This is a genomic window from Streptomyces sp. NPDC001606, assembly GCF_053596835.1.
The window spans coordinates 1-55,583 of sequence record NZ_JBSFHC010000009.1 but is presented as its reverse complement, the minus strand read 5'-3'; the positions used below and the strand labels follow the sequence as shown (position 1 = coordinate 55,583).

Here is a 55,583-nt window from a genome sequence, read left to right as displayed (position 1 = left end):
GAGCCGGTCGAGCAGGTACGCGCGCGCGTAGATGCCCGGGGAGGCGTGGCCCTGGAAGAAGATCTGGTCGCCGCCGCGGCCGTCGTCCTTGCCGCGGAAGAAGTGGTTGAAGCCGACGTCGTAGAGCGAGGCGGAGGAGGCGAAGGTGGCGATGTGGCCGCCGACGCCGATGCCGGGGCGCTGGGCGCGGGAGACCATCACGGCCGCGTTCCAGCGGGTCGCGTTGAGGATCTTGCGCTCGATCTCCTCGTTGCCCGGGAAGAACGGCTCGTCCTTGGTGGCGATCGTGTTGACGTAGTCCGTGCTGCGCATCTCCGGCACGGCCACGCGCTTCTCGCGGGCCCGCTCGATCAGCCGGAGCATGAGGTAACGGGCCCGCGCCCGGCCGCGCTCGTCGACCGCGGCGTCGAGGGAGTCGAGCCACTCCTGGGTTTCCTCGGGATCGAAGTCAGGAACCTGACTCGGAAGGCCGCCAATGATGATCGGGTTGCGATCGGATCCGGAAGCCACGCTGTTCCTTACCTGTCAGAGGGCCGATATGTCACTCGTGCCTGCACCGTCCCCATCGTGTACCTCGGGGAGGCGTACGTCATCTCCACCGGTCAAAACGCAACGATACGCCCGGGGTGTGATCTGATCGGCAAAGTTGTTCGAGGGGGGCGCCGATGGATGATTCCGAACCTCGCAAACCGGGCACATCGGTGTGGTGTGGCTCACGTGGAGGCGGGATACGCTGCCAGAGGTTGCGTCGACACGGCCCGGATCGTCACCGTTTCGGCGGTCCCGGCGGCCGGGTACTTGCGCGATCCGTCCCGCCCGTGTGGACTACGGCCAATGCTTCGCGCACGCGCGTGGCTGAGTTATTCCCAAGACATGATCAGGAGGCAACCCGTGAGCGCGACCGCGGACCACGCGGAGGAGCGGACGAACCCTGCCGCCAGGCTGGGGTTCCAGCCCGAGCAGGTGGTCCAGGAGCTCGGCTACGACGACGACGTCGATCAGGAGTTCCGCAAGGCCATTGAGGAAGCCATTCAGGGCGACCTGATGGACGAGGACTACGACGACGTGGCCGACGCCGTTGTGCTGTGGTTCCGTGACGACGACGGCGACCTGACGGATGCGCTGGTGGATGCCACCACGTACATCGAAGAAGGCGGCGCCATCCTGCTCCTGACGCCGAAGACCGGCCGATCGGGGTATGTGGAGCCGAGCGACATCCAGGACGCCGCCTCGACGGCCGGCCTGACGGCGGCCAAGAGCGTCAGTGTGGGCAAGGACTGGAGCGGCTCGCGGCTCGCGACGCCGAAGGCGGCCAAGTCCAAGAAGTGACCTGAGGTCACCCCGGACGGGCCGGATCTCGCCCCGGCCCGTCCGGAGCCCCCGGTGATCGCTGCGTAGGGTGGACCCGAGCGTCCGCTGTGCTCACCCGAACAGCTCACCGAAGGGATGTACGACGATGGCGATCCAGGTCGGCGACAAGGCGCCCGATTTCGAGCTCAAGGACAACCACGGCCGCACCGTGAAGCTCTCGGAGCTGCGTGGCGAGAAGAACGTCGTCCTGCTCTTCTACCCGTTCGCCTTCACCGGTGTGTGCACCGGTGAGCTGTGCGAGCTGCGTGACAACCTCCCGAAGTTCTCCGACCGCGACACCCAGGTGCTCGCCGTCTCCAACGACTCCATCCACACCCTGCGGGTCTTCGCCGAGCAGGAGGGCCTGGAGTACCCGCTGCTGAGCGACTTCTGGCCGCACGGCAACGTCTCGCGCGCCTACGGCGTCTTCGACGAGGACAAGGGCTGTGCCGTCCGGGGCACCTTCATCATCGACAAGGAGGGCGTCGTGCGGTGGACCGTGGTCAACGGCCTGCCGGACGCCCGTGACCTGAACGACTACGTGAAGGCGCTCGACACCCTCTGATCCGGCGGACCCCCGGTCCGACACCTTCGAAAGTCGGGGTCCAGGGTCTGCGGGGGGCGGGAACCCGTCACTAGGATCGGCACGTTGATCCCATATCCGAAGCACGACGGGGCTCCCCGCCCCTGGACACCACATGGAGGACTCGTGGGAGTCAGCCTCAGCAAGGGCGGCAACGTATCGCTGACGAAGGAGGCCCCGGGCCTGACCGCGGTCAACGTCGGTCTGGGCTGGGACGTGCGCACCACGACCGGCGCCGACTTCGACCTCGACGCGAGCGCGCTGCTGCTGAACACCTCCGGCAAGGTCATCAGCGACCAGCACTTCGTCTTCTTCAACAACCTCAAGAGCCCCGACGGCTCGGTGGAGCACACCGGTGACAACCTCACCGGTGAGGGCGAGGGCGACGACGAGATGATCAAGGTCAACCTGGCCGGTGTCCCGGCCGACGTCGACAAGATCGTCTTCCCGGTGTCGATCTACGACGCCGAGAACCGCCAGCAGTCCTTCGGCCAGGTCCGCAACGCCTTCATCCGCGTCGTGAACCAGGCCAACCAGCAGGAGATCGCCCGCTACGACCTCAGCGAGGACGCCTCCACCGAGACCGCCATGGTCTTCGGCGAGCTGTACCGGCACGGCTCGGAGTGGAAGTTCCGCGCCATCGGCCAGGGCTACGCCTCCGGGCTGCGCGGCATCGCCCAGGACTTCGGCGTCAACGTCTGACGCCGAGCCGCTCCCGATCCGGCGCCGCACCGTTTACGGTCGGCGCCGGACGTGCAGGACAACCAGACAAGCAGCAGCAGGGGAGGACCAACAGCATGGGCGTCACGCTCGCCAAGGGGGGCAATGTCTCCCTCTCCAAGGCCGCACCGAACCTCACCAACGTCATGATCGGACTCGGCTGGGACGCGCGCTCCACCACCGGCGCACCCTTCGACCTGGACGCCAGCGCGCTGCTGTGCGGCGCGGACAACCGGGTGCTCGGCGACGAGTGGTTCGTGTTCTACAACCAGCTGAAGAGCCCCGAGGGCTCGGTGGAGCACACCGGTGACAACCTCACCGGCGAGGGCGAGGGCGACGACGAGTCCATCCTGGTTGACCTGGCCAAGGTGCCCCCGCACTGCGAGAAGATCGTCTTCCCGGTCTCCATCCACATGGCGGAGGAGCGGGGTCAGACGTTCGGCCAGGTTTCCAACGCCTTCATCCGCGTGGTGAACCAGGCGGACGGGCAGGAGCTGGCGCGGTACGACCTCAGTGAGGACGCCTCCACCGAGACCGCCATGATCTTCGGCGAGCTCTACCGTTACCAGGGCGAATGGAAGTTCCGAGCGGTCGGCCAGGGGTACGCGTCGGGCCTGCGGGGCATCGCTCTCGACTTCGGTGTGAACGTCTCGTAGCCGGCCGGTCCCGGTCCGGTTGCGTGCTGTGGCTTTTCCGTGAGGGTTGCCCTGGTCACTGTCACGGGTAGGGTGCCCCTCTAGACTCAGGTCAACGTTTAGCAAAGCCGAGTACGGCGCGGGGGAGCCCCGTACGCACACGATTGGGTAGCCAGTGCTTCTGAAAACCTTCGGCTGGTCGTTCGCGGTCACCGCGCTCGGCCTGGTCGCCGCGGTCTTCTACGGGGGGTGGGAGGCCTTCGGGGTCGTCGCGATCCTGGCCGTCCTGGAGATCTCGCTGTCCTTCGACAACGCGGTGGTCAACGCCGGCATCCTGAAGAAGATGAACGCCTTCTGGCAGAAGATCTTCCTCACGGTCGGCGTTCTCATCGCGGTCTTCGGCATGCGGCTGGTCTTCCCGGTCGTCATCGTCGCGATCACCGCCAAGCTCAACCCGTACGACGCGGTCCACCTCGCCCTGACCGACAAGGACCGCTACCAGCAGCTGGTCACCGACGCCCACCCGGCGATCGCCGCGTTCGGCGGAATGTTCCTGCTGATGATCTTCCTCGACTTCATCTTCGAGGACCGGGACATCCAGTGGTTGCGCTGGATCGAGCGGCCCCTGGCCAAGCTCGGCAAGGTCGACATGCTGGCGGTCTGCATCGCCCTGATCGTCCTGCTGATCACCTCCTTCACCTTCGCCACCCACGCCCACCAGCACGGCGGCGTGCACGTCGACAAGGGGCAGACGGTCCTGATCTCCGGCATCGCCGGCCTGATCACCTACATGATCGTCGGCGGTCTCTCCGGCTACTTCGAGGACAAGCTGGAGGAAGAGGAGGAGCGCGAGCACGAGGAGGAGGAAGAGGCCGCCCGCACCGGCAAGCAGAAGTCGGCGGTGCTGCTGGCCGGCCAGGCCGCGTTCTTCATGTTCCTCTACCTGGAGGTCCTGGACGCGTCCTTCTCCTTCGACGGGGTGATCGGCGCCTTCGCCATCACCAACGACATCGTGATGATGGCCCTGGGCCTCGGTATCGGCGCGATGTACGTGCGGTCGCTGACGGTCTACCTGGTCCGCCAGGGCACCCTCGACGACTACGTCTACCTGGAGCACGGCGCCCACTACGCGATCGGCGCTCTGGCCGTGATCCTCATGGTCACCATCCAGTACGAGATCAACGAGGTCGTCACCGGCCTGATCGGTGTGGTCCTGATCGCCTGGTCGTTCTGGTCGTCCGTCCGCCGCAACCGCGCCCTCGCGGCCGCGGGAGAGGGCTCCGGCGACTCCGACGACAAGGCGGCCCTCTCCTCCGGGGTGTGACACCCCGGCCGGTGAGGAACGCTCTGAGCGGGGCGGCCGACGTGGTCGGCCGCCCCGACGGCGTCTGTGCACAGCTGCATACCTGGGGGCGGGAATGGGTTTCTTCGACGGACTGCTGGGCGGGCGCGCCGCCGACTTCGACTCCGGCAGCGCGGCGACCAACGCGATCGAGCTGAGCAAACGGCACCCGGCGGTGTCCCTGAACAAGCAGGGCGCGGCCACCGGCAACCTGCGCGTCAACCTCACCTGGCGGATGCGCACCTCCGACTTCGACACCCAGGGCGGCACCAGCCTGCTGCGGCACCCCTTCCGGGCCCTGCGGCCGCCGGAGGTGCAGGGACACGGCCAGAGCATGGTCGACGTCGACCTCGACCTGGGCTGTCTGTACGAGCTGACGGACGGCACCAAGGGGGTCGTCCAGCCGCTGGGCAACTACCTCGGCGACGTCAACGCACCGCCGTACATCAAGCTCAGCGGGGACGACCGGTTCGGCTCGGCGTCCGGTGAGACGATGTACGTCAATCTCGACCACCGGGACGCCATCAAGCGGCTGCTGGTCTTCGTCTACATCTACGACCAGACGCCGGCGTTCGACCGTACCCACGCCATCGTCACCCTGTACCCCAGCAACGGCCCCCGCATCGAGATAAGCCTCGACGAACGCCACCCCCAGGCCCGTTCCTGCGCGGTGGTGATGATCGAGAACGTGAAGGACGAGCTGATCGTCCGGCGCGAGGTGAAGTTCGTGTACGGCTTCCAGGGCGAGCTGGACCGGCTGTACGGCTGGGGACTCCAGTGGGGGCGGGGCTACAAGAGCAAGGTCTAGCCCCCGAAGGCACAGGCCCCGCGGACGGGGCCGGTCACCGTCCGATGAACTGCGGCCCCTGCGGCGGCAGCCGGAAGGCTCCGGCGTACGCCGGGGGGCCGGCCGGCGGGCTCATCGGCTGCGGGTAGCCGTACGCGGGCGGCTGCTGCGGCACCGCCGAGGTCGGCTGTTCCGGAGGCAGCGGCTGGGAGGCGGCCGGGTCCGCCTCCGACTCGTCCACCGAGATGCCGAAGTCCGTGGCGAGCCCCTTCAGCCCGTTGGAGTAGCCCTCGCCCAGCGCGCGGAACTTCCAGCCCTCCCCGCGCCGGTACAGCTCGCCGCAGATCAGCGCCGTCTCCGCGCCGGTCTCCGGCTTGATCTCGAACACGGCCAGCGGCTCGGCGTCGGCCACCGAGGCGTCGTACAGCCGGATGCTCAGGCCGGGCACCCGGTCGAACCGGTCGCCGTCCGCGGAGGCGACCAGCACGATCCGGCCGACGCTCGGCTCGACACCGGAGAGATCCGTCTGGATCGTGTCGGTCAGCCCGTCGGTGACCCGTTTCTTGCCCAGCCGCCACACCTTCCCGGAGGGGTGCCGGGGCTGGTTGTAGAAGACGAAGTCCTCGTCGGAGCGCACACGGCCGTCGGGGCCCAGCAGCAGCGCGGAGGCGTCCACGTCCGGGACCCCCGTTCCGGGGGTCCAGCGCAGCACCGCGCGCACCGTGGTGGCCTCGAGCGGGACGTTCGACCCCTTCAGCATCGCGTGCGTCATGCGGTCATCCTGCCCTCTCGGTCCTGGTCACGACAATGCGGGGTGTTGCGGCGGACATGGGGGAGTTACCGGAAGTTCATGCCCGGCGGGAACCCCCGACACGACCCCGTACGTACTATTACCGGCCACCCTTTACCGAACTCAGAGACTCGGCTCGCAGCCCTGGGGAGTCCAATGCGTCATTTCGGGCACATCGCCCCACAGGTGCGAGAGCGCCTCTTCCACCAGGAGCCGTGCGCGTTCACCGCCGACTCCCCGGCCCGGCTGCTCGCCGCCGCCCTGGGCGCCACGCTGTACAGCCCGGCCACCCGGCCCCGGCTCGCCGAGGACATCCTCAAGCAGGCCGGGAACGGCGTGGTGTCGATGGTGCTCTGCCTGGAGGACTCGATCGACGACGCGGACGTGCCGGCGGGCGAGGACAACCTGGTCCGGCAGTTCGCCGAGCTGGACGCCCGGGCGGGCGCGGAACCGCCGCTGCTGTTCATCCGGGTCCGCACCCCCGAGCAGATACCCGGTCTGGTACGCCGCCTCGGGGGGTCCGTGCGGCTGCTGTCCGGGTTCGTGCTGCCGAAGTTCACCGAGGAGCGCGGGCTGCCCTTCCTGGAGGCCCTGGCCACCGCCGAGGCCGAGAGCGGCCGCCGGCTGTTCGCCATGCCGGTGCTGGAATCCCCCGAGCTGCTCTATCGCGAGAGCCGGGTGGAGACCCTGGAGGGGATCTTCCGCGCCGTCGACAAGTTCCGCGACCGGGTCCTCGCCCTCCGCCTCGGCGTGACCGACTTCTGCTCCTCCTACGGCCTGCGCCGCGCCCCCGACATGACCGCCTACGACGTCCAGATCGTCGCCTCGGTGATCGCCGACGTGGTGAACATGCTGGGCCGCGCCGACGGCACCGGCTTCACCGTCACCGGACCGGTCTGGGAGTACTTCCGGGTCTCCGAGCGCATGTTCAAGCCGCAGCTGCGGCAGAGCCCCTTCCTGGAGGTGCAGGCCGTCGAGCTGCGCGAGAGGCTGATCGAGCACGCCATGGACGGACTGCTGCGCGAGATCTCCCTCGACCAGGCCAACGGCCTGCTCGGCAAGACCTGCATCCACCCCTCCCATGTGCTCCCCGTGCACGCGCTGTCCGTGGTCAGCCACGAGGAGTTCAGCGACGCCCAGGACATCCTGCGGCCGGAACGCGGCGGCGGGGGTGTACTTCGCTCGGCCTACACCAACAAGATGAACGAGGTGAAGCCGCACCGCGCCTGGGCCGAGCGGACCCTGCTGCGCGCCGAGGTGTTCGGCGTGGCCAACGAGGACGTCGGTTTCGTGGAGCTGCTCGCCGCGGGCATACCCGGCTGAGCCTTCGACATGTCCAAGGAATGCATGAATCAGGCAGTGCACGACGGCATCTGGTCCGGCAGCTGGGTCGCGGAGCGGCTCGGCGTCGAACTCGAGGGGGACGACGGGCTGCGCGCCCTGCTGGGCCTCGCCCTGCGCCGTAATCCCAAGCGGGCCCATCTGCTGGTGTCCCACGTCCTCGGCAAGCATGTGCCGCAGTCGCCGACGGTGGTGTACGGCCATGGCGTCCGGCTCGGCCGCAAGGTCGCCGAGCTGCTCTCCCCGGCCGAGGCGGCCGCGGCGGTGGTCCTGGGCTACGCGGAGACCGCGACCGGCCTGGGCCACGCGGTCGCCGACGGGCTCGGCACGGCGCCGTATCTGCACTCCACCCGGCGGCCGGTGGCCGGGGTCGCCCGCGCGGGCGGCTTCGAGGAGGCGCACTCGCACGCCACGTCCCACCTGCTGCTGCCGGAGGACCCCGGTCTGCTGGCGGGACAGGGCCCGCTGGTGCTGGTCGACGACGAGTTCTCCACCGGCAACACCGTGCTGAACACCATCCGTGACCTGCATGAGCGGTATCCGCGGCAGCGGTACGTGGTGGTCGCGCTCGTCGACATGCGGTCGGCCGAGGACGCCGGGCGGCTGGAGCGGTTCGCCGCCGAGATCGGGGCGCGGGTGGATCTGGTCGCCGCCGCGTCCGGGGTCGTACGGCTGCCGTCGGACGTGCTGGAGAAGGGGCAGCGGCTGGTGGCCGACCACGAGGCGGCGGAGCGCGCCCACCCGGCGGCAGCAGGGGCGCCCCAGGTCAGCCGGGTCGATCTGCACTGGCCGCAGGGTCTCCCCGACGGTGGGCGGCACGGCTTCACGCCCGCCCACCGGGCCCGTCTCGAAGCCGCGCTGCCCGCCATGGCCGCGCGCGTCGCCGAGGCCCTGCCCGCCGGCGCCCGCCAGGTGCTCGTGCTCGGCTTCGAGGAGCTGATGTACGCCCCGCTGCGCCTCGCCCGGGAGCTGGAGCGGGGCACCGCTGCCGAGGTGCGGTTCTCCACCACCACCCGCTCGCCCGTCCTCGCGGTGGACGACCCCGGGTACGCGATCCGTACCCGGCTGGCCTTCCCCGCCCATGACGACCCGGCCGACGGGCCCGGCGAGCGCTACGCCTACAACGTCGCCGGGGCCGGCTTCGACGCCGTCGTGGCCGTCGTCGACTCCGTCGCCGACACCCCGGCCCTGCACGCGCCCGACGGCCTGCTGGCCCGACTCGCCGCCCATGTTCCGCACGTCCTGCTCGCGGTCGTCCCGTCGTACGAACCGCACGCTCCCGAAAGGCCGGCCATGCTGCCCGAGCCCCTCCGCGGCCCCGCTTTCTCCTCGTACGCGCCGGAGGAGGTCGGCTGGCTGCTCCAGGACCTCTCCGACGTCACCCTGGAGGCCCCGACCGAGGAGCGGGAGGAGGCCATCCAGAGCGGCGGCGCGCACTACGCCGAGTCGCTGCCGGTGGAGTACCAGCCCAGCGCGCAGTACCAGGAGCTGTTCCACACCGCCCTGGACGCCTCGGCGGCCCGGATCGCCCAGGCGGTCGGCGTGGTGACCGACACCGTCATCGCCGAACTCCCCCACTCTCGGCTTCGCTCGAGCGGGGGGACCCCCACCCCCCGCCCGGTGCTGGTCTCGCTGGCCCGCGCCGGGACCCCGGTCGGCGTGCTGATGCGCCGCTGGGCGCAGTTCCGGCACGGGCTCGAGCTGCCGCACTACGCGGTGTCGATCGTGCGCGGCCGCGGGATCGACGCCAACGCGCTGCGCTGGCTCGCCGACCGGCACGACCCACGGGACATCGTCTTCGTCGACGGCTGGACCGGCAAGGGCGCCATCACCCGTGAACTCGCCCAGGCCATAGCGGAGTTCGAGGCGGCCGAGGGCATCACCGGGTTCGACCCGGAGATCGCGGTGCTCGCCGACCCGGGCTCCTGCGTGCGCACCTACGGCACCCGCGAGGACTTCCTCATCCCGTCGGCCTGCCTCAACTCCACCGTCTCGGGCCTGATCTCGCGCACCGTCCTGCGGGCCGACCTGGTCGGCCCGGACGACTTCCACGGCGCGAAGTTCTACCGCGAGCTGGCCGCGGCCGATGTCTCCGGGGCCTTCCTCGACGCCGTCGCGGCCCGCTTCCCGGAGGTCGCCGACGGCGTGGACATGGCGGTGAAGGAGCTGCTCGCCGAGGACCGCACCCCGACCTGGGAGGGCTGGCGGGCGGTGGAGCGGATCAGCGAGGAGTACGGCATCCACGACGTGAACCTGGTCAAGCCGGGCGTCGGCGAGACCACCCGGGTGCTGCTGCGCCGGGTGCCCTGGAAGATCCTGGCCCGCGAGGGCGCCGGCGCCGACCTGGACCATGTGCGCCTGCTCGCCGAGCAGCGGGGCGTCCCCGTCGAGGAGGTCGGCGGACTGCCGTACACCTGTGTCGGGCTGATCCACCCGAAGTACACGCGGGGCGCCACGGGCGCCGACGGCAAGGCGGTGAACGTCTGATGCCGGTGCTGGTGGCGAGCGACCTCGACCGCACGCTGATCTACTCCTCGGCGGCCCTCGCGCTGACCATGCCGGACGCGCGGGCGCCCCGGCTGCTGTGCGTGGAGGTGCACGAGAGCAGGCCGCTGTCGTACATGACCGAGACGGCCGGGCAGCTGCTGACCGATCTCGGGGACGCGGCCGTCTTCGTGCCCACGACGACCCGGACCCGCAAGCAGTACCAGCGCATCAACCTGCCCGGCCCGCCGCCGAAGTACGCGATCTGCGCGAACGGCGGCCATCTGCTGGTCGACGGGGTCACCGACGCCGGCTGGCACGCGGCCGTGCAGGCCCGGCTCGCCGAGCAGTGCGCGCCGCTGAGCGAGGTCCACGAGCATCTGGTGCGCTCCGCCGACCCGGTCTGGGTGCGCAAGCACCGCGTCGCCGAGGACCTGTTCACCTACCTCGTCGTCGAGCGCGAGCTGCTGCCCGAGGAGTGGGTGAAGGAGCTGGCGGTGTGGGCCGAGGACCGGGGCTGGACCGTCTCGCTCCAGGGCCGCAAGATCTACGCCGTACCGCGGCCGCTCACCAAGAGCGCGGCGGTCCGGGAGGTGGCCCGCAGGACCGGCGCGGAGCTGACGCTGGCGGCCGGGGACTCCCTGCTGGACGCCGATCTGCTGCTGGTCGCGGACCGGGGCTGGCGCCCCGGCCACGGTGAGCTGGCGGACACGATGTGGACGGCCCCCCGGATCGCCGCCCTGCCGGAGCGGGGCGTGCTGGCGGGCGAGCGGATCCTGCGGGAGTTCCTGCGGGCCTCCAGACAGCCGGGCTGAGCCGGACGGCCGGGCCGAGCGGGGCAACCGGGCTGAGCGGGGCAACCGGGCTGAGCGGGGCAACCGGGCTGAGCGGGGCGGAGCCCCTAGCCGCAGCAGCCGCCGCCGCAGCAGCCGCCCCCGCCGCCGGCCCGCGGGGCGGGAGCGGGGGCCGCGGAGGCCTTTCCGCCCACGGCCACGGTGGACAGGAGCTTCACCGTGTCGTCGTGGCCCGCGGGGCAGCTCGCGGGGGCGGCCGACTCGGCCATGGGCCGGCTCAGTTCGAAGGTGTCGCCGCAGCTCCGGCAGCGGTACTCATAGCGAGGCATGGGGCCAGAGTAGCTGTACGGAGCCGCCGACAACGGTGTCTCAATCTTTGATGAGTGTTCCTTGCCACCCGACAGTTGTGCGGGGGTTTCGAAAACATCGCTGATAACTTGTGAACGCCGTTGCGAGGACGCTCAGCCCCGCGCGAGCAACAGCGAGTGCGGAGGGAGACGCAGGCGTGACCGATGCGTCGCAGGGGGAGGGTCGCCCCCGGGGGGACGGCGGCCGTGCGGACAAGCCGGTCGCCGCCGACGAGACCCTGCATCTGAGAGTGGACGCTCTCAGGGCGGACGAGACCATGCAGCTGCGCGTGCCACCGCCTCCGGGCGGGCCCGCCCAGCGGCCCGCCGGCGGCGGCCGGGCCGAGCGGCGGCGCAGTGCGCGCCCGGCCGCGCGGGAGCGCCTCACGGGCGCCGTGGCACGCCTGCTCGGGCCGCTGGCGCCCTACGCGCGCCGCCTCGCGCCGTACATACGCCGCCTCAGGCCCCGCTATCCGCGTCCCGGCCGGACCGGCTGGCGCCGCTGGATGCCGTCCTGGCGGCAGTGGGTGGGCGGCGTCCTGACCTCCTTCGGGCTGCTCAGCGCCTTCCTGGTGACCGCGTACGCCCTTACCGACATACCCAGCAACCTCAACTCGTACGCCACGCAACAGGACAATGTGTACTTCTGGTCCGACGGGACCCCGATGGCCCGGACGGGCTGGGTGCAGCGGCAGGCGATGCCGCTGAAGGACATACCCGAGGACGTCCGCTGGGCGGTGCTGGCCGCGGAGAACGAGAGCTTCTACTCGGACCCGGGCATATCCGTCAGAGGCCTCACCCGGGCGCTGTACCGCACGGTGGGCCAGGGGGACACCGAGGGTGGTTCCACCATCACCCAGCAGTACGTCAAGAACGTCTATCTGACCCAGAACCAGACGGTCAGCCGCAAGTTCACCGAAGCGATGATCGCCCTCAAGCTCGACAACAAGATGAGCAAGGACCAGATCCTGGAGGGCTATCTCAACACCAGCTGGTTCGGCCGCGGCAGCTACGGCATCCAGCGCGCCGCCCAGGCCTACTACGGCAAGGACGTCAGCAAGCTCAACGCCTCCGAGGCGGCCATGCTGGCCGGCCTGCTCAAGGGCGCGGGCCTGTACGACCCGACGCTCGGCAAGGCCAACCACCACCGGGCCGAGGAGCGCTGGAAGTGGATCCTGGACCGGATGGTCAAGATCCACCGGCTGTCGCCGCAGGAGCGCGCCCGGTACACCACCTTCCCCGAGCCGCTGAAGAGCAACCCGCTCTACAACACCGGCGCGCAGAGCGACTATCTGGTGGAGCTGGCGGCGCAGTACGCCAAGAAGGCCGGGCACCTCACCGACAAGCAGTTCGACCTCGGCGGCTACCAGATCTACACGACCTTCGACCGCAAGCGGGAGCAGGCCCTCACCGACGCCGTCACCAAGGCCCGCAAGCAGGCCAGGAGGGATCATCCGGGGGCGGCGAAGGACGGGCACTACGGCGCCGCCTCGGTCGCCACCGACGGCCGGATCCTCGCGGTCTACGGCGGCCCGGACCACCGTACGCAGGGCTACAACGAGTCCAACGCGGCCACCGTCCCGGCCGGCACCGCGTTCCTGCCGTTCGTCTACGCGGCGGGGCTCGAGCACGGCGTGCACAAGACGCGCGACGGAGCCGCCACCCCGGTCACCCCCGAGAGCGTCTACGACGGCGACGACGGCATCCCGGTCACCACGCCGGAGGGGCCCTACTGGGACCGCAGCGGCAAGAAGGTCGCCGCGCACAACGACGGCCGCAGGTCCTACGGCAAGATCGCTCTGGGCGAGGCCCTCGCCAAGTCCGTCAACACGCCCTTCATGCAGCTCGGCATGGACACCGGCCTGGACCAGGTGCGGCAGACCGCGGTGTCGTCCGGACTGCTGTCCTCCAGCATCGGCAGCCAGGTGCCCGCCCTGTCCCTGGGCACCTCCACGCCCAGCGCCATCCGGATGGCGAGCGGGTACGCCACCTTCGCCGCCGGCGGCAGCCACACCGAGCCCTACTCGGTGAGCCGCATCACCCGCAACGGCGCACCCGTCGCCCTCAACACCCCGCGCCCCCGCCCGGCGGTGAGCGCGCAGGTGGCCCACGACGTCACCGAGGCCCTCACCGAGTCCTTCCGTCTGACCCACCCGGCCACGGCGGCCGCCCAGGACGGGGTGGCCGGAAAGGCGGGCAGCGCCGACACCGGGATCGCCGTCGGGAAGACCGACGGCTCCGGCAAGGCCACCGCCTCCTGGTACGCCGGCACCGCCGGCTCGGTCTCGACGGCGGTCGTGGTCTACCGGATGGATCTGGCCAAGTCCCTGGAGCCCCTCCCGCTGGAAGGGCTGGCCGGAACATCCGACAGCGTTCCGTACAACCTCTGGTCGGCCGCGATGGGTCTTGGCTGACAGCAAGACCCGTACCCCACTCGCCCCTCTCGGAGAATGAGCCGCGCATGTCCCGCAAGAAGTCACCGAACGGCCGCCGCCGGGCCGCCGGCCGCCGGCGCCGTGTCCCCGCCGCCACCCGCCCGCAGGTGCTGACGCTGGCCGCCTTCCTCGTCGTGGCCTCGCTCGTCGCCGGCTATCTCGCCCTGTCCCGCCCGGACGACACCGCGCCGACCGCGGCCTCCGGCGGAGCCCATGGCGGCAAGGCCGCTCCGAAGGCCTCGCCGAGCCCCTCCTGGGACGGCAGGACCAAGGTCCTCGGGGACGGCTCCACCTCCTACACCGGCCCGCAGAAGGGCGAGCTGAAGCCGGTGCCGCTCAAGCCCGGCGAGAAGCCGCCGCAGTTCGTGGTCTTCTCCTGGGACGGCGCGCTGGAGGGCAGCGACCATCTCTTCTCGCACTACCGGGAGATGGCCAAGCAGTACGACGCCCACATGACCTTCTTCCTCACCGGCATCTACCTGCTGCCCAAGAGCAAGAAGTCCCTGTACCAGGGCCCGATGCACGCGCCCGGCGACGCCGCGATCGACTACGCCACCGACGACCACATCCGCAGCACCCTGGAACAGCTGCGCCTCGCCTACGACCAGGGCAACGAGATCGGCACCCACTTCAACGGCCACTTCTGCGGCGCCAAGGGCGGCGGCGACTGGAGTGTGGACCAGTGGAAGAGCGAGATCGACCAGTTCTACTCGTTCGTGGAGAAATGGAAGACCAACACCGGCTTCACGGACGTTCCCGCCCTGCCTTTCGACTTCAAGCAGGAGGTCACCGGCGGCCGCGCGCCCTGTCTGGAGGGCCAGCCCAATCTGCTGAAAGCGATCAAGAGCTACGGCTGGCGCTATGACGCCAGCTCCCCGGGCGATTTCCAGATATGGCCGACCAAGAAGAACGGCGTCTGGGACTTCCCGCTCCAGATGCTGCCGTACGAGAACGGCAAGTTCCAGGGCCTGTCGATGGACTTCAACTTCCTCTACAACCAGTCCAACGGCGAGACCCACGGCGATCCGGCCAAGTACCCCGAGTGGGAACAGCAGACCGTCTCCTCCTACATGGACGGCTTCAACCGCGCCTACTACGGCAGCCGCGCGCCGCTGTTCATCGGCAACCACTTCGAGGACTGGAACGGCGGCATCTACATGAAGGCCATCGACCAGATCATTCCGAAGATCTGCACCAAAAAGGGCGTCAAGTGCGTGTCGTTCAAGGAACTCGCCGACTGGCTGGACGTGCAGAAGCCGGAAACGCTCACCGCTCTGCGCAGTCTTGATCCCGCACAGTCACCGGACTGGTCATCGGTCGTCAAATAGCCTTGGGGCACAGGAGATTCCACTTGTGCAACCCCCTTCACAACCGACGCTCGATACATGCGAAGATGCCCCTCGCCCGGTAGGTGTACCGGCGTAGAGGGGAACATCATTGAGATCAAGAAAACTGAGCCGTAAGCGCAGCCGTACGGCCATAGTCACGGCCTCGGCCGCCGCCGTGGTCGCCGCGGTGGCCCTCGTCCCCAACTGGAGCGCGGGCGCCGCCGTCACCAATGACCCGACGGTGGACGCGGCCACGAAGGCGACCTTCCAGAAGCTGGCCGACGCGGTGTTCACCGACCGCACCCAGGCCCTGGTGGACGGCGCCGGCAGCGCCGGGACCAAGCACGCCGCCGGGTTCACCGGCTCGGTGCGGATGTCCGGCGGTCAGCAGGACCAGCAGGCGGCCGCCGTGGGCCAGCTGCGTGCCCGCAAGTCCCGGCTCGCCAAGCTCGGCGAGAAGTACAGCGCGGGCAGCACCCGGGTCACCCTGGACGCGACCGAGGTGCACGGACGGCGCGCCAAGGTCGCCGTCACCGAGACCACCACGCTGACCTACGAGAAGCCGGCGGCCAAGGGCCCGAAGACCACGGGATTCCAGGCCCACCACGAGCTGAGCTTCAAGGCCGACGCGAGCGGCGACTGGCAGCTGACCGGGATCCGCGACACCGACGACGGCTACCTGGCCGTGAACCAGGTCGCCACGCCCTCCGTCGCCAAGTCGCGGACCACCCCCGCGGACGACGGCCCGCCGGACGCGCCCCGCGCGGCCACCAGCTGGCCCGCGCCCGCCAACCGCAAGACCCTCACCGGCGGCGCCTACGACTACCAGGCGATGGTGGCGTACGCGACCAAGTACTGGCGCAACTACAACCCGGACTACCCGGACTTCAACGGCGAGGCCGATGGCGGTGACTGCACCAACTTCGTCAGCCAGTCCCTGAAGGCGGGCGGCTGGAAGCACGTGCCCGGCTACACGAACGACTTCCACAAGTGGTTCGGCAACGCCGACATCCAGTCGGACTCCTTCGTCGGCGTCAACGAGTTCTCCTGGTTCGCCCTGTCCTCCAAGCGGGTCACGCCGCTCGCCAACGTCTACCAGGCGGACCTCGGCGACGTGATCCAGATGGACTTCAACCGGGACGGGTCCAAGGACCACTCGATGATCGTCACCTACCGCGACCGCTGGGGCGTGCCGTACGTGACGTACCACTCCACCAACACCTACAACCGGTCGGTGGCGAGCCTCGTCGCGTCGTACCCGAACGCGTACTTCTACGCCTACCGCACCTGACCCGGGCCCGGACCCCGGTCCGGTCCGTCCAGCTCGCCCTGCCGCGTCAGCCGGCGTGCCCGCTCCTCCGCATCGGGGTGGCGGGCCCGCCAGTACGGGTTGTCGTGCGGCAGGGCCGAGCCGACCCGGCCGTACATGCCGAAGGTCATCAGCAGCAGGCCCACGATGAAGCTGAAGAACACGTTCTGGATCTTGAACGCCAGGAAGTTGTGGGGCGTGTCCAGCAGGGCGAGGTTGAGGAAGCCGTTCAGCAGGAACAGCACGCCGAACACCATGTTCAGCGTGGACGCCACGTTTCCGCCGACCACCATGCCGGCCAGCAGGATCGCCCCGACGACGATCGACAGCCAGCTCAGCGCGCCGTTGGTGTTCAGCCCGGCGACCGTGTCACCGCCGGTGCTGAAGAAGCCGATGTGGTCGAGCACCCCGAGGATGCCGAAGACCAGCAGAAACACGCCGATCAGGCCCGCACCGATCCGGTAGACGGTGTTCAGCCGGTGGTCGACGGGAAGGTGCTCGTCGAACCGGATCCGCTGCTGTCGCGGCTCCGGGTGAGCTGCATGTGTGGCCATGTCCGCCTCCCTCGGGCGCTAAGGCCTCTCTTTCGGATCTTGCCGGCGTCGCGGGCCCTGGCACGCACATCTGCTGCGTTGTCGTCCCTCGCCGACGCTCCGCGTCGACTCGGTCCTCCGCCTTGCATCTGCACGCACCAGACCCCGCTCGCGTCGGCCGAACGGCACCGCCACCGCAGCCGACCTGATCCGAAAGAAAGCCCTAGCGGAGGCCATACGTCCGTTCCCCCCAATATCCGCCCGCCGCCCGGAGCCCTGCAACCGGCGGCACCCGGCGGCCGCCGCGCTCAGTGGCCGCCCCGCTCCTCCCGGATCCGCGCCACCACCGCCGCCGCGACCCGCCGCACGGCCTCCGTCTCGCCCAGGAAGTGCCAGTAGTCCGGGTGCCGGCCCTCCTGCACGGCCGCGGCCGCCCGCTCCAGCCGGGCCACCGCCTCGTCCAGCGGACCGGCGTGCCGGGGATCCGGTGTCGTACGCCCCGCCATGGCCAGCCGCTGCGCGTCCCGGATCGCGAACCGGGTCCGCTCGACCTCCGCCCGCGGGTCCTTCTGTACGGCGTTCAGCCGGTTCAGCCGCTCCCCGGCGGCCGAGACGGCCTCGTCCGTGCTGTTCAGCAGCGCCCGCACGGTCGACAGCAGGGAGGCCGCGTCCGCCCAGCGCTGCGCGTCCCGCGCCGTCTGCGCCTCGCGCAGCTTCTCCTCGGCCTGCCGTACCGCCTCCGCGGCCCGCTCCGGCACCTGCTGGAGGTCCTGCCAGCAGGCGGCCGAGAACCGCCGGCGCAGTTCGCTGAGGACCGGGTCGACCTGACCGGCCCGGGTGGTCAGCGCCTGGGCCCGGGTGCGCAGCGAGACCAGCCGGTGGTCGATCTCGGCCGCCCGCTCCGGCAGCCGCTCGGCCTCCGCCCGGATCGCCCCGGCCTCCCGCTGCACCCGCTCGGCCCGCTCCAGCGTCTGCTGCACCCCGTGCTGCCCCGCCCCCTGGTTCAGCCGGGTCAGCTCGGGCGAGAGGGCGGCCAGCCGGGCGGCGAGGTCGTCGGCCCGCAGCCCCTGCTCCCGCACCGCGTCCAGGGCGTTGCTCGCGGCCAGCAGTGCCTGCCGGGCCCGCTCCACGGCGGGCGCGACCCGGGCCAGCTGGGTCTCGGCCTTGTCGAGCAGCGGCCCGAGCGAGCTGCCGAACCGGTCCAGCTCCTGCTTGACCCGCACCAGTTCGTCGCGGGCCGCGGTCAGCTCCGACCGCGCCCGGGTGGCGGCGGCGGCCTCCAGGTCGTCCCGGTCCAGGTCGTGCGCGTCGACGGCCTGGATGTAGCGCCGGCTGACCTCGTCGATGCGCTGTCCGAGCGCCTCGAAGTCGGTGACGGTACGGCGGGCGGCGGGGGAGTCGTCCACCGCCGTGATGGTCTCCACGGAGATCCGCAGATCCCGCTGGGCGGTGTCGAGTTCGTAGAACGCGGCCGCCGCCGCGTCCTTCGCGGCCTGCGCCTCGGCGCGCATGCTCTCCGCCCGGCCGCCGAACCAGCGCCGGGTACCGCCCCCGGCGAACGCGCCGGGCAGCGCCAGCGCGAGCAGCACCGGCAGTCCCAGCAGGGTGAGGGTGTCCCGCACGGCCGTGGCCGGGCCCGGCCCGCGCCGGGCCGGTGCGGCGGACGGCGGCGGGTACGGCGGTGTCGATGGCGTGCCGGGTGTCGCCGTCACATCCCTCTCCCGTGCTGTGCTTCGCCCTGGGTGGCGGACGTGGAGTCATTCTCCCACCCGGTGCGGACGAAGACACGGGCCGGTCAGTTCGCGTTCCGTACCGTGACCGAGCCGTTGGAGGAGTTCGCGGTCACCCGGTGCGGGCTGCGGTCGCGCTGCTGCACCCCCACCGAGACCGCCCCGTTGTCCGAGTCGGCCCGCACGTGGTACTCGGCGCGGGGCAGGGTGACGGTCACCGCGCCGTTGTCGTTCTGGGCGTCCACGGAGTCGGGTACGGCCTTCAGTTCCAGGTCCACCGTGCCGTTGCTGGACTCGGCGTGCACCCGCCGCGAGGAGACGGCGGCCTGCACCGTGCCGTTGTCCGAGCGCAGGTCCAGCGGGCCGGTGGAGTCGGTGACGTGGACCTCGCCGTTGCTGGTGTGGATCCCGAGCGCGGTCGTGAAGCCGTGCGCCCGCACGCTGCCGTTGCCGTCGTCGACCTTGACGCCGACCCCGGCCGGCACCTCGACGCGGTAGCGGGTCGAGCAGTCGGCGATCAGCCCGGAGCAGTCCGTGCGCAGCACCAGCCGGTCGCCGTCCAGCGACCACTTCAGCGAGGGCCCGCTGCCGACGGTCACGGAGCCCTGGAACCAGCGGGTGACCGCGACCGTGCCCGCCGTGCCGCCGTCCCGGGCGGGGACGATGTCGAGGGCCGCGTCGTCGGCGTCGACGGTGAGGGTGCGGCCGTGCAGCGCGAAGGACCGGTGGTCCGGGTGCTTGTCGTCGTCGGCGGACGCGCCGCAGGCGCTCAGCCCGGCGACGAGCGCACCGGCGAGTACGGCCGTGACGGCGGCGCGGACGGGAACGGAACGGGTCATGCGAGAACTCCCCCTGAGATGGTCTGCCACGACCGTAGACGATCAAGCCCGGGAAGGGACTCCGGCCTGCTCCCGGCCCATGGTGGGGATAACCCCCCTACGAGCCTGTGGCCCCGCGGTACGGGTTTGCGGTGCACCCGGCCGGGCAAGGTAGGCTGTCGACTCGTCCTGGGCGCATGGCCCGGGGTGCGGGTGCGTAGCTCAGGGGTAGAGCGCCTGCCTTACAAGCAGGATGTCGGCGGTTCGAAACCGTCCGCGCCCACCGACGAAGAGCCCCCGGCCGACCACGGCCGGGGGCTTTGTCGTTCCCGGGTCAGCTCCGTCAGCGGGCGGCCCCGGCCGCCGCCGCCACCTCGGCGACCAGCCTGGCCGTCACCGGTACCGGCACGCCGTGCCGCTCGGCCGCCCGCAGCAGGGCGCCGCCGATGGCGTCCAGCTCCAGCGGGCGGCCCGCCTCGGCGTCGCGCTGCATGGACGACCTGGTGGCGGGCGGGAAGGCGGCGTACCGGGCGAGGGCCTGGGCCGGGTCGGCGGGGGCGCCGCAGGCACGGCTGACCGCGGCGGTCTCCGCGACCAGCGCCTCCAGTTCCTCCCGGTGGCGGGTGCGGGCCTCGCCGAGGGGGAGGGCGTAGCGGGTGGTGAGGAGGGCGAACGGGGCGAGGAAGGCCATCTTGGCCCACAGCGCCGCCGTCTCGTCCTCGACCAGCCGGGCCGTCGTACCGGCGGCGGTGAGAGCGGCGGCGAGCGCGGCCGGCCGCGGCCCGGGCACCGCCTGCCCGGCGAGGTCGATCTCGGTGAACGGGCTGCCGTGTTCGATCACGCCCGGTGCCACCCGGGTGGACTCCACCCGGATCACGGCCGGCGCGACCCGGCCGGCGCCGTAGCGGGCGCGCAGCGTGTCCGGGTGCTCGACGCCGTTCAGCAGCGGTACGACGAGGGCGTCGCCGAGTGCGGCGGGCGGGACGCGGGTCAGGGCGGCGTCGAGCGCGGTGTGCTTGACGGTGATCAGGCAGGCGTCCACCGGGGTGCGCAGCTCGGTGTCCGCCTCGACGGGTGCGGTGAAGTTCCCGAACTGGGCGCTGCGGACGGTGATTCCGTCGCGCCGCAGGGTGTCCGCGGTGGCCTCCTGGGCCAGGCAGACGACACGGTGGCCGGCCCGGGACAGCAGGGCGGCGAGCAGACCGCCCGTGCCGCCGGGCCCGAGCACCGCCACGCTGTACGGCGTCCGGGCCGGCTGTGGGGAGCGCTGGTTGGTCATGGAGTTGTTCCCTTCGACGGTCGGCCCCGGGGATCGGTGGCCGCCTTCGCACGTGATCATCGCAGGAACGCGGGGCGCGCGGGAGACTTCGGGTATGTGCCGGAGTATCAAGACGCTGCGTCCGCCCGTGCTGCCCGGTGAGGCCACGGAGGACGACATTCGCGCCGCCGCCCTTCAGTACGTACGGAAGGTCTCGGGCTTCCGGGCCCCGGCCGCCCACAACCGCGAGGTCTTCGACCAGGCGGTGGACGCTGTGGCCCGGGCCACAGCGGAGCTGCTGGGCCGCCTCGAGGTGCGGGGGCACCCCGTTCGCTGACTGACCGTCAATCTCCTTCCCTCGCCCCGGAATTGGCTCTACGTTGCGGTGCGGGCCTTCAGCGTGTCCGCAAGCGGAAGCGGAAAATCGGCTGAATGTTGAAGTTGCAAGTACTGCTTAGGTCGGCCTAACCTGAGTTCTCCGTTCGGTACCCGCTCCCCATCCGTCCCGTCCGTCCCCGGCGGGCCGGCCCGTAAGACACCGAAGAGGAGAACCCCCCATGTCCGCACGTCTCGACTCCGCTCAGCCTTACGTCCTCGGGCTCTTCCGCATCGTGATCGGTCTGCTCTTCGCCGTGCACGGCGTCACCTCGCTCTTCGGCGTCCTCGGCGGCGCCATGGGCACCGGCGCCACCGTCCCGGCCGGCGCCTGGCCCGGCTGGTACGCGGCGGTGATCCAGCTGGTCGCCGGCGCCCTGGTGCTCCTCGGTCTCGGCACCCGCGGGGCCGCGCTGGTCGCCTCCGGCTCGATGGCGTACGCGTACTTCGACGTGCACCAGAAGGTCGCGCTGTGGCCCATCCAGAACGGCGGTGAGCTGTCCGTCCTGTTCTGCTGGGCGTTCCTCCTGCTCGTCTTCACCGGTTCCGGCGCCTTCGGCCTGGACCGCCTGTTCGGCCGCCGCACCGCCGCCGAGGGCGGCCGCGCCACCGACCGTGCCCCGATAGCGGCCTGATCCCGCGTCACCCGTGCCACGGCGCCCTTCCCGGTCTTCGGGGAGGGCGCCGATGCGTGTGCGTGCGGCTTTGCCACATCAGCCTCCCGAGGCCCCCGGGCCCCCGGTGTCACACCCCCCGCGTACGCTGTATGGCTGTCAACGGGGGAGCAACGGGAGTCGTCGTGTGGGAGAGCCTGGGGTCGCTGGCGGCCGGGCCGTGGATCTATGCCGTGGTGGCGCTGTCCGTGCTGCTCGACGTCTTTCTGCCGGTGCTGCCGAGCGGGGTGCTCGTCATCACGGCGGCCACGGCCGCCGCGGCCGGTTCGGGCGCGGCGACCGGACGCGTGCCGCACGATGTGCCGGACATCCTCGCGCTGATCCTCTGCGCGACGACCGCCTCCGTCCTCGGCGACCTGGTGGCCTACCGCCTCGCCTGGCGCGGCGGTGAGCGGCTGGACCGGGCGATAGCCCGTTCCCGGCGGCTGACCAGCGCCCAGGAGCGGCTCGGCGAGGCCCTCGCCCGGGGCGGTGGCGCGCTGGTGGTGCTGGCCCGGTTCGCCCCGGCCGGCCGCTCGGTGGTCTCCTTCTGCGCGGGCGCCGCGCACCGCCGCGCCCGCGACTTCGTGCCCTGGTCCGCCCTGGCCGGTCTGTCCTGGGCCGGCTACAGCGTCGCCCTCGGCTACTACGGCGCCCGGTGGCTGGGTGCCACCTGGGTGGCGACGGGGGTGTCGGTGGCCGCGCTGTTCGGGGTCGGGGCGGTCGCGGGCTTCCTGGTGCGCCGCCGCCCGGTCTCCTGACGCGCCGGGCGGCGCCGGTTCAGCAGCCGCCCAGGTAGCGGGTGAGCGCCGTCTTCTCCGCCGGGTCGACCGAGAGGTCGTAGTAGTACTTCACCTGCACCCAGGCGCGGACATAGGTGCACACGTAGGCGGAGCGGGACGGCACCCAGGTGGCCGGGTCCTGGTCGCCCTTGGCCTGGTTGACGTTGTCGGTGACGGCGATGAGCTGGGGCCGGGTCAGGTCGTTGGCGAAGGCCTGGCGCCGGGCGGTGGTCCATGCGCTCGCCCCGGAGTCCCAGGCCTCGGCCAGCGGGACCAGGTGGTCGATGTCCAGGTCCGAGGCGGCGGTCCAGGTGGCGCCGTCGTACGGCGAGTACCAGCTGCCGCCGGTGGCCGCGCAGGAGGAGTCGGTGACGACGTTCGAGCCGTCCCGCTTGAGGACCGTCTCGCGGGTGTTGCAGGTGCCGCTGATGGTGATCCAGTGCGGGAACAGGTTCCGGTCGTAGCCGGTGCGGTTCTCGGCGGCGACGGTCAGCTCGGCGAGGTAGGTGCGGGCGGTGGCGGCGCTGACCGGGGTGGGCAGGGCGGCGGCGGCGCTCGGGCTGTTGAACAGGGCTGCGGAGGCTATGAGTCCGGTAAGGACCCCGACTATGCTCCAGCGTCGACGCGCGTAGCTCTTCGGCATGCGAACTCCCTGTGGAGTGTGGGGGATTGGGGTGCGGGCGAGGGAATGCTCGCCGCGCTGTGTTGCCGGGAGGTGAGCGCTCGGTAAGAAGGTAATGGCGTGTTCATGCCACGCCAAGGTTTACGGGGAAACCTTCACATCCCGTACGATGGGGAGCGCAGAAGGGGAGTAGCTCTTCGCCGGACCGTCGACATACTGCTCAGCCAGGCTGAGCCGGCGCCCGGAGGCGGACCTCGTGCGGGCCGCCAGCGAGACCTTCGGCAAGCAGTGCAGGCCCGTGCCCCGGCGCGGGCGCCCAGTGCGCTGCCGTGCCGAGGTGTCATCGTGGGACGCACCACACTCTCGGCGGGCAGCCCCGACCGATTGAGGAACCTTGATCAGCATCACCGTGACGGCGCTCGTCTTCGGCGTCATCTTCCTCGCCGAGCTGCCGGACAAGACCGCGCTCGCCGGCCTGGTCCTCGGCACCCGCTACCGGGCGAGTCATGTCTTCGTCGGTGTCGCCGCGGCCTTCCTGCTGCATGTCGTGCTCGCCGTCGCGGCCGGCAGCGTGCTGACCCTGCTGCCGCAGTGGCTCGTGCACGCCGTCACCGGCGTCCTCTTCCTCGGCGGCGCCGCGATGCTGCTGCTGAAGCACGACGACGGCGAGGAGGAGATCAGGAAGCCCGCCGACCAGTCCTTCTGGAAGGTCGCCGGCACCGGCTTCATGCTGATCCTGGTCGCCGAGTTCGGCGATCTCACCCAGATCATGACCGCCAACCTCGCCGCCCGCTACGACGACCCGCTCTCCGTCGGCCTCGGCGCGACGCTCGGCCTGTGGGCCGTCGCCGGGGTCGGCATCGTGGGCGGAAAGGCCCTGATGAGGAAGGTGCCGCTGCGGCTGATCACGCGGATCGCGGCGCTGCTGATGCTGGCGCTCGGCGTGTGGACCCTGTGGGAGGCGGTGGCGGGCTGAGCCCGCCGGGCGGCGCACCCGGGAAAGCCGGTGGCGGAAACGCCCCCCGGTTTTGTACCGTGGAGAAACAAAGTGGCTCCCGTCCGTTCTCCCTGACCGGCGGGCGGGGCCGCCTTGTCCCGCGCCCCGGCGTCTCCCCGGGGGCTCGTCCGTTCCTGGAGCTGCCGATGCCGGCCACCGCCACGCCCGTCGTCCTGACCGCCCGCGCCCTCCTGCTCGACATGGACGGCACCCTCGTCAACTCGGACGCCGTGGTCGAACGCGTCTGGCGGCGCTGGGCCCGGCGGCACGGGCTGGACGGCGACGCGGTGATGCGGGTCGTGCACGGCCGTCAGGGGCACGCCTCCATGGCCGTCCTCCTGCCCGACCGGCCCGTGGCGGAGAACCTCGCCGACAACGCGCGCCTGCTGGCCGAGGAGACCGCCGACACCGACGGCGTGGTGGAGATCCCCGGCGCGAGCGCCTTCCTCGCCGCCCTGCACGGCCTGCCGCACGCGCTGGTGACCTCCGCCGACGTGCCGCTGTCCACCGCGCGCATGAACGCCGCCGGGCTGCCGCTGCCCGAGGTCCGGGTCACCGCCGAGTCGGTCGGCGCGAGCAAGCCCGACCCCGAGGGCTTTCTGAAGGGCGCCGCCGAGCTGGGCGTCGACCCGGCCGACTGCGTCGTCTTCGAGGACTCCGGCGCCGGTATCGCGGCGGGGCGCGCCGCCGGTATGCGGGTGGTCGGCATCGGCCCGCGCGCCGCCGCGCACCACCCCGACGTGACCGTGCCCGACCTCACCCGGGTCCGCGTCGAACCCGCGGCGGACGGCGCCATCCGGCTGCACATCGGCTGACGGCCCCCGCCCTCACGGCTTCGACGTCTCCGCCTCCAGGCTCGCCCGGGTCGCCGGGCCGTACTCGCCGAGCGTGTCGCCCTGGATGCCGCGCGCCAGCTGGTAGGTGCGTACGGCGTCCCCCACCGAGCGGTCGTAGACGCCGTCGACCGGGTCGTCGTACAGGTTCAACTGCCGCAGCCGCTCCTGGAGTTCGACGACCTGCGGGCCCGAGTCGCCGGTCCGTAGCACCGGGCCGGCGGCCGGTGTGGCGGCCGGAGCGGCAGTGGCCGTCGCCGACGGGGTGCGGGAGGGGGAGGCGGTCGCGCTGTGTGTCGGCGAGGGCGTCGGGGAAGGGGACGCGCTGGGGGTGGCCGAAGACGAGGGGGTCGACGCGGCCGGCGGGGCCTGCCGGGGCGGCGGGGGTGTCGCGGCCGACGCCCGGGCCGTCGGCGAGGCGGACCGCTGCGCGGTGACGTCCGGGACGCTCGCCCTGACCTCCTCGGCCGCCGCCCGGTCCCGGTCCCGGGACGGCGCGTGATAGGAGAACAGCGCGAAACCGGCCACCGCCAGGACCACGGCCCCCGCGCCCGCGACCGACAGCAGAACCGTACGGCGCCGGCCCCGGCCGGTCTCCTGCGCGGCCGGACCGCCGTCCCTCTGCAACACCGGCGGGTCTGCACGGTCCGGGCCCGGCGGCAGCGTGGTCCCGACGGCCGCCGGTAACGACGCGGTGGCCGGCGGTCCCGGGTCCTGGTCGGGCATCTCGACGTACGGCCGGATCCGCAGCGGATCGAAGTCCTCCGCCGCCGCTGCCTCGGCCGTCCGCGTCTCGCGCAGCACCTTTGCGGCCCGCGCGGTGCAGTCGCACGACGGGCTGCGGTCCGCTCCCCGCGGCGCCCCGCACTCCGGGCAGACGGCGGCGCTGCGCGCGCCTATGTGCTCGTTGCCGTGCTCGCTCATGTGTTCGCCCCTCCCCCTCGCGGCCTTCAGAGACTATGCAGACCTTCTCCGCATCTCCCGCCGCGACACAGGACTCAACAGGCCATAAACGGTGACACACACCACGATGGAAGAGGCGCACCGAGCCCCGGGAGGTCTCCATGGCCCTGGACACGCACGGAACGGCGAAGGACGTGAAGGACGGCGAACACGTCCCCGGCAATGTGCTCGTCTCGATCGGCGCCCTGCTGCTCGGGCTGCTGCTCGCCGCACTCGACCAGACGATCGTGTCGACCGCGCTGCCCACCATCGTCAGCGACCTCGGCGGTCTGGAGCACCTGTCCTGGGTGGTCACCGCCTATCTGCTCGCCTCGACCGCCGCCACCCCGCTGTGGGGCAAGCTCGGCGACCAGTTCGGGCGCAAGCGGCTGTTCCAGACCGCGATCGTGATCTTCCTGATCGGCTCGGCGCTGTGCGGGGCCGCCCAGGACATGCCCCAGCTGATCGCGTTCCGGGCGGTGCAGGGCCTGGGCGGCGGCGGGCTGATGGTGCTGTCGATGGCGATCGTCGGGGACGTCGTCCCGCCGCGCGACCGCGGCCGCTACCAGGGGCTGTTCGGAGCCGTGTTCGGCGCGACGAGTGTGCTCGGGCCGCTGCTCGGCGGCCTGTTCACCGAGCATCTGAGCTGGCGCTGGGTGTTCTACGTCAACCTGCCCGTCGGTGTCGTCGCGCTCGCCGTCATCGCCACCACCCTGCACATCCCGCGCCGCACCGAGCGGCACGCCATCGACTACCTCGGTACGTTCCTGATCGCGGCGGTCGCCACCTGCCTGGTCCTCGACGCCTCGCTCGGCGGCACCACCTGGGCGTGGGACTCGGCGCAGATCATCGGGCTGGCCGTGCTGGGCGTGCTGCTGGCCGTGGCGTTCGTCGCCGTCGAGCGCCGGGCCGCGGAACCCGTCCTGCCGCTGAAGCTGTTCCGGATCCGCACCTTCGTCCTCGCCGCCGTCATCAGCTTCATCGTCGGCTTCGCGATGTTCGGCGCGATGACCTATCTGCCGACCTTCCTCCAGGTCGTGCACGGGGTCAGCCCCACCATGTCCGGGGTGTACATGCTGCCGATGGTCTTCGGCCTGCTGCTGTCGTCCACCGTCTCCGGGCAGATCGTCAGCCGCACCGGCCGGTGGAAGGTCTTCCCCGTCACCGGCACCGCCGTCACCGCCCTCGGCCTGCTGCTCCTGCACCGGCTCGACGAGCACAGCGGCACCGCGGAGATGAGCGCGTACTTCCTCGTCTTCGGCCTCGGTCTCGGCCTGGTCATGCAGGTCCTGGTGCTGATCGTGCAGAACGCGGTGGCCTACGAGGACCTGGGCGTCGCCACCTCCGGAGCCACCTTCTTCCGCTCCATCGGCGCCTCCTTCGGCGTCGCCATCTTCGGCACGATCTTCGCCGGCCGCCTCGCCGACAAGCTCACCGCGGCCTTCGCGGGCGTGCGGCTGCCGCCCGGGGCCGACCCGAACGCCCTCAAGGCCGACCCGCGCGGCATCGCCGCCCTGCCGCCCGCGCTGCGCCCGGCGGCCCTGCACGCCTTCGCGTCCGCCATCACCGACGTCTTCCTCTACGCCGCCCCCGTCGCCCTCCTCGGCTTCGTGCTGGCGTGGTTCCTGAAGGAGGACCCGCTGCGCGGCTCGGTCACCGCGCCGGACGTCTCCGAGACGATCGCGCCCAACCCGGTCGAGCGGTCCTCGTACGACGAGGTCTGCCGGGCGCTGTCCGTGCTCGGCACCCGGGAGGGCCGCCGGCAGGTCTACCGGAAGATCACCGAGCGGGCCGGCTACGACCTGCTGCCCGCCGCGAGCTGGGTGCTGCTGCGCATCCGCAAGCACGGCTGCGTCGAACCGGCCCAGCTCGCCGAGCGCGGTCCCGTGCCGCTGGAGGCCGTCCTCGCCGCCGCCCGCCAGGTCGAGGAGCGGCGGCTGGCCGAACGCCGGGGCGTGGAGCTGTACTTGACCGCGTCCGGCCGCGAGGTCGCCGAGCGGCTGGCGGCGGCCCGCGAGGAGTCCCTGGCCGAACTGCTCGGCGACTGGTGGCAGCCGGGCCGCTCGACCGACCTGGTGCAGCTGGTGAAGGAGCTGACCGGGGAGCTGTGCGGCTCGTCGCGGGAGGGACCGGAGGAGGGGCAGCCGGTGCACCACGGCCCGCGGGCCGAGGTCAGCTGACCGCTCGCAGCTCCTTGCAGAACCAGTGCTCGGCGTACGGCTCCGCGTTGTGCGGTGCGGTCTCCGTGTAGCCGAGCCGGGCGTACAGGGCGCGGGCCTCGCGCAGGTCGGAGCGGGTGTCGAGGACGATCCGCCGGGCGCCCAGGGCGCGCGCGGCCTCCTCGGCGGCGGCGACTAGCAGCGCGGCACCGCCCGTGCCGCGCCTGTCCTCGGCCACGAAGACCCGGGTCAGCTCGGCGGTGTCCGGGGTCAGCAGCCGTACGCCCGCCGAGCCGGCCGGGATGCCGTCGTACCGGCCGACGAGCAACTGCCCGCCGGGCGGCGCGAGATGGGCGCCGGTCTCCGCCGCGATCTCCCGCTCCAGCTCCGCGGGGTCGGTGCGGCGCCCCTCGTGCAGCAGGTACCAGCGGTCGCTGACCTCCGTGTAGTACGCCCGCCACAGGGCGGCGGCCGTGGGCGAGTCGTACGGCTCCGGGGCGATGGTCCATGTCATGGGGCCATTGTCGGCCGACTCCTGCGCGCCGCTGTTTGCCGGTCCCCTTCCGGGTCACCCGGAGGACATGTCCACAGGCTTGATCATCGCTCTGATCGTGATCGCGGCAGTCGTGGTCGTCGGCACCGTCGCCATGGCGCTGCGCGGCCGGGCACGGCGCCACGGGCCCAGCCTGGAGCAGCGCTTCGGGCCCGAGTACGACCGGGCGGTCGCCCGGCACGACGGGGACGCGGGAGCCGCCGAGCGGGAGCTGGCCGACCGCCTGGAACACCACGGCGACCTGCGCGAACGTCCACTGGACGAGGCGGCGCTGCGGCAGTACACGGACCGCTGGGCGACCGTCCAGGAACACTTCGTCGAGGCACCGCGCGAGGCGGTCGCCGAGGCCGACCGGCTGCTCGCGGAACTGGCCGCCGCCCGCGGCTACCCGGACGGCGCGCGCTACGAGGAGCAGCTCGCCGCGCTCTCCGTCCACCACCCCGACCACGTCGACGGCTACCGGCAGGTGCACCGGGTGGCGTCGGGCGGGGCCGGCGGTGCCGGTGCCACGGGCGGGAACGGTGCCGGGACCGAGGAGATGCGCCGGGCCCTCGTCGGCGCCCGCGCCCTCTTCGACGACCTGACCACCGCAGCCGGCTCCTCCACCAGGGGCCGATCGCAAGAGGGGGTATAGCCATGCCGGACCGGAGGGACAGGCCACCGGACGACTTCGCCGAGCCCCGCTCGGACCGTTTCGAGGACCGCGGCGGCAACGGCGTCGAGGCGAGCGGACAGGACCGCTACGCGGACACCGGGAACGAGTGGGCGGACACCGGGGACGAGTGGGCCCCGGGGGACGCGACCCCGGGGCGGCGGGCGGCGCGGGCGGCGCGGCCGGAGGAGCGGCTACCCGGTGAGCCCGGCGCCCGGTCGGCGCCCGGCGGGGCCGCACCCGCTCCCGACGAGCCGCCTTCCCGGCTGCCCGGCGCCGCCGGACCCGGCAGGGACGGGCTGACCGGGGACGACCGGGGCCCTGCCGGGTCCCGGGAGGACGCGTGGTCCGGGGGAGAGGGGCTGCGGCCCGGGACCGAGGAGCTGGCGAGCGGCGGCGAGGAGGGGGCGATGCCCGAGGACGGGCTGGGCGCGCCCGCGGCGCAGCCGGCCAGCGGACGGGAGGCCCGCAGCTCCGAGGCCCCGGACCGGGACGCCTGGCCGGGCGGCGGCCCCGCACCCGCCGGCACCGGTGCCCCGCTGCTCCCGCACGAGGAGACCGAACGCTGGGAGCAGCGCCTGCGGGAGCTGGCCGCGGGTTTCGTGGAGCAGCCCGGGGAGGCCGTCGCGCAGGCCGACCGGGCACTGGAGGACATCGCACAGCAGTTCGGCGAGGCCGTCAGCCGCCGGCGCCGTACCCTGCGCATGTCCTGGCAGGACTCCGAGAACGACACCGAGCAGCTGCGGCTCGCGCTGCGCGACTACCGGGAGCTGGCCGGACGGCTGCTACACCTCTGACGCCCCGGGCGACGGGGACGGTCCTCTGCGGCGACGGCGCTCGCGGAGGACCTCCTCCACGTCGTACGGCTTCCTGCCGAGCGGCGGCCCGGGCGGAGGCTTGAACATCATGTCCTTGATCTTGACGTTCACGTCCTCGATGATCTTCCGCGCGATCCGCTCCGAGGGGGCCGCGTACGCCGCCGCGAGCGCGTCCTCGGCCTCCTTGCGCAGCGCCAGCGCGGGCGGCAGCACGGACAGCCCCTCGCGGACCATCTTGCGTTTGACCCACCACAGTTCGTCATAGGTCGAGTCGACCTCGGCGGGCAGCGGCGCCCCCGCCCCGGCCAGATGCTCGAACTCCCCGCGCGCCTGCGCGTCCCGGATCTGCTTGTCGACCCAGGTCTCGAACGACACGCCCGGTGGCTTTCGCTCGGTCATGAACCCATTGTGCCGGACGCCACCCCGCCGGGCGTTTTATCATGCGGCGGCGGGTACGAACGGCGAACCGCCCGCCGCTCAGGGACGTTTCAGGGGGAAAACGCGTGCTCGAACTCACCATGGCCACCGTGTCCGGCGACGACACGGGCGCCACGGCCGGTATGACGATGGCCGACGCGCCGAGCGAGCCGGACGCCGTGCTGCGGGTCGGCCGGGACGGGGCGGTGTGCCGGCTGGTCACCCCGGAGGACTGGCTGTTCGTCTCCCGCGTCCATCTGGAGTTCCGCTGCGGCCCCGACGGCGGCTGGCAGCTGACCTGGCTGCGCGGTTCCCAGGCCGACCCGGCCTCCGAGGTGCGGCTGGTCGTCGGGGAGTACGCGCAGACGGTGGCCTACGGCACCAGCGTCGCGCTGCCGCGGGGGGCGTCCGGCGAGATCATCGTCCAGGACCGCACCGCGCCGCGCAGCGTCAACGTCGGCTTCTACCACGAGGGGTGAGACCGGGCCGGGCTCAGCCCAGCACCCGGGCCAGGGCGAAGCCGTCGTAGCCCTTGTGGCCCACGGTCTGGATGGCCGTGCCGGTCAGCCGGGGATGGGTGGCGATCAGCTCCAGGGCGGCCCGGGTGCCGACCACGTCCGGGTCGGTGTTGTCCGGGTCGGCGACCCGGCCGCCGCGCGCCACGTTGTCCAGGACGATCAGGCTGCCCGCCCGGGTCAGCCGCAGCGCCCACTCCACGTAGTGCGGGTTGTTGACCTTGTCGGCGTCGATGAAGACCAGGTCGAAGGGGGCCGGGTTCTCGTCCGCGAGCTTGGGCAGCGACTCCAGGGCCGGGCCCACCCGCACCTCGGTGATCCGGTCCAGGCCGGCCCGGGCGAGGTTCCGGGTCGCCACCTCGGCGTGCTTGGCGCTGTACTCCAGTGAGATCAGCCTGCCGTCCTCGGGCAGGGCGCGGGCCATCCAGATGGTGCTGTACCCGCCGAGCGTGCCGATCTCCAGAATGCAGCGCGCGCCCTGCACCTGGGCGAGCAGATGCAGCAGTTTGCCCTGGGCGGCCGTGACGGCGATGGGCGGCAGCCCGGCCGCCTCGCTCTCCCGCAGCGCGGCCTGCAACACCTCGTCGTCCGGGGAGAGACGGGTGATGAAGTAGTCGTCGACGTCGTCCCAGACCTGCGACCCGTTCATGCTCCTGCTGCCTTTCCCGAGTGACCGGTGGAAGAGAGTTCGGTGGTGGCTGTGTGGCTGCGCATGGTGCGGTCCCATCGTCTCAGCCCAGGGGCGCCTGCGGGGTGACCGGCGGCGGCGCCTGCACGGGCGGCGGCGGGATCACCGGCCGCCGGGAGCGTCGTACGACGATCAGGGCGACCACCGCCACGACGGCCAGCAGGCCGCCGCCGGCGGTCAGCACCCAGGCCGGGATCCCGGCGACCCGGCGCAGCTCGTCGTCGTAGATCACCTGCTGGACCGGGGTGTCGGCGGCTGCCCGGCGCAGCTCGTGGTCGCCGGTGATCTGCTCCGGGTAGGGGAAGGACTGGGTCAGGGCGGTCAGGTAGGGCGTTCCCCGGGCCAGCCTGCCCAGGGCGTCGGCGGAGCCGGTGCGCAGCCGGCCCGCGAAGACCACCTCGGGCGTCGGGCCGCCGATGGTGCCGCTGGTCTCCATGCGGTGCGCGGCCAGCACATACAGACCGAGCGACTGCGGGGTGGTGGCCAGCCGGGACAGCCGCATCGGGTAGATCGGCCGGTCGCTGGCGAAGGTGAGCCGCAGCGGGTCCAGGGCGCCGCGCAGGGCGGTGCCCTCGCTCTTCGGGGCGAGGCGTACCGCCACGTACTCCCAGTGCTGGTCGACGTACGGCTTCAGGGCGGTGCGGAGCCGGTCGGGGAAGCCGAAGCCGTTGCGGTGCAGCCAGTCGGCGAGGCCGGCCGGGTCGGTGGCGGTGAGGCGGGCCACGTCGAAGGGGCCGAGCCGCTGCCGGTCGACCACGCCGACCCCGGGGGCGGCTTGTGCGGGCAGGGCGCCGTCGCCGTTCAGAGGGCTGTCGAAGGGCCAGTCGCCGGTCTGCGGCCAGAAGTGGTAGCGGGTGCGGTGCACGGGGGCGATGGCCTTCGACAGCTGGTCGAAGAGGGCCGCGTCACCGAGCCGGACCTCGGCCCGGTGCGGGACGGGCATGATCCAGGCGGCGTGCCGTGCGTCCCCGTTCACCGTCAGCCGCATCACGATCTGTTCCTGCCGGCCGTCCCAGCGGAGCACGGACTGTTCGCTGGAGACGGCGATCCGGGTCGACGGGTCCGGCACCATGGCGCCGCACCCGCACGCGTAGGCGGGTGAGATCAGCCAGCCGAGCTGGATGCCGAGCAGGGCGAGGACGACCGCGAGGACACGGGCTCTGCGCTCGGCCCCGGCATGGGCCCGCTGTCCTCGTACGAGTCGTCCGCGCATGAAGTGCCGCCCCCCTGTTGATCGTCGCCAGGGCTACAGACGGTACGCACGCGCGGACGGTTCCGGGTTCAGCGGCCCTCGTATGCCGTGGTGTGCTCGGGGCCGTCCGTCAGGAACGCGGCGACGGCACGACGGTGGTCGTCGGTGTCGGCCACCGCCGCGGCGAGCGCGGGCAGGGCGGCGTCGGCCGCCGCGACACCGCCGTCCAGCAGGCGGCGTACGACCTCCTTGGTGGCGCGGTGCGCCCGGGTGGGCCCGGTGGCCAGACGCAGCGCGTAGTTCCGCGCGTCGGCGTCGAACGACTCGGGCGGGAAGAGCGCGTTGACCACGCCCCAGTCGGCCAGCACCGACCCGCGGTACAGGTCGCCGGTCATGACGAGTTCGCGGGCCCGGCCCGGACCGGCGCGCTCGGCCAGCCGCTGGGTGCCGCCCATCGCCGGGGTGAACGCCACCTTCCGCTCGACCAGACCGAACCGTGCCTGCGGGGTGGCGACCAGGAGATCGCACGCCAGGGCCAGTTCGAAGGCCGCGGTGAGGGTCAGCGAGTGCGCGGCGAACACGGTGGGGCAGGGCAGCGCCTCCAGCGCCCGGGTGAGGCCGAGCCGGGTCCGCCAGAAGTCCTCGGCGTCCTTCGCGTCCAGCTCGGCGAAGACGCGCACGTCGACCCCCGCGCTCACGACCCGCCCCTGCGCCCGCACCAACAGCGCCCGCGGCGGATGGGCGGTCAGCCAGGCCAGCGCGTCCGCCCACGCGTCCCACATCGCCCTGTCGAACAGGTTCATCGGCGGACTGTGCAGGGTGAGGACGGCGAGCGGGCCGTCCGCCTCCAGCCGGAGTACGGCCTGCTCGCCCGTGAGGGAGGCCGGAAGCGTCATGCCACGCTCCGGAAGATGCTGATCGCGTTGTTGCCGCCGAAGCCGAAGGCGTTGTTCTGGACGTGCCGCAGGTTCGGCATGGCCAGCGCGGCGCCGGTGACCAGGTTGAGGTCCAGCTCCACGTCGGCGGGGTCGACCGCGGTCGGTGGCACCAGGCGGTGCCGCAGCGCCAGACAGGCCGCCACGGCTCCGGCCGCGCCGGCCGCGCCCATCAGATGCCCGATGGTGCTCTTGATCGCGGTGACCGCCGCCCGTGGGTACTGCTCCGCGAAGATGCCGCCCTCGATGGTGTCGTTGGCCCGGCTGCCGGTGCCGTGCGCGAAGATCACGTCGATGTCGTCGGCCTTCAGCCCGGCCTCCTCCAGCGACCTGCGGTGGCAGGCGGCGACGCCCTCGCGGTCGGGTGCGGTGGGGTGGCTCGCGTCGTTGCTGACGGCGGTGGCCAGCACCTCGGCGTAGGGGGTGGCGTCCGGGCGCAGGGCGCGCTCGGTCTGGAGCACGAACATGCCGGCGCCCTCCGACGGCGTCACATAGCGCCGGCTCCTGGTGAAGGGCCTGCACGGGGTGGGGCCGATGGCCTGGAGGGTGTTGAACCCGATGATGTTCTTCTCCGAGTAGGGGTCGCAGCCACCGACGACCGCCGTGTCGGCGACGCCCGCGCGCAGCATCTCCAGGGCGCAGGAAAGCGCCACGTTCGCGGAGGCGCAGGTGCTCTGGAGCAGATAGGCGGGGCCCGCGGCGCCCACGGTGCGGGCCACGCCCTGGGCGATGGAGTAGCTGGCGAAACCGCCGGTCTCGGCGAGGCCGCGGCGCCCGGCGACCAGATCCTCCAGTGCCCCGGCCTGGCCGTCGCTGCTGCCGACACAGACGACGGCGTCGCGCAGCGCCGCGTCCCCGGGGGCCAGTCCGGCGTCCCGCAGCGCCTCCAGCGCGGCGAACTCCGCGAACAGGGAGGCGTCGCGCGGGCGCTCCCGGGTGACCGCGTCCACCTCGGCGAGGGCGGTCTCACGGGCCGCCCTCGGCACCCGGCCGCCGAGGATGCCGGGCTTCATGCCGGCGTAGAGCGGGGGCAGTTCCACGAAGCGGCTGCGGCCCGCGCACACGTCGTCCCAGAACGGCGCGACGCCGGCGCCGGCCGGCGAGATGATGCCGAGCCCGGTGATGAAGACCCTGCTCGCTGCCGCCCGGTCCGTCCTTGCCGCGTTCCGGTTCACTGGGCCCCCTCGTCCGTGCTGTCCGTGCTGTCCGTGCGGTCTTCGTGGTCCGCGTGTTGCCGGGTCACGGTCACCGTGGCGTACCGGCCGTCCGGGGCGTGGCATTCGAGGACGGCCCGCTCATCGGGTTCCAGGGTGTGCACGAGGTCCAGGAACGCGCGGGTGGCGAAGGCGCTGTTGCGTTCCGCGAAGGCGACCGGTGCCGCGTCGCCGCCGGCCTGCCGTGGGACGGCCTTGCAGACGGTACGCATCGGACCCGGCCGCGGTGTTGCGGCGGCACCGAAGCCGAACTCGGCGGTGAGCTGGGTGCCGGTGCGCAGGAACGCGTGGGCGACACCGTCCCGGCAGGGTACGCCGGGAGTGTCGAGCCCGGCGTCGGCGACCGCCTCCGGCGCGTAGACGTCACCGACGAGGAGCCGGCCGACCTCGGACCGCCCCTGCTCCAGGGTGGACAGCACCTGCCACAGGGCGAGGACCGGGGTGAGCACGCCCGCGTTGATCGTCATGTTGCGCCCGGTCGCGCCGATGCGGAGGTTGACGAACGCCGACGCGGAACTGGAGGTGGCGTTGGGGAAGTACTGGGCGGACAGCAGCCTGCCCTTCTCCGCGGCGTGCCGCTGGAGCCGGGCCAGAGCCGCGGTGTTGCCGTACTCCGTGCCGATCACCACGGTGTCGTCGCCGCGGGTGCCGCCGTCCGGGCGCGCTCCGGTGGTGTCCTGCGCGCTGAGGACGAGATAGAGGCAGGTCCGGGTGAACGCGTCGCGGAACTGGTCGCCGGCGGTGCCGATCACCTCCTGCCAGTCGGGCGGCAGGCCCTCGCTGTCGTCCGTGCCGTTCGTCGGGCCTGGCGCGCACAGCGTGACCGGGCCCAGGGAGAACTCAAACAACACAACTCTCCATGGCGATGCTCGGGTGGGCGGGGAGGAGCGGTCGGTCAGCCGCTGACCTGCTCGCTCACATGCCGCTGGAGGTCCCCCACCGTGACCAGCTCGCGGGAGAACTCGTCGCCGAGTTCGATGTCCAGGACCGCCTCCACCTGGACGACGACATCGATCAGCTTGAGGGAATCGATGTTCAGGTCGGCCTTGAGATCCTGATCGGCCGTGATTTCAAAGGATTCCGGGAGTTCCGCGATCTGCCTCAGCACCTCGGAAATACGGCCGTCGATGACGTTGTCCGACATCTTTCCCCCATTTTTTAAAGTGACGCTTGACGGTTACGGACACTAACCAGGCGCCGAGCTGCTTGTCAATGAACGTCGGGCGAACTTTGCGCTCTTCGGGATGATGTAAAGCGCGCCGGATTGTATGTGATGCGATGCGGTCGAAAAGTTGGCCTTGACGGAAACAAGCCACATCGGCCGCGAGAAGTTCTGTAAAAATGGCTGCTCAGGCCCGTGATGCAGGGTCTTTTTTCGGCCAACTGGTCCGACTGGTGGAACTTTTGGTGACTCACGTCACGTTGCAGGTGTGTATCGCTCGGCACTAAATTCTGGTGCTTGTTGGTGACATTCGAAACGGGGGGCATTTCGTCATGTCTGCAAACCCTTCGACTCTCTCGCGTCAGGGTTGGGATCGCTGGAATCTCGGCACCGAATTCGGGATCGATGAGACGGACGGCGACTATCAGGCGCTCCGGGCCGCCTACGAAGACCTTCCGGAAGACCCTTACGCGGTCGGCTCGGGCCGATACCGCCGTTATGCCCGGGGCGTCTTTCTTCCGTGGTCCCGGGAATTCTTCTGGATGCCGGCCACGGAAAGCCAGGCCCGGGAGGGCATGAACGGCTACTACCAGGGTGACAACAACCCGGAATACGTGAACGTCACCCGGAATCTGCCGGCCATCAGCGACGAGATCTGCAACAACAAGCTGCTGCTGGACATCATCCAGTTCGACTTCTCCCAGACCCGGTGGAGCGAGGACGACGCCGTCTGGCCGCTCTACGTCGGCGTCCACCTGATCAAGCTGCACATCGAGGAGGACGGCCGGGAAGCCGTCTCCTCCCCGAACGAGCTGCACCAGGACGGCGAGCCCTACGTGTTCGCCCACCTGATCTACCGGGACAACGCCGAGGGCGGCGCCAACCTGGTCGCCACCCCCGAGTACCGGGGCAAGCAGCCCGAGGACGTGCCGCCCGCCGACCGCCTCGCCGAGTTCCAGATGGAGCGCCCCCTGGAGGCGTACGCCATCACCGACCACCTCGTCAGCCACTACGTCGGCCCCATCCGCAAGGGCGCGGCCGACCGGCCCGGCGAGCGGGCCATCCTGCTGGCCGACTGGGTGCCCATGCGTCACCGCATCTGAGGGAGCGGCACATGAACGGCGTGCGTTACCGCCATGAGCGCCCGGTGGGTGCCGAGGCCGCCGACGAACTGCGCAAGGCACTCGCGTTCCACTACGGCGACGACGTCACCGTGACACCGCTGGACAAGGGTGTCGAGGTCGTGGTCACGGCCGGGGTGACCGAGCCGGAACTCGGTGAGATGGTCCGCCACTTCCTGCGCGGCCACCGCGAGGTCCCGGTCACCGTCGTCGCCGAGCACCCCGGCCGCCCCGGACTGACCTGCACGGTGCCCGAGGACCACCGGATCGCCGTCGCCCGGGGCGCCTACCTCCAGGGCCCGGAGTGGACCGCGGCGATGGACCGGGTGCGCCGGCTGTGCCGGGAGCGGCTCGCCGAGCCGTTCGGCGCACCGCTGCTCGCGGGACCGGCGCAGCTCGCCCGCGAGGTACTCGTCCGGGCCGGCTACTACCAGAAGTTCCCGAACCTGGTGAACGCGGTCGCCCGGATCCGCGACCACTACTGGGACGGGGTCACCGTCGCCCAGCTGCGGCCCGGCCAGACAGCGGCCCGGGACTCCTTCTACCAGCCGGCCGAGACCGTCCTCACCCCGGTGACCTGTTACCACGTCTACGCCAACGCGGCCGAGCTGAAAGACCGCTACGGCACCGGGCTGTTCGGCATCGAGGGACCGGTCTTCCGGCACGAGTCGCACAACCACAGCCCGACCCGGCTGGGCGAGTTCCGGATGTTCGAACTCGTCAGGATGGGCAGCGCCGAGGAGGTCGCGGACGACTTCGCGCGCATGCTGAAGGCGTTCACGGAGTTCTTCGCCGAACTCGGCGTGCCGCACCGCGTGGTCAGCGCCTCCGACGCCTTCTTCGGAGACGCGCCGACCATGACCCGCGAGGCCCAGCTGCTCAACAAGAGCAAGTTCGAGGTGCGGGTCCCGCTCGGCACCGGCGAACTCTCCGTGGCCAGCGTCAACGCGCACGGCGAGGTGTTCGCCGACGCCTTCGCACTGCGCGGCCTCGGCGCCGACGCCACCTGCTGCGCCGGAATCGGCCTGGACCGGCTCACCTACGCCCTGCTGTCGTACGGCCTGCTCGGTACCCCGGCCTGACCCGCCGGCCCACCGAAACCCGACTCATAGAGGAAACGAGTTCCATGGAAGACCTGAAGAAGGTCGTCGACGACCTGCTGGAGCAGCTCGCCCAGGCCCGGGACGTACCGGCCGACGCGGAACCGTCGCAGATCATCATCAGCTCGCTCGACCAGATGCGCTTCCTGGTCGGCCTGGAGGAGCGGCTCGACGCGATGCTCGACGTCGGCGATGTGCTGCCCTTCGACCTGTCCGGCCGCGATGCGCTGCTCAAGAGCGTCCACGAACTGCTCGTGGAATCAGGGGTCGACCTGTGACCGCTGCGTCCGGCGGCGGTGACAGGCGATGAGCACCGCCCGGACGCGGCTGCTCGACCTGGGGGCGGTGCGCGAGGTCGTACGCGTCTCGGTGCCGCTGATGTTCGGCATGGTCGGCAACCTGGTGCTGATGCTGGTCGACCGGATCTGTCTGGCCCGCTATTCGGAGGACGCGCTCAAGGCGTCCGGACCCGCCGTCTTCACCGCCACCACGGTGATCATGGTGACCACGGGGGCGGTCGGCATCACCCGCTCGTACGTGGCACAGGCACACGGCCGCGGGGACGAGCGGGCCGCGCTGGACGAGGGCGCCAACGGATTCGTCCTCGCCCTGGCGCTCTCCGCCCTGCTGCTGCTCGCCACCCCGCTGCTGACCCTGGTCCCGCGGCTGAGCGGCCAGCCCGCGCACATCGAGGCGCTGGAGGGGCAGTTCCTCGGCCTGTCCACCCTCTACGGCTCCGTCATGACCCTCAACATGGCGCTGTCGTCGTACTTCAACGGGATGGGCCGGACCCGGGTGCCGATGGTCGTCGGCATCATCGGGCAGGCGGTCGGCGTCGTGATGACCATCGGTCTGGTCTTCGGCCGCTTCGGACTGCCCGAGCTGGGCATGCGGGGCTCCGCGCTCGGCACGCTCAGCGCCGTGTCTGTCATGTGCGTCGGCTATGCCGTCCGCCTGCCCCGCGGCTACGCGGCGGGCTTCGGCCGGCTGCTGCGCCAAGGGGCCGGCCGGGCCGCCCGGGTGCTCTGGCTGCGGCTGCGGCGCGGCGCCCCCGCGGGCGGCTCGCTCAGCCTGGAGGAACTCGGGCAGACGGCGTTCGTGTGGCTGGCCGGTGTCCTCGGGTCGGTGGCGCTCGCCGCCAACAACGTCGCACTCGCCCTGAACTACGCCGCCGTCATCCCGCTGATCGGCCTCGGCATGGGCTGCAACATCCTGTGCGGCAAGGCCGTCGGCGCCGGACGGCACCGTGACATCCCGCACCTGATGCGGGTCACCCTCACGATCTCCGGCGTCTACGTGGCCGTCGTCGCCGTCCTCCAGATCGTCACCCCGACCCTGCTGCTGAGCCCCTTCGGCCTCGACGGAGCCGGTCCCGACGTGACCGGCCACGCCGTGCAGACCTCACGGGTGCTGTGGACGTACTCCGCCGCCTTCATGTTCTCCATGGTCGGCTCCGGCGTCCTCGAGTGCCTCGGACTCGCCCGCTTCGGATTCATGGCGCGGATCGTCCTCATGTGGGGGCTGTGTGTCCCCACGATCATCGTGTTCGTCCTGCTCAACCGCGGTGACGCGGACATGCTGCCGGGCATGTGGGTGATCTTCTCCGGCTTCGAGGCGGCGATGGCGGCCATCTGCCTGTGGCGCGTGCGCCGCGCCGTCGCGGGCGGGGAGAACCGACTCCACACCGCCGACCCGGCCCAGCAGACCGCCTGACCCGCCCACCAGACAGAGAGTGTGGCCCTTTTCCGTGAACGTACTCCTCCTCGGTCGCGAGGAAGACTGCCGCGACTACCTCGACTACGCCGAACAGCGCGGCTACACCGTGCGCTTCTTCGCCCCGCCCCAGCTCGCCGCGGACGACCGCGACAACTGGCGGCGCACCGTCGTCGACGCCGCGCGCGCCGCCGTCGACCTCACCGGCCTCGACGACGTGATCTCCTTCCACGACAGCTACCAGATCCAGCTGGAGCTGATCCGCGGCGAACTGGGCATGCCGACCCGGGACATCGACACCCTCCTCTGCCTCGCCGACAAGACCCGGTTCAAGGCGCACCCCGCGGTCCGCGACCACATCACCCGCCACATCGAACTCGACCCGTCGGCCAAGGCGCCCCAGGCGCTCGCCGCCGTCACCGCGGAACTGTCCTTCCCCGTCGTGGTCAAGCCGTCCAACGGCTTCTACAGCGCGGGCGTGGTGAAGGCCGAGACCCCGGAGGAGTTCCCGAAGGCGTTCCTCCAGACCAAGCGTGTCTGCACCGTGCTGCGGGAGGGCAACGGCCAGTCCCGGATGCTCGCCGAGGAGTACCTCGACGGCAACGAGTACGCCATCGACGGCATGGTCAGCGACGGCCGGATCATCCCGCTCCAGGTGCACCGCAAGCTGCCGCCCCTGGTCGGCCCGCTCTTCCACGAAGTGGCCTATCTGACCGAGCCGTTCGACCCGGAGCTGGGCCGGGACTTCGCCGCCCTGCTGGCGGACGTGATCCCGGGCGTCGGCCTGGACGACTCGCCCTTCCACGCCGAGTTCCGGTTCGACGGCCAGGGCCGGCTGCGCATCCTCGAACTCGCCCCCCGTCTGTGCGGCGGCGGCACCACCACCTACCAGCAGCTGAGCATCTGCACCGGGCTCGACGCCTACGACCTGCTGCACCGGCTGGGCCGGGAGACCCTCGACCCCAAGCCGCTGCACCACCGCGTGGCCCTGGAGTACGACGCCCCCATCGAGCGCAGCGGCTTCCTCAAGAACACCGCCCGCGCGGTCGAGGTCTGCCGTGAGAACGACGTCACCACCGTGCACCTGCACCGCCCGGACGGCCAGTTCGTGCTCGCCCCGCCGCTCAACTTCGAGACGGTCCTGACCGCCTACTTCGCCCGGGACACCCGGGAAGAGGCCGAGGCGCTGCTGGACGTCCTGATGACCGACTGCACCATCGAGACCGAAACGGAAAAGTCCTCATGAGGCCGGAAATCAAGCGAGCCCTGCACACCATCCCGATCGGTGCCAGCTCGCCGCTGCGCGCCTGCCGCAACGTGGAGACCGAGCCGCTGGTCGTCGCCGAGGCCCACGGACAGTACCTGCACGACATCGACGGCACCCGTTACGTCGACTTCATGTACGGCTTCGGGCCGCTGATCCTCGGTCACGCACCGCAGGCCGTCAGCTCCGCCATCGCCCGCCAGGCCGCGAACGGCTCCCTGTTCGGCACGTACTGCGTGCAGGAGATCGAGCTGGCCGAACGCATCACCGCGACCGCCGGCCACCTGGAGCAGCTGCGTTTCGTGTGCAGCGGCACCGAGGCCGTGATGTCCACGCTCCGGCTGGCCCGCGCCCACACCGGCCGCACCGGGGTGCTGCGCTTCAACGGCGGCTACCACGGCCACTTCGACCTGGTGCAGAACAAGGACGAGTCCCGGATGCGCGACGCCGGTCTCGACCCGGCCGCGATGCGGTCCAACGTCTACGCCGAGTACAACGACACCGCGAGCGTCGAGCGCGCCTTCGCCGAGCACCCCGGCGAGATCGCCGCCGTCGTGGTGGAGCCGATCGCCTGCAACATGTCCCTGGTGCTGCCCGAGGACGGCTTCCTCGCCGACCTGCGCCGCATCTGCGACCGCGAGGGCGCGGTGCTGATCTTCGACGAGGTCATCACCGGCTTCCGGCTCACCTACGGCCCGGCCTCCAACCTGCTCGGGGTCACCCCCGACCTCACCGCCTTCGGCAAGATCATCGGCGGCGGCACGCCGGTCGGCGCCTTCGGCGGCCGCCGTGACATCATGCGGCTGCTGGACGAGGAGCGGGTGCTCCAGGGCGGCACCCTGGCCGGCAACCCGCTGACCATGGCGGCCGGCCTGGCCACCCTCGACGTGCTGGCGGAGCCCGGTTTCTACGAGGAGCTGGAGCGCAAGGGCGCGCTGCTGGAGGCCGCGGTGGAGCGCCACCGGGCCGAACACGGCCTCGACTTCCACTTCGTGCGCGTCGGCAGCATCTTCGCGTTCATCTTCGTCCCGCGCAGCAGCCCCGTGCGCCGCAAGGCGGATGTCGCGGCCCAGGCGCACTCGCCGTACACCACGCTGTACGCGGGCATCCGGAAGAACGGCTACCACCTCGCGCCGGACATCGAGGAGCCGATGTACATCTCCGCCGTGACGCCGGACGACACCCTGGAGGACTTCGCGGCCCAGGCCGTCGCCCTCCTCGCCACCGATCCGAACACCCCGCGGGTGACCTCCGCCTAGGGCTCGCGCTCCGGGCGGTCCGGGCTCCGTCCGGGCTGCCCGGACGCCGGACCGCCCGCCCCCTGCCGACGGGACTGGACATGAACACTGAGGTCAGCAACCTTCCCCTCCTCCCCACCCAAGAGAGCGTGCTGTTCGCCGAGGCGGCGCACGGCAGGCCGGGTACGCACAGTCTGGCGCTGGCGCTGCGACTCACCGGGCCGCTGGACCGGGCCGCCGTCGAGGGCGCGCTGCGCGCGCTGACCGAGCGGCACGAGGCGTTGCGGGTGAGCATCACCGAGCACGAGGGCGAGCCGCGGCAGACCATCGCGGCCGCGGTCACCGTGCCCTTCGAGGAGGTCGACCTCGGCACACCGGAAGACGAGAACGCCGTCCTCGAACGGTGTTTCACCGACGCCCAGGACCGGCCGTTCCGGCTGGACCGGGCGCCGCTGCTGCGGGCCACCCTGTTCCGGCTCGGCGAGCGGCGGCACGTCCTGCTGCTCGTGGCCCACCACAGCATCGCCGACGGCGACTCCCTCGACGTACTCGCCCGTGAGTTCCCGCCGCTGTACGCCGCCTGCGCCCAGGGACGTGGGAATCCGCTGCCGCCGCCCGCCCTCGGCTACGCCGACCATGTCACCGCCCGCGTCCTCAGCGCCTCCGACCGGCGCCGGGACCGCGCCCTGGAGTACTGGCGCGCCGCACTCGACGGCGCCCCCGCCACCCTGGACCTGCCGATGGCCCGGCTCGGCGGCACCACCCTGCGGCACGCGGCCACCCACCGCCAGGATCTGACGGGAGAGGTGGCGGCCCGGCTGCGCGCACTCGCCGCCGAACACCGCGCGAGCCTCTTCTCCGTCCTGGCCTCCGGCGCCTTCGCCCTGTTCGGCCGCTACACCGGCGAGCGCGACCTGGTACTCGGCGTTCCGGTGTCCACCCGGCTGGAACCGGGCTCCGAGGGACTGGTCGCGCTGACCGTCAACACCATGCCGCTGCGCGTGACGTTCGACGCCGGCCAGGACTTCCCGCCGCTGCTGCGCCAGGTGCAGGGCCGTACCTTCCAGGCGCTGCGCCAGCAGGGCGTGGCCTTCCACGAGCTGGTCCAGGCCGTCAACCCGCCCCGGTCCGCGGGCCGTCAGCCGGTCTTCCAGCTCGCACTCAACCACGTCCGCACCGGCCCCGCGGCCGAGCCGGCGGCCGGGCTGCGCGTGGAGTCGCTGCCGATCGCCAACGCCACCGCGGCGTTCGAGCTGATGATCACCTTCGTGGAGTCGGGGGACGACATCGGCTTCTACGTCGAGTACGACACCGAACGCTTCGACGCGAGCGCCGTCCGCGCCCTCGCCGACCACCTGGCACACCTGCTCGCCGGCGTCTGCGCCGACCCCGGCACCCCCCTCGCCGACGTCGACCTGATGGACGAGGAGGGGCGGCACAACGTCCTGTACCGCTGGAACGACACCACGGCCGACCTCACCGACGACACCGTCCCGGCCCTGTTCGCCCGGCAGGCCGCCCGGCGCGGCGACGCCACCGCCGTCGTCTGCGGCCAAGACCGGCTCAGTTACCGCGACCTCGACCTGCGCTCCGCCCGGCTGGCCCGGACGCTGCGGGCGCGCGGCGTCCGCGAGGGCGACTTCGTGGGCCTGGCGACCGGCCGCTCCACGGCCACCGTCGTCGCCCTGCTCGCCGTACTGCGCGCCGGAGCCGCCTATGTGCCGCTCGACCCGGTCTACCCCCGCCGGCGGCTGGCGTTCATGCTGGAGGACGCCGCCCCCGTCCTGGTGATCAGCGAGACCTCCGCCGTCGGCAGCCTTCCGGCCGGTCCCGGCGCACCCCCCGTCCTGCTGCTGGACGACCCGCGGCCGACGGAGGGCCCGGAGGAGCCCGGCGAGGACGCGTTCGCGTCCGCGGTGACCGCCGACGACACCGCCTATGTCATCTACACCTCCGGCTCCACCGGCCGGCCCAAGGGCGTGGCGGTCACCCACCGCAACATCGCCAACCTCGTCGCCTGGGCGGCCGACGCCTTCGGCGACGGGCTCGGACGGGTGCTCGCCGCGACCTCCCTCAGCTTCGACGTCTCCGTGTTCGAGATCCTCGCGCCGCTGCTCAACGGCGGCAGCATCGAGGTCGTCCGCGACCTGCTGGAGATCGGCGAACGCGGCGGCTGGCAGGGCACACTCGTCAGCGGCGTGCCCTCGGTGCTGGACCGGCTGATCGCCGACGGCGCCCCCGAGTTGCGCGCCGACCACCTCGTCCTCGCGGGCGAGGCGCTGTCCCCGCAGGTCGCCGCCCGGCTGCGGGCGGCCGTACCCGGCGCCCGGCTGGTCAACGCGTACGGCCCCACCGAGACGACCGTGTACGCCAGCGCGTCCGCCACCCGGGCGGACGGGACGGAGGAGCGGACGCCGCCGATCGGCCGCCCGCTGCGCAACACCCGGCTGTACGTCCTCGACGACCGGATGCGGCCCCTGCCCGTGGGCGTACCCGGCGAGCTGTACATCGCCGGCGCCGGCGTCAGCCGCGGCTATCTGCACCGGCCGGACCTCACCGAGGAACGGTTCGTCCCCGACCCCCACGGGGAGCCCGGAGCCCGTATGTACCGCTCCGGCGACATCGTGCTGCGCCGCCCGGACGGACAGCTCGCGTACGTCGGACGCGCCGACGACCAGGTCAAACTGCGCGGTTTCCGGGTCGAGTTGAGCGAGGTGGAGACGGTCCTCGGGGAGCAGCCCGAGGTGGCCCAGGCCGTCGTCGTCGTGCACGAGGACCGCCGGGGCGAACGCCGGCTGGTCGGTTACGTCACCCCCGCCCCGGGCGGCACACCGGACCCGGACCGGCTGCGCGCCGCAGTCGCCCGGCGGCTGCCCGAGTACATGGTCCCGGCCGCCGTCGTCCCGCTCGACGCGCTGCCGCTGTCGCCCGCCGGCAAGCTGGACCGCGGCCGGCTGCCCGATCCCGGCTTCGGCACCCACGCCGGGCGGCCGCCCCGCACCCCGGACGAGACCGCCCTCGCCGAACTGTTCGCCGAGGCGCTCGGCCTGCCCCGGGTGTCGGCCACCGACAGCTTCTTCGACCTCGGCGGACACTCGCTGCTGGGGATCCGGCTGGTCCGCCGGATCCGCGCGCGGCTGGGCGCCGAACTGACCGTGCGCGACCTGTTCGAGACGCCGACCGTGCAGGGCCTTGCCCAGCGGCTGCGCCCGGACCCCGCCGCACCCGCCCCGCGGCCCGCCCCGGCCGACGACTTCGCGGTGCTGCTGCCCCTGCGCACCAAGGGCGACCGCCCCCCGCTGTTCTGCGTCCATCCCGGGTTCGGGCTCAGCTGGAGCTACGCCGCACTGATGCGCAGGCTGGACCCCGCGCAGCCGGTCTACGCCCTCCAGGCCCGCGGCATCACCGCGGCCGACGAGATGGCCGGAAGCTATGCGGAGCTGCTCGACGACTATCTGGGCCAGATCCGGGCCGTCCGCCCGCACGGCCCGTACCGGCTGCTCGGCTGGTCCTTCGGCGGCCTGGTCGCCCACTCGCTGGCCGCCCGGCTCCAGGCCGAGGGGGAGACGGTCGAGCTGGTCGCGATGCTGGACACCGTGATGGTCACCGGTGACGAGCACACCCCGGAGGACGTCTGGGAGCTGATCGAGGCCGAGACGGCCGCCGTACGCCAGGTCGTACCGGACGAAAAGCGGTTGCTCGCGGTGGTGGAGAACCTGATCCGGGTGCGCGACCAGTTCCGTCCCGAGCGCTACCGCGGCGACGTGCTGTTCTTCGTCGCCGCCCAGGAACCCGGGCGGCCCCCGTCCTTCGCCGAGCCGTGGCTGCCGTACGTCGACGGGCGGGTGCTGGAGCACCGGATCGCCTGCACCCACATGGAGATGATGAACGCCCGCCCCGCCCGGGAGATCGGCGACCTGGTGGCCAAGGCGCTGGACACGCTCGACCACACCGCCGCCGAGCGGTGAAGGCCCCCGGTACGACCGGACACGAAACGGAGAAGGGCTCGCACCCATGCCCACCACCACTGCCCGCACCGCACTCGTTCTCGGCGGGAACCGCGGGATCGGCCTGGCCGTCGCCCGGCACCTGGCCGCCCGCGGTGACCGCGTCGCCGTCAGCCACCGCACCGGCGAGCCGCCCGCCGGGCTGTTCGGCGTACGCTGCGACGTCACCGACGCGGAGGCGGTGACCGAGGCATGCGCCCGGGTCAGGACCGAACTCGGGCCGGTGGAGGTGCTCGTCCACAACGCGGGCATCACCCGGGACCGGCCGTTCGCCACCATGACCGCCGAGGACTTCGAGGCGCCGCTGCACACCAACCTGCTCGGCGCGTTCCACGGGATCAGGCCGGTGCTGCGGGGGATGATGCGGGCCCGCTGGGGCCGGATCGTGCTGATGTCGTCCACCGTCGCGCTGTCCGGCGCGGTCGGCCAGACCAACTACGCCGCTTCCAAGGCCGGGTTGATCGGCTTCGCCCGGTCGCTGGCGCTGGAGGTGGCCGGCCACGGCATCACCGTCAACGTCGTCGCCCCCGGCTACACGGACACCGACATGGTGGCCGCCCTGCCCGCGGAGAGGCGGCAGAGCCTGCTGGCGACCGTGCCGATGCGCCGGATGGCCGACCCCGGCGAGATCGCCGCGGCGGTCGGCTATCTCACCGGCGAGGACGCCGGCTATGTCACCGGCACCGTGCTGCGCGTCGACGGCGGGATCGGCATGGGCCACTGACCGGCCCGTTCGAACCGCCCGGACCCACCCACCTTCAGGAGGAACAGGCAGTGTCCACCCGGCCGCCGCGCGCCCCGAGCCCGGCCACGCCGCTCGCCCTGGTACGGGCCACCGCGGACGTCCTGCCGCTGCTGGACACCGTCGCGCTCGCCCCGTACGAGCGGGACCGCGCCGCCCGGCTGCCGGCGGGGGAGCGCCGCGCCGACTACCTCGCCGCGCATGTGCTGGTACGGCTGTGCGCGGCGCGTCTGCTCGGGGTGGATCCCGCCGATCTGACACTGCGCCAGTCCTGCGCCGACTGCGGGGGCGAGGACCACGGCCGGCCCTTCCTGCGCGAGTGGCCCGAGGTGGGCGTCAGCCTCTCCCACGCCCGGGGCGCGGTCGCCGCCGCCGCGGGCCCGGGCCCGGTCGGCGTGGACGTCGAGGACGCCGCGGACGCGGTGTTCTCCCCGCGGGTGGCGGCCCGGGTGCTGGCCCCGGCCGAACTCGCCGCGGTGCACGCCGACTCCGATCCCGCACGCTCCTTCCTGCGGCTGTGGGTGCGCAAGGAGGCCCTGGTGAAGGTGGGCGTGGCGACGCTCGGCGCGCTGCGCGGCACCGATCTCGCCGCGTCCGGCACACCGGCCGGCTGGCGGTTCGCCGACTGGAGCAGCACGGACGGCCGCCTGATCGCCGCCGCCGTCGCCCGCACCACACCCGCCCTCGACGGCGGCCGCGACCTCACTCCCTCTCGTTTCGCCTATTCAGGAGAGCAACACGCATGACTGCGAACCAGTCCCCGGCGGGCAACCGGACCCGGACGGCGACCCCGCGCCGGTTTCTGATGTGCCCCCCGCGCCACTTCGACGTCACCTACTCCATCAACCCGTGGATGCACCCGGGCAAGCCCGTGGACGGCGGTCTCGCGCTCCGCCAGTGGGAGGGGCTGCGCGATCTCTACCGGGACCTCGGGCACACCGTGCTGGAGATAGAGCCGGCCCCGGGCCTGCCCGACATGGTCTTCGCGGCCAACGGCGCGACGGTGGTCGACGGCAAGGTGTTCGGCGCCCGCTTCCGCCACGTCGAGCGCACCGCCGAGGGCCCGCTGTACCTGGAGTGGTTCCAGCGGCAGGGCTTCGGCGAGCTGTACTGGCCGGAGCACATCAACGAGGGCGAGGGCGACTACCTGGTGGTCGGCCGCAGGCTGCTCGCCGGTACGGGTTTCCGCACCGACCAGCGCTCGCACTTCGAGGCGCAGGAGTTCTTCGGGCTGCCCGTCACCAGCCTGCGGTTGGTGAACCCGTCGTACTACCACCTGGACACCGCGCTGGCGGTGCTGTCCGAGGACGAGGTGGCCTACTACCCGAAGGCGTTCAGCGAGGGCAGCCAGGCGGTGCTGCGGGAGATGTTCCCGGACGCCGTCCTCGCGACCGACGAGGACGCGGCGGTGTTCGGGCTGAACATGCTCTCCGACGGCAGGCACGTGCTGCTGCCCCGGGCGGCCACCGGGCTCGCCGAGCGGCTCTCCGAGCGCGGTTTCGAGCCGATCGGCGTGGATCTGACCGAACTGCTCAAGGCCGGTGGCAGCGTCAAGTGCTGCACCCTGGAACTGCGGGGCTGACGCCGATGGACAGCCACATCGTCGAGCGGTACGACGAGGCCGCCGTCAACTGTCTCACCGGGAGTTACTCGATACTCGCCACGATCGCCGGCCGTCCCGTGCCCGAACAGACCGTCTTCGAGCGGGGGGACGGTTACCTCTTCCAGGCGGGCCTGGACGAGTCGGGGTACCCGGAGTACATCTTCCCGGTCGAGGAGGCCGGGGCGCTCGGCATGACCCGGTCCGGGTTCACGGTGCACAAGGAGGCCATCGACTTCGACGCACCCGGTCCGCAACTGGAGGCGCTGCTGGCGCGGCACCGGGCGGTCATCGTCTGGGTCAACACGGCCCACCTCGGCTACGCCGACATCTACCGGGACAGCAGCCCTTATCTGCACGCGGTCGTGGTGCAGGGCCTCGCCGCCGACCACGGCCATGCCGAGGTGCGCGACTGCCTCGTGGTCGGCCCCCAGCCGTTCGGCTGCCGGGCCCTGGTGACCTTCGACGACCTGGTCCGGTCGGCGGGCGACCGGATCAAGAGCGACGCGCATGACGCGATGGGCTTCTTCTACGCCGTGTCGGACGGCTCCGCAGGGTCCGAGGGGGACGCGGTCCCCGCCGGGGAACGGCGCGGGCCGGACGGGGCGGAGCTGAGCGGTGCGCTGGTCCGGCAGGCGGAGCGGTTCTTCGCGGAGGAGCGGTTCCGGGGCGCGGTCCGCCGCTACCAGGCGCTGTGCGAGGAGTGTTTCGACGGGCCGCCCGAGCGTGCCGCTTTCGGCGCGCGCCGGCTGTTCCACCATGCCTCCGTCCTCTACGCGGTGCCGAGCCTGAAGCTGATGGCGCGTTCGCTGCGGGCGGCCGGGGCGTCGGAGCGGAGCCTCGCACTCCATGAGGAGGCGATGCGGCACTGGGAGGCGATGGGTGTGCTGGCGCTGCGGTACGAGGCGACGGCGGCGGCGTCGGTGCGGAAGCGGATCGCGCAGCGGTTCGACCAGCTGGACGATGCCACGGTGAACCTGTGGGATTCGGTGGCGTCCGCTCCGTAGCCCCGCGCGCCGTTGCCGTCCGGGTAGGGGCGCGGCCGTGCCCGCACGACGCGCCCCGCAGCCGACCTGATCCGGAAGAAAGGCGCTAGCAGCCCGGGGCCGGGCGGCCCTCCACCGACGGCGCCGAACCCGGGAGCGGGCGGCCCGCCGACTCCGCCATCCGCCAGACCGCGAAACCGCCCACCACGGCCGCGGCCATCATGTAGTACGCGGGCATCATCATGTTGCCCGTCGCGCCGATCAGCGCGGTCACCACCAGCGGAGTCGTCCCGCCGAACAGCGACACGGACACGTTGAAGCCGATGGACAGGGAGCCGTAGCGCACCCGGGTCGGGAAGAGGGCGGGCAGCGCGGCCGGCATGGCCGCCGTGAAGCAGACCAGGAGCAGGCCCAGCGCGCCCATGCCCAGCGCGACGGCGAGCAGGCTGCCCTGGCGGATCAGCAGCAGGGCCGGAACCGACAGGAACAGGAAGCCCGCGCAGCCGGCCGCGATCACCGGGCGGCGGCCCACCCGGTCGGTGAGCGCCCCCGCGAACGGCTGGACGATCATCATCAGGGCCATCACGCCCAACACGACCAGCAGCCCGTGCGTCTCGTCGTACTTCAGCTCGCTCGTCAGATAGCTCGGCATGTACGACAGCAGCATGTAGTCGGTGACGTTGAAGACCAGCACCAGGCCCATGCACAGCAGCAGCGCCTTCCACTGGCCCGCCACCATCTCGCGCAGCGGCACCTTCGGCCGGGCCGCCTCCGCCTTCTCCACCTCGGCCGCGAACGCCGGGGTCTCCTCCAGCCGCATCCGCAGGTAGAGGCCGATCAGACCCATCGGGCCCGCGATCAGGAACGGGATCCGCCAGCCCCAGGCCAGCAGCTGGTCCGTGGACAGCAGGGCCGTCATCAGGGTGACCAGGCCCGCGCCGCCGATGTACCCGGCCAGCGTGCCGAACTCCAGCCAGCTGCCGAGGAAGCCGCGCCGCTTGTCGGGGGCGTACTCGGCGATGAAGGTCGAGGCGCCCGCGTACTCACCGCCGGTGGAGAAGCCCTGCACCAGCCGGGCGGCCAGCAGGAGCAGCGGCGCCCCCACGCCGATCGCCCCGTACGACGGGATCAGGCCGATCGCGAACGTGCCCGCCGCCATCATGATCATCGTGAGCGCGAGCACCTTCTGCCGGCCCACCCGGTCGCCCAGCGGGCCGAAGACCATGCCGCCGAGCGGGCGGACCAGGAAGGCCGCCGCGAAGGCGCCGAAGGTCGACAGCAGCTGCGTGGTCGGGTTGCCGGACGGGAAGAAGACCTTGCCCAGGGTGACCGCGATGTAGCTGTAGACACCGAAGTCGAACCACTCCATCGCGTTGCCGAGCGCGGCCGCCTTCACGGCACGCCGGACGAGCGCGGGGTCGGTGACGGTGAGGTCGCGGTCACGGTCGCGGGCCGGTACGACCGGCCGGGTCTGCGGGATGACGGCTGTGGCGCTGGCCAAAACGGGGCTCGCCTGCCTTTCGACGGGGACAGGGACGCGGTCCGGGCGGCGGCGGTGACGCCCGGGACCGAAGAACACTGAATCGACCATAGGGCGACTCGGGGCCCTTACGTGGCGTATGCAAATAAGTGCATGGTGCAATTTAATGCGCCGCACCCAGGCGTTTCCGGCCGCTCGCTCCGTGCCGGTCCGAGCGCTCACTGTGATCCTTCTCGCGTCCCGGCGGGCGTCCGGAGGCCGGACAGATTATGGTCTTTCCGGACAAAAGAGGGAGGAACGTCAAGCGAAACGGAGGGTATCCCGGGCCTCCCTCCCGGGGCTGGCGCGCCTCATGGGGTGCGCGGCGGAACCCCCCGGCGTACAGGGTGCCGCGGATGAACGGGGCGGGAGGCCGGCGAGACGTGGCGAACGCGAACGTGCACCGCAGCGGGCGGCCCGGGGACGCCTTCGGCGGCGCGCCGGGTGCCGGACTGCACGCCGCCCGGCTCGCCCTGTGGGCCGTGGTGGCCCTCCTCGCCGCCCGCCGGATGGCCCGCGCCCTGACCGCCCCGAGCGGCGAACGCCTCACCGACCTGGAGACCTGGGTCGGCCCGCACGGCGTCCTGCGCCGGGCGGGGTGCTGAGCTGCCGACGTGCGGCGCCGCTTTGCCGGCCGTGAGGCTACAGCCGCTGGATGATCGTCCCGGTCGCCAGCGCGCCACCCGCGCACATGGTGATGAGGGCGAACTCCTTGTCGGTGCGCTCCAGTTCGTGCAGGGCGGTGGTGATCAGCCGGGCGCCCGTCGCGCCGACCGGGTGTCCCAGGGCGATCGCGCCGCCGTTGACGTTGACCTTGTCCAGGTCCTGCTCGAAGACCCTGGCCCAGCTGAGGACCACGGACGCGAAGGCCTCGTTGATCTCGACCAGGTCGATGTCCTTCAGGGACATGCCCGCCTTGCCCAGCACCGCGCGGGTCGCATCCACCGGTCCGTCCAGATGGAAGTGGGGGTCCGCGCCGACCAGGGCCTGGGCCACGATCCGGGCCCGGGGCCGCAGTTTCAGCGCCCGCGCCATCCGCTTCGACGCCCACATGATCGCGGCCGCGCCGTCCGAGATCTGGGAGGAGTTCCCGGCCGTGTGGATCGCCGTCGGCATCACCGGCTTCAGGCCCGCCAGCGCCGCCATGGAGGTGTCGCGCAGCCCCTCGTCCTTGTCGACGAGCCGCCACATGCCCTGCCCGGCGTGCTGCTCCTCCTCGGTGGTGGGCACCTGCACGGCGAAGGTCTCCCGCTTGAAGCGCTCCTCGGACCAGGCGACGGCGGCCCGCTCCTGCGAGCGCAGGCCCAGTGCGTCCGCGTCCTCGCGGGTCAGCCCCCGGCGGCGGGCGATGCGCTCGGCCGCCTCGAACTGGTTGGGCAGGTCCACGTTCCACTCGTCCGGGAAGGGCTTGCCGGGGCCGTGCTTCGACCCCGAGCCCAGCGGCACCCGGGACATGGCCTCCACGCCACAGCTGATCCCTACGTCGATCACCCCGGTCGCGACCATGGTGGCGACCAGGTGCGAGGCCTGCTGGGAGGAGCCGCACTGGCAGTCGACCGTCGTCGCGGCCGTCTCGTAGGGCAGGCCCATGGCCAGCCAGGCGGTGCGCGCGGGGTTCATGGACTGCTCGCCGGCGTGGGTGACCGTGCCGCCGACGATCTGTTCGACCGCGTCGGCGGGGATGCCGGTGCGGCCGAGGAGTTCCCGGTAGGTCTCGCCCAGGAGGTAGGCGGGGTGCAGATTGGCGAGCGCGCCGCCGCGCTTGCCGATCGGGGTCCGTACGGCTTCGACGATCACGGGTTCGGCGGCCATGGGTGCGGGTCCTCTCCGAGAGGGCTCTCCTCCGAACTAGTACGCGTTCTAGTTCTGTTGTGCAGTCTGCTGACGTGACGTGCATCACCGCAAGAGTCTTGCAGCGGATTACGGGTGCGTGGGCGGCGGATTGGGGCTGTCGTACCCCTTGTCAGTTGTAGAACCCGTTACTACGTTCGCCCCACTCGCTGATGGACCGTCAGATGGCTGGAGCCGCCGATGCCCTGTCCAGCGCTGCCCGACGGGTTCGACTTCACCGACCCCGATCTGCTGCACCACCGCGTGCCCCTGCCGGAGTTCGCCGAGCTGCGCCGCAGCGAACCGGTCCGCTGGATCCCGCAGGCCGGCAAGGTCGCCGGCTTCGCGGACGCGGGCTACTGGGCCGTCACCCGGCACGCGGACGTCAAGTACGTCTCCACCCACCCGGAACTCTTCTCCTCCTCCCTCAACACCGCGGTCATCCGGTTCGACGCGCACATCCGGCGCGAGACGATCGACGCCCAGCGGCTCATCCTGCTCAACATGGATCCCCCGGAACATACGCGCGTGCGCCAGATCGTGCAGCGCGGCTTCACGCCACGCTCGATCCGGGCCCTGGAGGGGCGGCTGCGCGCCCGCGCGGAGGCGATCGTGGCGGCGGCCCGCGCCCGCACCGGCCCCTTCGACTTCGTCACCGAGGTCGCCTGCGAACTGCCGCTCCAGGCCATCGCCGAGCTGATCGGGGTGCCCCAGCAGGACCGGTCCCGGATCTTCGACTGGTCGAACAGGATGATCGCCTACGACGACCCCGAGTACGCCATCACCCAGGAGGTCGGCGCGCGGTCGGCCGCCGAGATCATCGCCTACGCGATGGCCATGGCCGCGGCGCGCAAGCAGTGCCCGGCGCAGGACATCGTCAGCACGCTCGTCGCGGCCGAGGACGAGGGCAACCTGAACTCCGACGAGTTCGGCTTCTTCGTGCTGATGCTGGCGGTGGCGGGCAACGAGACCACCCGCAACGCCATCACGCACGGCATGCACGCCTTCCTCACCCACCCCGACCAGTGGGAGCTGTTCCGCCGCGAGCGCCCGTCGACCACCGCCGAGGAGATCGTGCGCTGGGCGACCCCGGTCAACGCCTTCCAGCGGACCGCCACCCAGGACACCGAGCTGGGCGGGGTCCGGATCGCCCAGGGCGACCGGGTCGGCCTCTTCTACGCCTCCGCCAACCACGACCCCGAGGTCTTCACCGACCCCGACGCCTTCGACATCACCCGCGATCCCAACCCCCACCTCGGCTTCGGCGGGGGCGGCCCGCACTACTGCCTGGGTAAGTCACTGGCCGTCCTGGAGATCGACCTGATCTTCAACGCCGTCGCCGACGCGATGCCCACCCTGACCCTGACCGAGGCCCCCCGGCGGCTGCGCTCGTCCTGGATCAACGGGGTGAAGGAGCTGATGGTGCGGGTCTGACCCGGTCCGTCCCTCACTCCCGGCCGGAGGCCAGCGCCGCCAGGGCCGCGGCGGTGAGGGCCGCGATCAGCAGGGGGAGCGCAAGCCCGTGGTGCAGGACCAGCCAGCCGCCCAGGCAGGCGCCGGCGAACATGGCGGCCGCGGAGGCGGTACGGCGCCGGGAGCGGTGGCCGGTGGCGTCGCCGAGCGGGGACTCGGCGGCGAGGCCGGTCAGGGTCATGGTCAGGACCGTGGTGGTCAGGTCGGCGACGCCCAGTTTGCGGACGGTGGCGTTGCGCAGGCCCATCGCCAGGGCGGTCAGCGCGATGAGCGCGTACGTCGTGCCGACCGTGCCCGGCCGGACGAAGGCCACCGCCGCCGACCCGCCCACCAGCACGGCCTCCGCCGCCAGCGCCAGCCGGGCCCACCTTCTGCGCGACACCGCGGCGAAGCGGGCCGCCACCCGGCCGCCCGTCACCGCGCCGGTCAGGAAGCAGCCGAGCGACGCGGCCGTGTGGGGCACCGAGAAGCCCGGCGCCCCGGCGGCCGCGAAGCCCAGGACGACCACGTTGCCGGTCATGTTGGCGGTGAAGACCCGGCCCAGCCCCAGATAGCTGACCGCGTCGATCAGCCCGCTCACCACGGTCAGCGTCAGCAGCACGGCCACCAGGCGCACTCCACGCGCCTCCCGGTCCGGGGCCTTCGGCGGTTCCTGCGGTGCGGGCGTCCTCGTCACCGCTCCACTCCACCACGCGTGGCGGCGCGGGACGGGGAACGCGCGGGCATACACGCGCACCCCCGCCCGGGAGGGGCGGGGGTGCGGTGGCTCACATCGGCGCGGTCGACGCGCGGGGAACGGCTCAGTACCAGCCGTTGGCCTGCCAGAAGGACCAGGCCTTGACCGGGCTGCCGTAGCGGGAGTTCATGTAGTCCAGGCCCCACTTGATCTGGGTGGCG

55 protein-coding genes and 1 tRNA gene (1 of these 56 running past the window's edge) are annotated in these 55,583 nt (G+C 71.9%); 35 read left to right on the top strand and 21 right to left on the bottom strand.

What is annotated here, in order from left to right; translation table 11 throughout:
• Positions 1-510, bottom strand: the 5' portion of a protein-coding gene (aceE, locus tag ACWCV9_RS18230) for a pyruvate dehydrogenase (acetyl-transferring), homodimeric type (protein WP_450787788.1). Its footprint begins 2,238 nt before the window's first position; the window shows 510 of its 2,748 coding nt (coding positions 1-510); the start codon lies at positions 508-510; its stop codon lies beyond the left edge, outside the window.
• A 381-nt stretch (positions 511-891) separates the two neighbouring features.
• Here aceE and ACWCV9_RS18225 point away from each other — a divergent pair, with 381 nt between their 5' ends.
• The 6 genes from ACWCV9_RS18225 to ACWCV9_RS18200 all read left to right on the top strand — a co-directional run bounded on the left by ACWCV9_RS18225 (position 892) and on the right by ACWCV9_RS18200 (position 5,438).
• The gene (locus ACWCV9_RS18225) at positions 892-1,329 is read left to right on the top strand and encodes a DUF3052 domain-containing protein (RefSeq protein WP_450787786.1); all 438 of its coding nucleotides are present in this window, start codon (positions 892-894) and stop codon (positions 1,327-1,329) included.
• 127 nt (positions 1,330-1,456) lie between these two features.
• A complete protein-coding gene (locus ACWCV9_RS18220) occupies positions 1,457-1,915 on the top strand; it encodes a peroxiredoxin (RefSeq protein ID WP_385845260.1) in 459 nt (152 codons plus the stop codon).
• A gap of 144 nt (positions 1,916-2,059) precedes the next feature.
• A complete protein-coding gene (locus ACWCV9_RS18215; RefSeq protein WP_385845259.1) occupies positions 2,060-2,635 on the top strand; it encodes a TerD family protein in 576 nt (191 codons plus the stop codon).
• 95 nt (positions 2,636-2,730) lie between these two features.
• On the top strand, positions 2,731-3,309 hold the full coding sequence (locus ACWCV9_RS18210) for a TerD family protein (protein WP_385845258.1): 579 nt from the start codon (positions 2,731-2,733) through the stop codon (positions 3,307-3,309).
• A 154-nt stretch (positions 3,310-3,463) separates the two neighbouring features.
• Positions 3,464-4,612: a DUF475 domain-containing protein gene (locus ACWCV9_RS18205; protein WP_450787783.1), complete on the top strand. Its 1,149-nt coding sequence runs from the start codon at positions 3,464-3,466 to the stop codon at positions 4,610-4,612.
• A 94-nt stretch (positions 4,613-4,706) separates the two neighbouring features.
• Positions 4,707-5,438: a TerD family protein gene (locus ACWCV9_RS18200; RefSeq protein WP_385845254.1), complete on the top strand. Its 732-nt coding sequence runs from the start codon at positions 4,707-4,709 to the stop codon at positions 5,436-5,438.
• A 34-nt stretch (positions 5,439-5,472) separates the two neighbouring features.
• Here the strand turns inward: ACWCV9_RS18200 and ACWCV9_RS18195 are convergent, their stop codons facing one another.
• Positions 5,473-6,189, bottom strand: a complete 717-nt coding sequence (locus ACWCV9_RS18195; protein WP_450787781.1) for a TerD family protein — start codon at positions 6,187-6,189, stop codon at positions 5,473-5,475.
• A gap of 174 nt (positions 6,190-6,363) precedes the next feature.
• On the opposite strand from ACWCV9_RS18195, the gene ACWCV9_RS18190 reads away from it, so the two are divergent.
• The 3 genes from ACWCV9_RS18190 to ACWCV9_RS18180 are packed head-to-tail and all read left to right on the top strand — an operon-like array spanning position 6,364 to position 10,847.
• A complete protein-coding gene (locus ACWCV9_RS18190) occupies positions 6,364-7,530 on the top strand; it encodes an HpcH/HpaI aldolase/citrate lyase family protein (protein ID WP_450787779.1) in 1,167 nt (388 codons plus the stop codon).
• 24 nt (positions 7,531-7,554) lie between these two features.
• Complete coding sequence (locus tag ACWCV9_RS18185; RefSeq protein ID WP_450787777.1) at positions 7,555-10,035, top strand: phosphoribosyltransferase; 2,481 nt, start codon at positions 7,555-7,557, stop codon at positions 10,033-10,035.
• Positions 10,035-10,847 carry an HAD family hydrolase gene (locus tag ACWCV9_RS18180; protein WP_450787775.1) on the top strand — a complete coding sequence of 271 codons (813 nt, stop codon included), beginning with the start codon at positions 10,035-10,037 and terminating at the stop codon, positions 10,845-10,847. The genes ACWCV9_RS18185 and ACWCV9_RS18180 overlap by 1 nt, the downstream gene beginning before the upstream one ends.
• An 86-nt stretch (positions 10,848-10,933) precedes the next feature.
• On the opposite strand, the gene ACWCV9_RS18175 is transcribed toward ACWCV9_RS18180, so the two are convergent.
• Positions 10,934-11,155, bottom strand: coding sequence for an FmdB family zinc ribbon protein (locus tag ACWCV9_RS18175; protein WP_450787773.1), 222 nt, complete (start codon positions 11,153-11,155; stop codon positions 10,934-10,936).
• Between the two features lie 176 nt (positions 11,156-11,331).
• On the opposite strand from ACWCV9_RS18175, the gene ACWCV9_RS18170 reads away from it, so the two are divergent.
• The 3 genes from ACWCV9_RS18170 (at position 11,332) to ACWCV9_RS18160 (ending at position 16,227) form a co-directional block, all read left to right on the top strand.
• Positions 11,332-13,587 (top strand): transglycosylase domain-containing protein, encoded by a 2,256-nt coding sequence (locus ACWCV9_RS18170; protein WP_450787771.1) that lies wholly within the window; start codon positions 11,332-11,334, stop codon positions 13,585-13,587.
• A gap of 47 nt (positions 13,588-13,634) precedes the next feature.
• On the top strand, positions 13,635-14,936 hold the full coding sequence (locus ACWCV9_RS18165; RefSeq protein WP_450787770.1) for a hypothetical protein: 1,302 nt from the start codon (positions 13,635-13,637) through the stop codon (positions 14,934-14,936).
• A 175-nt stretch (positions 14,937-15,111) separates the two neighbouring features.
• On the top strand, positions 15,112-16,227 hold the full coding sequence (locus tag ACWCV9_RS18160; RefSeq protein WP_450788070.1) for an amidase domain-containing protein: 1,116 nt from the start codon (positions 15,112-15,114) through the stop codon (positions 16,225-16,227).
• On the opposite strand, the gene ACWCV9_RS18155 is transcribed toward ACWCV9_RS18160, so the two are convergent.
• The 3 genes from ACWCV9_RS18155 to ACWCV9_RS18145 all read right to left on the bottom strand — a co-directional run bounded on the left by ACWCV9_RS18155 (position 16,215) and on the right by ACWCV9_RS18145 (position 19,347).
• Positions 16,215-16,799, bottom strand: coding sequence for a DUF4383 domain-containing protein (locus tag ACWCV9_RS18155; protein WP_450787769.1), 585 nt, complete (start codon positions 16,797-16,799; stop codon positions 16,215-16,217). The two genes, ACWCV9_RS18160 and ACWCV9_RS18155, sit on opposite strands and share 13 nt — an antisense overlap.
• A gap of 287 nt (positions 16,800-17,086) precedes the next feature.
• On the bottom strand, positions 17,087-18,490 hold the full coding sequence (locus tag ACWCV9_RS18150; protein ID WP_450787768.1) for a hypothetical protein: 1,404 nt from the start codon (positions 18,488-18,490) through the stop codon (positions 17,087-17,089).
• Between the two features lie 83 nt (positions 18,491-18,573).
• Positions 18,574-19,347, bottom strand: a complete 774-nt coding sequence (locus tag ACWCV9_RS18145; RefSeq protein WP_450787767.1) for a DUF4097 family beta strand repeat-containing protein — start codon at positions 19,345-19,347, stop codon at positions 18,574-18,576.
• A gap of 190 nt (positions 19,348-19,537) precedes the next feature.
• On the opposite strand from ACWCV9_RS18145, the gene ACWCV9_RS18140 reads away from it, so the two are divergent.
• Positions 19,538-19,609 (top strand) — tRNA-Val (locus ACWCV9_RS18140).
• A 60-nt stretch (positions 19,610-19,669) separates the two neighbouring features.
• Here the strand turns inward: ACWCV9_RS18140 and ACWCV9_RS18135 are convergent.
• Positions 19,670-20,605: a ketopantoate reductase family protein gene (locus ACWCV9_RS18135; protein ID WP_450787765.1), complete on the bottom strand. Its 936-nt coding sequence runs from the start codon at positions 20,603-20,605 to the stop codon at positions 19,670-19,672.
• 94 nt (positions 20,606-20,699) lie between these two features.
• Between ACWCV9_RS18135 and ACWCV9_RS18130 the strand changes: the two genes are divergently transcribed.
• The 3 genes from ACWCV9_RS18130 (at position 20,700) to ACWCV9_RS18120 (ending at position 22,373) form a co-directional block, all read left to right on the top strand.
• Positions 20,700-20,921: a DUF2277 domain-containing protein gene (locus tag ACWCV9_RS18130; RefSeq protein WP_450787764.1), complete on the top strand. Its 222-nt coding sequence runs from the start codon at positions 20,700-20,702 to the stop codon at positions 20,919-20,921.
• Positions 20,922-21,141: 220 nt separating this feature from the next.
• The gene (locus ACWCV9_RS18125; protein WP_450787762.1) at positions 21,142-21,594 is read left to right on the top strand and encodes a DoxX family protein; all 453 of its coding nucleotides are present in this window, start codon (positions 21,142-21,144) and stop codon (positions 21,592-21,594) included.
• Between the two features lie 131 nt (positions 21,595-21,725).
• The gene (locus ACWCV9_RS18120; RefSeq protein WP_450787760.1) at positions 21,726-22,373 is read left to right on the top strand and encodes a DedA family protein; all 648 of its coding nucleotides are present in this window, start codon (positions 21,726-21,728) and stop codon (positions 22,371-22,373) included.
• A 19-nt stretch (positions 22,374-22,392) separates the two neighbouring features.
• Here ACWCV9_RS18120 and ACWCV9_RS18115 read toward each other — a convergent pair whose 3' ends face one another.
• Complete coding sequence (locus ACWCV9_RS18115; protein WP_450787759.1) at positions 22,393-23,037, bottom strand: HNH endonuclease family protein; 645 nt, start codon at positions 23,035-23,037, stop codon at positions 22,393-22,395.
• 373 nt (positions 23,038-23,410) lie between these two features.
• On the opposite strand from ACWCV9_RS18115, the gene ACWCV9_RS18110 reads away from it, so the two are divergent.
• Positions 23,411-23,992 carry a TMEM165/GDT1 family protein gene (locus ACWCV9_RS18110; RefSeq protein ID WP_450787758.1) on the top strand — a complete coding sequence of 194 codons (582 nt, stop codon included), beginning with the start codon at positions 23,411-23,413 and terminating at the stop codon, positions 23,990-23,992.
• Positions 23,993-24,159: 167 nt separating this feature from the next.
• Entirely contained in the window at positions 24,160-24,828 is a 669-nt protein-coding gene (locus ACWCV9_RS18105) for an HAD-IA family hydrolase (protein WP_450787756.1), read from the top strand.
• Positions 24,829-24,840: 12 nt separating this feature from the next.
• Here ACWCV9_RS18105 and ACWCV9_RS18100 read toward each other — a convergent pair whose 3' ends face one another.
• Positions 24,841-25,770, bottom strand: a complete 930-nt coding sequence (locus tag ACWCV9_RS18100) for a peptidoglycan-binding domain-containing protein (protein ID WP_450787754.1) — start codon at positions 25,768-25,770, stop codon at positions 24,841-24,843.
• A gap of 140 nt (positions 25,771-25,910) precedes the next feature.
• On the opposite strand from ACWCV9_RS18100, the gene ACWCV9_RS18095 reads away from it, so the two are divergent.
• Positions 25,911-27,968, top strand: a complete 2,058-nt coding sequence (locus ACWCV9_RS18095; protein ID WP_450787753.1) for a DHA2 family efflux MFS transporter permease subunit — start codon at positions 25,911-25,913, stop codon at positions 27,966-27,968.
• On the opposite strand, the gene ACWCV9_RS18090 is transcribed toward ACWCV9_RS18095, so the two are convergent.
• A complete protein-coding gene (locus ACWCV9_RS18090) occupies positions 27,961-28,461 on the bottom strand; it encodes a GNAT family N-acetyltransferase (RefSeq protein WP_450787751.1) in 501 nt (166 codons plus the stop codon). The genes ACWCV9_RS18095 and ACWCV9_RS18090 overlap by 8 nt on opposite strands.
• 67 nt (positions 28,462-28,528) lie before the next feature.
• Here ACWCV9_RS18090 and ACWCV9_RS18085 point away from each other — a divergent pair, with 67 nt between their 5' ends.
• Positions 28,529-29,134 carry a hypothetical protein gene (locus tag ACWCV9_RS18085; protein WP_450787749.1) on the top strand — a complete coding sequence of 202 codons (606 nt, stop codon included), beginning with the start codon at positions 28,529-28,531 and terminating at the stop codon, positions 29,132-29,134.
• Between the two features lie 2 nt (positions 29,135-29,136).
• Complete coding sequence (locus ACWCV9_RS18080) at positions 29,137-29,949, top strand: hypothetical protein (RefSeq protein WP_450787748.1); 813 nt, start codon at positions 29,137-29,139, stop codon at positions 29,947-29,949.
• On the opposite strand, the gene ACWCV9_RS18075 is transcribed toward ACWCV9_RS18080, so the two are convergent.
• Positions 29,938-30,369: a DnaJ family domain-containing protein gene (locus ACWCV9_RS18075; RefSeq protein ID WP_450787747.1), complete on the bottom strand. Its 432-nt coding sequence runs from the start codon at positions 30,367-30,369 to the stop codon at positions 29,938-29,940. The two genes, ACWCV9_RS18080 and ACWCV9_RS18075, sit on opposite strands and share 12 nt — an antisense overlap.
• Before the next feature lie 104 nt (positions 30,370-30,473).
• Between ACWCV9_RS18075 and ACWCV9_RS18070 the strand changes: the two genes are divergently transcribed.
• Complete coding sequence (locus ACWCV9_RS18070) at positions 30,474-30,866, top strand: hypothetical protein (protein WP_385845223.1); 393 nt, start codon at positions 30,474-30,476, stop codon at positions 30,864-30,866.
• A 13-nt stretch (positions 30,867-30,879) separates the two neighbouring features.
• Here the strand turns inward: ACWCV9_RS18070 and ACWCV9_RS18065 are convergent, their stop codons facing one another.
• The 6 genes from ACWCV9_RS18065 to ACWCV9_RS18040 all read right to left on the bottom strand — a co-directional run bounded on the left by ACWCV9_RS18065 (position 30,880) and on the right by ACWCV9_RS18040 (position 36,075).
• Positions 30,880-31,551, bottom strand: coding sequence for an O-methyltransferase (locus ACWCV9_RS18065; protein WP_385845222.1), 672 nt, complete (start codon positions 31,549-31,551; stop codon positions 30,880-30,882).
• 82 nt (positions 31,552-31,633) lie between these two features.
• Positions 31,634-32,803, bottom strand: a complete 1,170-nt coding sequence (locus tag ACWCV9_RS18060) for a DUF2330 domain-containing protein (RefSeq protein ID WP_450787744.1) — start codon at positions 32,801-32,803, stop codon at positions 31,634-31,636.
• A 68-nt stretch (positions 32,804-32,871) separates the two neighbouring features.
• A complete protein-coding gene (locus ACWCV9_RS18055; RefSeq protein WP_450787742.1) occupies positions 32,872-33,678 on the bottom strand; it encodes an enoyl-CoA hydratase/isomerase family protein in 807 nt (268 codons plus the stop codon).
• A complete protein-coding gene (locus tag ACWCV9_RS18050) occupies positions 33,675-34,892 on the bottom strand; it encodes a beta-ketoacyl synthase N-terminal-like domain-containing protein (RefSeq protein WP_450787740.1) in 1,218 nt (405 codons plus the stop codon). Before ACWCV9_RS18050 ends, ACWCV9_RS18055 begins: the two co-directional genes overlap by 4 nt.
• Positions 34,889-35,779 (bottom strand): hypothetical protein, encoded by an 891-nt coding sequence (locus ACWCV9_RS18045; protein ID WP_450787739.1) that lies wholly within the window; start codon positions 35,777-35,779, stop codon positions 34,889-34,891. Before ACWCV9_RS18045 ends, ACWCV9_RS18050 begins: the two co-directional genes overlap by 4 nt.
• Before the next feature lie 47 nt (positions 35,780-35,826).
• Positions 35,827-36,075 carry an acyl carrier protein gene (locus ACWCV9_RS18040; protein ID WP_450787737.1) on the bottom strand — a complete coding sequence of 83 codons (249 nt, stop codon included), beginning with the start codon at positions 36,073-36,075 and terminating at the stop codon, positions 35,827-35,829.
• A gap of 350 nt (positions 36,076-36,425) precedes the next feature.
• Here ACWCV9_RS18040 and ACWCV9_RS18035 point away from each other — a divergent pair, with 350 nt between their 5' ends.
• The 11 genes from ACWCV9_RS18035 to ACWCV9_RS17985 all read left to right on the top strand — a co-directional run bounded on the left by ACWCV9_RS18035 (position 36,426) and on the right by ACWCV9_RS17985 (position 49,885).
• Positions 36,426-37,196, top strand: a complete 771-nt coding sequence (locus tag ACWCV9_RS18035; RefSeq protein ID WP_450787735.1) for a 2OG-Fe dioxygenase family protein — start codon at positions 36,426-36,428, stop codon at positions 37,194-37,196.
• 11 nt (positions 37,197-37,207) lie between these two features.
• Positions 37,208-38,296: an aminoacyl--tRNA ligase-related protein gene (locus ACWCV9_RS18030; protein WP_450787733.1), complete on the top strand. Its 1,089-nt coding sequence runs from the start codon at positions 37,208-37,210 to the stop codon at positions 38,294-38,296.
• A gap of 44 nt (positions 38,297-38,340) precedes the next feature.
• The gene (locus ACWCV9_RS18025; RefSeq protein ID WP_450787731.1) at positions 38,341-38,592 is read left to right on the top strand and encodes a hypothetical protein; all 252 of its coding nucleotides are present in this window, start codon (positions 38,341-38,343) and stop codon (positions 38,590-38,592) included.
• 28 nt (positions 38,593-38,620) lie between these two features.
• Positions 38,621-40,027, top strand: a complete 1,407-nt coding sequence (locus ACWCV9_RS18020) for an MATE family efflux transporter (protein WP_450787729.1) — start codon at positions 38,621-38,623, stop codon at positions 40,025-40,027.
• Positions 40,028-40,061: 34 nt separating this feature from the next.
• On the top strand, positions 40,062-41,273 hold the full coding sequence (locus tag ACWCV9_RS18015; protein WP_450787727.1) for an ATP-grasp domain-containing protein: 1,212 nt from the start codon (positions 40,062-40,064) through the stop codon (positions 41,271-41,273).
• A complete protein-coding gene (locus ACWCV9_RS18010) occupies positions 41,270-42,550 on the top strand; it encodes an aspartate aminotransferase family protein (protein ID WP_450787726.1) in 1,281 nt (426 codons plus the stop codon). Before ACWCV9_RS18015 ends, ACWCV9_RS18010 begins: the two co-directional genes overlap by 4 nt.
• 80 nt (positions 42,551-42,630) lie before the next feature.
• Positions 42,631-46,497, top strand: a complete 3,867-nt coding sequence (locus ACWCV9_RS18005) for a non-ribosomal peptide synthetase (RefSeq protein WP_450787724.1) — start codon at positions 42,631-42,633, stop codon at positions 46,495-46,497.
• A gap of 46 nt (positions 46,498-46,543) precedes the next feature.
• Positions 46,544-47,260 carry a 3-oxoacyl-ACP reductase FabG gene (gene fabG, locus ACWCV9_RS18000; protein ID WP_450787722.1) on the top strand — a complete coding sequence of 239 codons (717 nt, stop codon included), beginning with the start codon at positions 46,544-46,546 and terminating at the stop codon, positions 47,258-47,260.
• 50 nt (positions 47,261-47,310) lie between these two features.
• The gene (locus ACWCV9_RS17995) at positions 47,311-48,024 is read left to right on the top strand and encodes a 4'-phosphopantetheinyl transferase family protein (RefSeq protein ID WP_450787720.1); all 714 of its coding nucleotides are present in this window, start codon (positions 47,311-47,313) and stop codon (positions 48,022-48,024) included.
• Positions 48,021-48,860, top strand: a complete 840-nt coding sequence (gene ddaH / locus ACWCV9_RS17990) for a dimethylargininase (RefSeq protein ID WP_450787719.1) — start codon at positions 48,021-48,023, stop codon at positions 48,858-48,860. The genes ACWCV9_RS17995 and ddaH overlap by 4 nt, the downstream gene beginning before the upstream one ends.
• A gap of 5 nt (positions 48,861-48,865) precedes the next feature.
• Entirely contained in the window at positions 48,866-49,885 is a 1,020-nt protein-coding gene (locus ACWCV9_RS17985; protein ID WP_450787718.1) for a hypothetical protein, read from the top strand.
• An 85-nt stretch (positions 49,886-49,970) separates the two neighbouring features.
• On the opposite strand, the gene proP is transcribed toward ACWCV9_RS17985, so the two are convergent.
• Positions 49,971-51,365: a glycine betaine/L-proline transporter ProP gene (proP, locus tag ACWCV9_RS17980; RefSeq protein ID WP_450787716.1), complete on the bottom strand. Its 1,395-nt coding sequence runs from the start codon at positions 51,363-51,365 to the stop codon at positions 49,971-49,973.
• 401 nt (positions 51,366-51,766) lie between these two features.
• Here proP and ACWCV9_RS17975 point away from each other — a divergent pair, with 401 nt between their 5' ends.
• Entirely contained in the window at positions 51,767-51,988 is a 222-nt protein-coding gene (locus ACWCV9_RS17975; RefSeq protein WP_450787714.1) for a hypothetical protein, read from the top strand.
• A gap of 37 nt (positions 51,989-52,025) precedes the next feature.
• Here the strand turns inward: ACWCV9_RS17975 and ACWCV9_RS17970 are convergent, their stop codons facing one another.
• Positions 52,026-53,195 carry a steroid 3-ketoacyl-CoA thiolase gene (locus tag ACWCV9_RS17970; protein ID WP_450787712.1) on the bottom strand — a complete coding sequence of 390 codons (1,170 nt, stop codon included), beginning with the start codon at positions 53,193-53,195 and terminating at the stop codon, positions 52,026-52,028.
• A gap of 219 nt (positions 53,196-53,414) precedes the next feature.
• Between ACWCV9_RS17970 and ACWCV9_RS17965 the strand changes: the two genes are divergently transcribed.
• The gene (locus tag ACWCV9_RS17965) at positions 53,415-54,647 is read left to right on the top strand and encodes a cytochrome P450 (protein WP_450787711.1); all 1,233 of its coding nucleotides are present in this window, start codon (positions 53,415-53,417) and stop codon (positions 54,645-54,647) included.
• A gap of 13 nt (positions 54,648-54,660) precedes the next feature.
• Here the strand turns inward: ACWCV9_RS17965 and ACWCV9_RS17960 are convergent, their stop codons facing one another.
• Entirely contained in the window at positions 54,661-55,362 is a 702-nt protein-coding gene (locus tag ACWCV9_RS17960) for a YoaK family protein (RefSeq protein ID WP_450787709.1), read from the bottom strand.
• A gap of 124 nt (positions 55,363-55,486) precedes the next feature.
• Positions 55,487-55,583, bottom strand: a 97-nt coding sequence (locus ACWCV9_RS17955) for an aggregation-promoting factor C-terminal-like domain-containing protein (RefSeq protein ID WP_450788068.1), incomplete at its 5' end; no start/stop codon positions are given.

Coding starts and splice junctions, on each gene's coding strand:
- ACWCV9_RS18220 (WP_385845260.1), top strand. CDS start 1,457: ATGGCGATCCAGGTCGGCGACAAGGCGCCCGATTTCGAGCTCAAGGAC.
- ACWCV9_RS18210 (WP_385845258.1), top strand. CDS start 2,731: ATGGGCGTCACGCTCGCCAAGGGGGGCAATGTCTCCCTCTCCAAGGCC.
- ACWCV9_RS18200 (WP_385845254.1), top strand. CDS start 4,707: ATGGGTTTCTTCGACGGACTGCTGGGCGGGCGCGCCGCCGACTTCGAC.
- ACWCV9_RS18195 (WP_450787781.1), bottom strand. CDS start 6,189: ATGACGCACGCGATGCTGAAGGGGTCGAACGTCCCGCTCGAGGCCACC.
- ACWCV9_RS18190 (WP_450787779.1), top strand. CDS start 6,364: ATGCGTCATTTCGGGCACATCGCCCCACAGGTGCGAGAGCGCCTCTTC.
- ACWCV9_RS18185 (WP_450787777.1), top strand. CDS start 7,555: ATGAATCAGGCAGTGCACGACGGCATCTGGTCCGGCAGCTGGGTCGCG.
- ACWCV9_RS18180 (WP_450787775.1), top strand. CDS start 10,035: ATGCCGGTGCTGGTGGCGAGCGACCTCGACCGCACGCTGATCTACTCC.
- ACWCV9_RS18175 (WP_450787773.1), bottom strand. CDS start 11,155: ATGCCTCGCTATGAGTACCGCTGCCGGAGCTGCGGCGACACCTTCGAA.
- ACWCV9_RS18165 (WP_450787770.1), top strand. CDS start 13,635: ATGTCCCGCAAGAAGTCACCGAACGGCCGCCGCCGGGCCGCCGGCCGC.
- ACWCV9_RS18155 (WP_450787769.1), bottom strand. CDS start 16,799: ATGGCCACACATGCAGCTCACCCGGAGCCGCGACAGCAGCGGATCCGG.
- ACWCV9_RS18145 (WP_450787767.1), bottom strand. CDS start 19,347: ATGACCCGTTCCGTTCCCGTCCGCGCCGCCGTCACGGCCGTACTCGCC.
- ACWCV9_RS18135 (WP_450787765.1), bottom strand. CDS start 20,605: ATGACCAACCAGCGCTCCCCACAGCCGGCCCGGACGCCGTACAGCGTG.
- ACWCV9_RS18130 (WP_450787764.1), top strand. CDS start 20,700: ATGTGCCGGAGTATCAAGACGCTGCGTCCGCCCGTGCTGCCCGGTGAG.
- ACWCV9_RS18125 (WP_450787762.1), top strand. CDS start 21,142: ATGTCCGCACGTCTCGACTCCGCTCAGCCTTACGTCCTCGGGCTCTTC.
- ACWCV9_RS18120 (WP_450787760.1), top strand. CDS start 21,726: ATGGCTGTCAACGGGGGAGCAACGGGAGTCGTCGTGTGGGAGAGCCTG.
- ACWCV9_RS18115 (WP_450787759.1), bottom strand. CDS start 23,037: ATGCCGAAGAGCTACGCGCGTCGACGCTGGAGCATAGTCGGGGTCCTT.
- ACWCV9_RS18105 (WP_450787756.1), top strand. CDS start 24,160: ATGCCGGCCACCGCCACGCCCGTCGTCCTGACCGCCCGCGCCCTCCTG.
- ACWCV9_RS18100 (WP_450787754.1), bottom strand. CDS start 25,770: ATGAGCGAGCACGGCAACGAGCACATAGGCGCGCGCAGCGCCGCCGTC.
- ACWCV9_RS18095 (WP_450787753.1), top strand. CDS start 25,911: ATGGCCCTGGACACGCACGGAACGGCGAAGGACGTGAAGGACGGCGAA.
- ACWCV9_RS18090 (WP_450787751.1), bottom strand. CDS start 28,461: ATGACATGGACCATCGCCCCGGAGCCGTACGACTCGCCCACGGCCGCC.
- ACWCV9_RS18085 (WP_450787749.1), top strand. CDS start 28,529: ATGTCCACAGGCTTGATCATCGCTCTGATCGTGATCGCGGCAGTCGTG.
- ACWCV9_RS18080 (WP_450787748.1), top strand. CDS start 29,137: ATGCCGGACCGGAGGGACAGGCCACCGGACGACTTCGCCGAGCCCCGC.
- ACWCV9_RS18075 (WP_450787747.1), bottom strand. CDS start 30,369: ATGACCGAGCGAAAGCCACCGGGCGTGTCGTTCGAGACCTGGGTCGAC.
- ACWCV9_RS18065 (WP_385845222.1), bottom strand. CDS start 31,551: ATGAACGGGTCGCAGGTCTGGGACGACGTCGACGACTACTTCATCACC.
- ACWCV9_RS18060 (WP_450787744.1), bottom strand. CDS start 32,803: ATGCGCGGACGACTCGTACGAGGACAGCGGGCCCATGCCGGGGCCGAG.
- ACWCV9_RS18055 (WP_450787742.1), bottom strand. CDS start 33,678: ATGACGCTTCCGGCCTCCCTCACGGGCGAGCAGGCCGTACTCCGGCTG.
- ACWCV9_RS18040 (WP_450787737.1), bottom strand. CDS start 36,075: ATGTCGGACAACGTCATCGACGGCCGTATTTCCGAGGTGCTGAGGCAG.
- ACWCV9_RS18035 (WP_450787735.1), top strand. CDS start 36,426: ATGTCTGCAAACCCTTCGACTCTCTCGCGTCAGGGTTGGGATCGCTGG.
- ACWCV9_RS18030 (WP_450787733.1), top strand. CDS start 37,208: ATGAACGGCGTGCGTTACCGCCATGAGCGCCCGGTGGGTGCCGAGGCC.
- ACWCV9_RS18025 (WP_450787731.1), top strand. CDS start 38,341: ATGGAAGACCTGAAGAAGGTCGTCGACGACCTGCTGGAGCAGCTCGCC.
- ACWCV9_RS18020 (WP_450787729.1), top strand. CDS start 38,621: ATGAGCACCGCCCGGACGCGGCTGCTCGACCTGGGGGCGGTGCGCGAG.
- ACWCV9_RS18010 (WP_450787726.1), top strand. CDS start 41,270: ATGAGGCCGGAAATCAAGCGAGCCCTGCACACCATCCCGATCGGTGCC.
- ACWCV9_RS18005 (WP_450787724.1), top strand. CDS start 42,631: ATGAACACTGAGGTCAGCAACCTTCCCCTCCTCCCCACCCAAGAGAGC.
- fabG (WP_450787722.1), top strand. CDS start 46,544: ATGCCCACCACCACTGCCCGCACCGCACTCGTTCTCGGCGGGAACCGC.
- ddaH (WP_450787719.1), top strand. CDS start 48,021: ATGACTGCGAACCAGTCCCCGGCGGGCAACCGGACCCGGACGGCGACC.
- ACWCV9_RS17985 (WP_450787718.1), top strand. CDS start 48,866: ATGGACAGCCACATCGTCGAGCGGTACGACGAGGCCGCCGTCAACTGT.
- ACWCV9_RS17970 (WP_450787712.1), bottom strand. CDS start 53,195: ATGGCCGCCGAACCCGTGATCGTCGAAGCCGTACGGACCCCGATCGGC.
- ACWCV9_RS17965 (WP_450787711.1), top strand. CDS start 53,415: ATGCCCTGTCCAGCGCTGCCCGACGGGTTCGACTTCACCGACCCCGAT.